General features: G+C 71.3%; 51 protein-coding genes and 1 riboswitch (1 of these 52 running past the window's edge). Of the genes, 15 read left to right on the top strand and 36 right to left on the bottom strand.

Annotated features, from left to right (window positions below; genetic code table 11):
* The 20 genes from VGN50_RS04790 to mraZ form a co-directional block, all read right to left on the bottom strand.
* Positions 1-648, bottom strand: the 5' portion of a protein-coding gene (locus tag VGN50_RS04790) for a signal peptidase II (RefSeq protein ID WP_327443531.1). 18 nt of this gene lie to the left of the window's left edge; 648 of the gene's 666 nt are visible here — the first part of the coding sequence; its start codon is at positions 646-648; its stop codon lies beyond the left edge, outside the window.
* On the bottom strand, positions 621-1454 hold the full coding sequence (locus VGN50_RS04785; RefSeq protein WP_327443530.1) for a TraR/DksA family transcriptional regulator: 834 nt from the start codon (positions 1452-1454) through the stop codon (positions 621-623). Before VGN50_RS04785 ends, VGN50_RS04790 begins: the two co-directional genes overlap by 28 nt.
* A gap of 248 nt (positions 1455-1702) precedes the next feature.
* Positions 1703-2908 (bottom strand): DivIVA domain-containing protein, encoded by a 1206-nt coding sequence (locus VGN50_RS04780; RefSeq protein WP_327443529.1) that lies wholly within the window; start codon positions 2906-2908, stop codon positions 1703-1705.
* 114 nt (positions 2909-3022) lie between these two features.
* The gene (locus VGN50_RS04775; protein ID WP_327443528.1) at positions 3023-3307 is read right to left on the bottom strand and encodes a YggT family protein; all 285 of its coding nucleotides are present in this window, start codon (positions 3305-3307) and stop codon (positions 3023-3025) included.
* 42 nt (positions 3308-3349) lie between these two features.
* On the bottom strand, positions 3350-3826 hold the full coding sequence (locus tag VGN50_RS04770) for a cell division protein SepF (RefSeq protein ID WP_327443527.1): 477 nt from the start codon (positions 3824-3826) through the stop codon (positions 3350-3352).
* 48 nt (positions 3827-3874) lie between these two features.
* A complete protein-coding gene (locus VGN50_RS04765) occupies positions 3875-4594 on the bottom strand; it encodes a YggS family pyridoxal phosphate-dependent enzyme (protein WP_327443526.1) in 720 nt (239 codons plus the stop codon).
* Entirely contained in the window at positions 4591-5313 is a 723-nt protein-coding gene (gene pgeF / locus VGN50_RS04760; RefSeq protein WP_327443525.1) for a peptidoglycan editing factor PgeF, read from the bottom strand. Before pgeF ends, VGN50_RS04765 begins: the two co-directional genes overlap by 4 nt.
* Before the next feature lie 3 nt (positions 5314-5316).
* Positions 5317-6579, bottom strand: a complete 1263-nt coding sequence (gene ftsZ, locus VGN50_RS04755) for a cell division protein FtsZ (RefSeq protein ID WP_327443524.1) — start codon at positions 6577-6579, stop codon at positions 5317-5319.
* A gap of 264 nt (positions 6580-6843) precedes the next feature.
* The gene (locus tag VGN50_RS04750) at positions 6844-7584 is read right to left on the bottom strand and encodes a cell division protein FtsQ/DivIB (RefSeq protein WP_327443523.1); all 741 of its coding nucleotides are present in this window, start codon (positions 7582-7584) and stop codon (positions 6844-6846) included.
* Positions 7581-9029 (bottom strand): UDP-N-acetylmuramate--L-alanine ligase, encoded by a 1449-nt coding sequence (murC, locus tag VGN50_RS04745; RefSeq protein WP_327443522.1) that lies wholly within the window; start codon positions 9027-9029, stop codon positions 7581-7583. The genes VGN50_RS04750 and murC overlap by 4 nt, the downstream gene beginning before the upstream one ends.
* On the bottom strand, positions 9026-10144 hold the full coding sequence (murG, locus tag VGN50_RS04740) for an undecaprenyldiphospho-muramoylpentapeptide beta-N-acetylglucosaminyltransferase (protein WP_327443521.1): 1119 nt from the start codon (positions 10142-10144) through the stop codon (positions 9026-9028). Before murG ends, murC begins: the two co-directional genes overlap by 4 nt.
* Complete coding sequence (ftsW, locus tag VGN50_RS04735; RefSeq protein ID WP_327443520.1) at positions 10144-11424, bottom strand: putative lipid II flippase FtsW; 1281 nt, start codon at positions 11422-11424, stop codon at positions 10144-10146. Before ftsW ends, murG begins: the two co-directional genes overlap by 1 nt.
* Before the next feature lie 2 nt (positions 11425-11426).
* Positions 11427-12953, bottom strand: a complete 1527-nt coding sequence (gene murD, locus VGN50_RS04730; protein WP_414694558.1) for a UDP-N-acetylmuramoyl-L-alanine--D-glutamate ligase — start codon at positions 12951-12953, stop codon at positions 11427-11429.
* The gene (mraY, locus tag VGN50_RS04725) at positions 12953-14032 is read right to left on the bottom strand and encodes a phospho-N-acetylmuramoyl-pentapeptide-transferase (protein ID WP_327443518.1); all 1080 of its coding nucleotides are present in this window, start codon (positions 14030-14032) and stop codon (positions 12953-12955) included. The genes murD and mraY overlap by 1 nt, the downstream gene beginning before the upstream one ends.
* The gene (locus VGN50_RS04720; protein WP_327443537.1) at positions 14029-15429 is read right to left on the bottom strand and encodes a UDP-N-acetylmuramoyl-tripeptide--D-alanyl-D-alanine ligase; all 1401 of its coding nucleotides are present in this window, start codon (positions 15427-15429) and stop codon (positions 14029-14031) included. The genes mraY and VGN50_RS04720 overlap by 4 nt, the downstream gene beginning before the upstream one ends.
* Before the next feature lie 5 nt (positions 15430-15434).
* Positions 15435-16988: a UDP-N-acetylmuramoyl-L-alanyl-D-glutamate--2,6-diaminopimelate ligase gene (locus VGN50_RS04715; protein WP_327443517.1), complete on the bottom strand. Its 1554-nt coding sequence runs from the start codon at positions 16986-16988 to the stop codon at positions 15435-15437.
* Between the two features lie 11 nt (positions 16989-16999).
* A complete protein-coding gene (locus VGN50_RS04710) occupies positions 17000-19126 on the bottom strand; it encodes a penicillin-binding protein 2 (protein ID WP_327443516.1) in 2127 nt (708 codons plus the stop codon).
* Positions 19127-19153: 27 nt separating this feature from the next.
* Positions 19154-19861, bottom strand: a complete 708-nt coding sequence (locus VGN50_RS04705; protein WP_327443514.1) for a hypothetical protein — start codon at positions 19859-19861, stop codon at positions 19154-19156.
* Entirely contained in the window at positions 19858-20847 is a 990-nt protein-coding gene (gene rsmH / locus VGN50_RS04700; protein ID WP_327443513.1) for a 16S rRNA (cytosine(1402)-N(4))-methyltransferase RsmH, read from the bottom strand. The genes VGN50_RS04705 and rsmH overlap by 4 nt, the downstream gene beginning before the upstream one ends.
* Positions 20848-21116: 269 nt before the next feature.
* Positions 21117-21548 carry a division/cell wall cluster transcriptional repressor MraZ gene (gene mraZ / locus VGN50_RS04695; protein WP_327443511.1) on the bottom strand — a complete coding sequence of 144 codons (432 nt, stop codon included), beginning with the start codon at positions 21546-21548 and terminating at the stop codon, positions 21117-21119.
* A 452-nt stretch (positions 21549-22000) separates the two neighbouring features.
* Between mraZ and VGN50_RS04690 the strand changes: the two genes are divergently transcribed.
* Genes VGN50_RS04690 through VGN50_RS04680 form a run of 3 tightly spaced genes read left to right on the top strand, consistent with a single transcriptional unit; the run spans position 22001 to position 26637 of the window.
* Positions 22001-22978, top strand: coding sequence for an AAA family ATPase (locus VGN50_RS04690; RefSeq protein WP_414694559.1), 978 nt, complete (start codon positions 22001-22003; stop codon positions 22976-22978).
* 7 nt (positions 22979-22985) lie between these two features.
* Positions 22986-24251: a DUF58 domain-containing protein gene (locus VGN50_RS04685; RefSeq protein WP_327443510.1), complete on the top strand. Its 1266-nt coding sequence runs from the start codon at positions 22986-22988 to the stop codon at positions 24249-24251.
* 10 nt (positions 24252-24261) lie between these two features.
* Complete coding sequence (locus tag VGN50_RS04680; RefSeq protein ID WP_327443509.1) at positions 24262-26637, top strand: DUF3488 and transglutaminase-like domain-containing protein; 2376 nt, start codon at positions 24262-24264, stop codon at positions 26635-26637.
* 18 nt (positions 26638-26655) lie between these two features.
* Here the strand turns inward: VGN50_RS04680 and VGN50_RS04675 are convergent, their stop codons facing one another.
* Complete coding sequence (locus VGN50_RS04675) at positions 26656-27582, bottom strand: NAD(P)H-hydrate dehydratase (protein ID WP_327443508.1); 927 nt, start codon at positions 27580-27582, stop codon at positions 26656-26658.
* Complete coding sequence (locus VGN50_RS04670; RefSeq protein WP_327443507.1) at positions 27579-28346, bottom strand: histidine phosphatase family protein; 768 nt, start codon at positions 28344-28346, stop codon at positions 27579-27581. Before VGN50_RS04670 ends, VGN50_RS04675 begins: the two co-directional genes overlap by 4 nt.
* A 543-nt stretch (positions 28347-28889) precedes the next feature.
* On the opposite strand from VGN50_RS04670, the gene VGN50_RS04665 reads away from it, so the two are divergent.
* Complete coding sequence (locus VGN50_RS04665) at positions 28890-30011, top strand: alpha/beta hydrolase (RefSeq protein ID WP_327443506.1); 1122 nt, start codon at positions 28890-28892, stop codon at positions 30009-30011.
* A 25-nt stretch (positions 30012-30036) separates the two neighbouring features.
* Positions 30037-30810 (top strand): cytochrome c oxidase assembly protein, encoded by a 774-nt coding sequence (locus VGN50_RS04660; protein WP_327443505.1) that lies wholly within the window; start codon positions 30037-30039, stop codon positions 30808-30810.
* Between the two features lie 59 nt (positions 30811-30869).
* Here the strand turns inward: VGN50_RS04660 and VGN50_RS04655 are convergent, their stop codons facing one another.
* Positions 30870-32339 carry a glycoside hydrolase family 3 N-terminal domain-containing protein gene (locus VGN50_RS04655; RefSeq protein ID WP_327443504.1) on the bottom strand — a complete coding sequence of 490 codons (1470 nt, stop codon included), beginning with the start codon at positions 32337-32339 and terminating at the stop codon, positions 30870-30872.
* A 168-nt stretch (positions 32340-32507) separates the two neighbouring features.
* Here VGN50_RS04655 and VGN50_RS04650 point away from each other — a divergent pair, with 168 nt between their 5' ends.
* From VGN50_RS04650 to VGN50_RS04640, 3 genes are read left to right on the top strand one after another with little or no spacing between them, the layout of a single operon-like run.
* The gene (locus VGN50_RS04650) at positions 32508-33032 is read left to right on the top strand and encodes an RNA polymerase sigma factor (protein ID WP_327443503.1); all 525 of its coding nucleotides are present in this window, start codon (positions 32508-32510) and stop codon (positions 33030-33032) included.
* Positions 33029-34453 carry a sialidase family protein gene (locus VGN50_RS04645; RefSeq protein ID WP_327443502.1) on the top strand — a complete coding sequence of 475 codons (1425 nt, stop codon included), beginning with the start codon at positions 33029-33031 and terminating at the stop codon, positions 34451-34453. Before VGN50_RS04650 ends, VGN50_RS04645 begins: the two co-directional genes overlap by 4 nt.
* Before the next feature lie 25 nt (positions 34454-34478).
* The gene (locus VGN50_RS04640) at positions 34479-35450 is read left to right on the top strand and encodes a magnesium transporter CorA family protein (protein WP_327443501.1); all 972 of its coding nucleotides are present in this window, start codon (positions 34479-34481) and stop codon (positions 35448-35450) included.
* A 478-nt stretch (positions 35451-35928) separates the two neighbouring features.
* Here the strand turns inward: VGN50_RS04640 and VGN50_RS04635 are convergent, their stop codons facing one another.
* The 6 genes from VGN50_RS04635 to VGN50_RS04610 all read right to left on the bottom strand — a co-directional run bounded on the left by VGN50_RS04635 (position 35929) and on the right by VGN50_RS04610 (position 42147).
* Complete coding sequence (locus VGN50_RS04635; protein ID WP_327443534.1) at positions 35929-37587, bottom strand: RNA polymerase sigma factor; 1659 nt, start codon at positions 37585-37587, stop codon at positions 35929-35931.
* A 213-nt stretch (positions 37588-37800) separates the two neighbouring features.
* A complete protein-coding gene (locus VGN50_RS04630) occupies positions 37801-38202 on the bottom strand; it encodes a universal stress protein (RefSeq protein ID WP_327443499.1) in 402 nt (133 codons plus the stop codon).
* Between the two features lie 70 nt (positions 38203-38272).
* Positions 38273-39430 (bottom strand): homoserine O-acetyltransferase MetX, encoded by a 1158-nt coding sequence (gene metX, locus VGN50_RS04625; protein ID WP_327443498.1) that lies wholly within the window; start codon positions 39428-39430, stop codon positions 38273-38275.
* Positions 39431-39442: 12 nt separating this feature from the next.
* Positions 39443-39562, bottom strand: a riboswitch (SAM riboswitch).
* 29 nt (positions 39563-39591) lie between these two features.
* Positions 39592-40791 (bottom strand): DUF4192 domain-containing protein, encoded by a 1200-nt coding sequence (locus VGN50_RS04620; protein ID WP_327443497.1) that lies wholly within the window; start codon positions 40789-40791, stop codon positions 39592-39594.
* A gap of 155 nt (positions 40792-40946) precedes the next feature.
* Positions 40947-41303 carry a YkvA family protein gene (locus VGN50_RS04615; protein ID WP_327443494.1) on the bottom strand — a complete coding sequence of 119 codons (357 nt, stop codon included), beginning with the start codon at positions 41301-41303 and terminating at the stop codon, positions 40947-40949.
* Between the two features lie 94 nt (positions 41304-41397).
* Positions 41398-42147, bottom strand: coding sequence for an EcsC family protein (locus VGN50_RS04610; protein WP_327443493.1), 750 nt, complete (start codon positions 42145-42147; stop codon positions 41398-41400).
* A gap of 70 nt (positions 42148-42217) precedes the next feature.
* Between VGN50_RS04610 and VGN50_RS04605 the strand changes: the two genes are divergently transcribed.
* From VGN50_RS04605 to VGN50_RS04590, 4 genes are read left to right on the top strand one after another with little or no spacing between them, the layout of a single operon-like run.
* Positions 42218-43162, top strand: a complete 945-nt coding sequence (locus tag VGN50_RS04605) for a sulfurtransferase (RefSeq protein WP_327443491.1) — start codon at positions 42218-42220, stop codon at positions 43160-43162.
* Complete coding sequence (locus tag VGN50_RS04600) at positions 43159-43653, top strand: SufE family protein (RefSeq protein ID WP_327443489.1); 495 nt, start codon at positions 43159-43161, stop codon at positions 43651-43653. The genes VGN50_RS04605 and VGN50_RS04600 overlap by 4 nt, the downstream gene beginning before the upstream one ends.
* Before the next feature lie 48 nt (positions 43654-43701).
* Positions 43702-45417, top strand: coding sequence for a DNA polymerase (locus VGN50_RS04595; protein ID WP_327443488.1), 1716 nt, complete (start codon positions 43702-43704; stop codon positions 45415-45417).
* A gap of 54 nt (positions 45418-45471) precedes the next feature.
* Positions 45472-46272: a DUF1206 domain-containing protein gene (locus tag VGN50_RS04590; RefSeq protein ID WP_327443487.1), complete on the top strand. Its 801-nt coding sequence runs from the start codon at positions 45472-45474 to the stop codon at positions 46270-46272.
* A gap of 86 nt (positions 46273-46358) precedes the next feature.
* Here the strand turns inward: VGN50_RS04590 and VGN50_RS04585 are convergent, their stop codons facing one another.
* The gene (locus VGN50_RS04585; RefSeq protein WP_327443486.1) at positions 46359-47291 is read right to left on the bottom strand and encodes a PAC2 family protein; all 933 of its coding nucleotides are present in this window, start codon (positions 47289-47291) and stop codon (positions 46359-46361) included.
* A gap of 151 nt (positions 47292-47442) precedes the next feature.
* On the opposite strand from VGN50_RS04585, the gene VGN50_RS04580 reads away from it, so the two are divergent.
* Together VGN50_RS04580 and VGN50_RS04575 are read left to right on the top strand one after the other, a co-directional pair.
* Entirely contained in the window at positions 47443-48072 is a 630-nt protein-coding gene (locus VGN50_RS04580) for a TetR/AcrR family transcriptional regulator (RefSeq protein ID WP_327443485.1), read from the top strand.
* Between the two features lie 104 nt (positions 48073-48176).
* The gene (locus VGN50_RS04575) at positions 48177-49733 is read left to right on the top strand and encodes an MFS transporter (protein WP_327443484.1); all 1557 of its coding nucleotides are present in this window, start codon (positions 48177-48179) and stop codon (positions 49731-49733) included.
* Between the two features lie 11 nt (positions 49734-49744).
* Here the strand turns inward: VGN50_RS04575 and hrpA are convergent, their stop codons facing one another.
* A complete protein-coding gene (gene hrpA, locus VGN50_RS04570) occupies positions 49745-53548 on the bottom strand; it encodes an ATP-dependent RNA helicase HrpA (protein ID WP_327443483.1) in 3804 nt (1267 codons plus the stop codon).
* Between the two features lie 242 nt (positions 53549-53790).
* Here hrpA and VGN50_RS04565 point away from each other — a divergent pair, with 242 nt between their 5' ends.
* On the top strand, positions 53791-54180 hold the full coding sequence (locus VGN50_RS04565; RefSeq protein WP_414694557.1) for a nitroreductase family deazaflavin-dependent oxidoreductase: 390 nt from the start codon (positions 53791-53793) through the stop codon (positions 54178-54180).
* A 20-nt stretch (positions 54181-54200) separates the two neighbouring features.
* On the opposite strand, the gene VGN50_RS04560 is transcribed toward VGN50_RS04565, so the two are convergent.
* The 5 genes from VGN50_RS04560 to VGN50_RS04540 all read right to left on the bottom strand — a co-directional run.
* Positions 54201-54632: a hypothetical protein gene (locus VGN50_RS04560; RefSeq protein ID WP_327443481.1), complete on the bottom strand. Its 432-nt coding sequence runs from the start codon at positions 54630-54632 to the stop codon at positions 54201-54203.
* On the bottom strand, positions 54625-54990 hold the full coding sequence (locus tag VGN50_RS04555) for a hypothetical protein (protein ID WP_327443480.1): 366 nt from the start codon (positions 54988-54990) through the stop codon (positions 54625-54627). The genes VGN50_RS04560 and VGN50_RS04555 overlap by 8 nt, the downstream gene beginning before the upstream one ends.
* A 24-nt stretch (positions 54991-55014) precedes the next feature.
* The gene (locus VGN50_RS04550) at positions 55015-56403 is read right to left on the bottom strand and encodes a hypothetical protein (protein ID WP_327443479.1); all 1389 of its coding nucleotides are present in this window, start codon (positions 56401-56403) and stop codon (positions 55015-55017) included.
* 62 nt (positions 56404-56465) lie between these two features.
* Positions 56466-56903: a hypothetical protein gene (locus tag VGN50_RS04545; RefSeq protein ID WP_327443478.1), complete on the bottom strand. Its 438-nt coding sequence runs from the start codon at positions 56901-56903 to the stop codon at positions 56466-56468.
* Between the two features lie 72 nt (positions 56904-56975).
* A partial coding sequence (locus tag VGN50_RS04540; protein WP_327443477.1) for a hypothetical protein occupies positions 56976-57671 on the bottom strand: 696 nt, incomplete at its 5' end.

The raw sequence follows: 57671 nt of genomic DNA, 5'->3' as shown, positions 1-57671 counted from the left end.
ACCGCCCTGGGGGTCGGGTGCGGCCGCCTCGTGACGCCCCTGGTGGGGCCGGGCGCCGTCCACGCCGACGCCCCGCATCGCGAGGAGCGCGATGAACGCCGCGGCGCCCACGATGGCGATGTCCGCGACGTTGCCGATGAAGAACCCGAAGTAGTCGATGAAGTCGACGACCTGACCGCGCCCAGGGCCCGGGCTGCGCACCATCCGGTCGGTCAGGTTGCCCAGCGAGCCACCCAGCAGGAGCCCCAACGCGACCGCCCAGGCCGAGCTTCCGATCCGGCGAGCGGTGCGCAGGATGAACACCAGCACACCGCAGGCGACCAGGGTCATCACCCAGGTGGCGCCGTTGCCGATGGAGAACGCGGCACCGGCGTTGCGGATGAGGTTGAGCCGGATGTGGTCGCCGACGACATTCACCGGCTCGCCGGTCGTCAGCGTGTTCTGGGCCCAGATCTTGGTGACCTGGTCCGCGGCATACGCGACCACGGCGGTGGCGCCCATGAGAAGGAACAGCATCCGGCGACGCCGGGACGCCACGGGGTCGGTGCCGCCCGTGGCGGGGGTGCCAGTGGAGGGCTCCGGAGTCGTGTGAGGTGGGGTGGGGGTGTCGTGGGCCGCGATCAGCGGCGCTCCTGCTTCGTCTTGCATGTCACGCATAGGGTCGCACGAGGAGCGGCCTGGAGGCGAAGTTTGCCGATCGGGTTGCCACAGGACTCGCAGATGCCATAGGTGCCGTCCTCGATCCGCTCCAGCGCGTGGAGGTTCTGCTCGAGCATCTCGCGGGCGTTGTTGGCGAGTGAGATCTCCTGCTCGCGCTCGAACGTCTTGGCGCCCGCATCGGCCTGGTCGTCACCGGCTCCGTCGCCGGCGTCACGCATGAGGCCGACGAGGTCGGCCTCGGCGGCCGTGATCTCCTGGCGCAGGTGGGCGATGTCCGCCTCGATCTCGGACCGTATGTCGCGCAGCTCCTTGGCCGTCCATGGCGACTCGTCGGCGCGGACGGCCAACGACCGCGCCGACGCCTTGCGCGGGGCTGCGGCCTTCTTTGCCGGAGCGGCCTTCCTGGTGGGAGCCGCCTTCGTGGCAGGCGCCGTCTTCTTGGTCGGAGCCGCCTTCTTCGTCGTCGCGGCAGCGGCCTTCTTTGCGGGAGCGGCCTCCTTGGCCGGAGCCGCCTTCCCGGTCGTCGTGGCTGCCGTCTTCTTCGCGGGAGCCGCCTTCTTCGTCGCCGTGGTGGCAGCCTTCTTGGCCGCAGCCGCCTTCGCCGTCGTCGTCGTCGTGGCAGCCGCCTTCTTCGCGGCAGCGGCCTCCTTCGCGGGCGCCGCCTTCTTCGTCGTGGACGTGGCCTTCGTGGTTGCGCCCTTGCCGGACACCGTCGCCGTGGCGGCCACGGCCTTGGCACTCGTGGTGGACGCGCTCGACTTCGACGTCGCCGAGGCTCTCGACTTCTGTGCCATGGTCTGCCAGGTCCCTCGTTTCGCGGGGCGCTCCGGCAGAGCGCCATCAGGTGCCGCGAGGATAAGCGCTGCGGCGTCTGGACTCAACGCCAAAACACCCGTTGGCTCCTGGGCAAGATCATCTGTGCCATCACCAGGACGATCCCGCCCACGTGAAGAGGCGTCCGGCATACGACAGGGCGCCCACCGCGCGAGGCGATGGGCGCCCTGTCAGGCACTGTCTGCAGGACCCCGTGAGGTCGTCCGGGCTACTGCGAGGCGTCGCTCCGCTCGCCCTGACCCTCAGCCTGTCCCTGCGGCTCGGCGCCCTCGGAGCCCTCACCGTCGCCCTCGGACTCGGCAGAGTCGGTCGGCTCCACGCCGGTCTGGTCGAGGTCGGCGAGCTGCTCCTCGATGTAGCTCTTGAGGCGGGCGCGGTAGTCGCGCTCGAAGGTCCGCAGCTCGTCGATCTTCTTCTCCAGGAGGCTGCGCTCGCGGCCCAGCTCCTCGAGGATCTGCGCCTTCTTCTGCTGGGCCTCGTGCACCATGCCGGTGGACCGCTCCCGAGCCTCGGTGATGAGCTGCTCGTGCTTGGCGGTGGCCTCGTGCACCAGCTGGTCGTGACGGGCCTGACCCGTCGAGAGCAGCTCGTCGTGGCGGGCCTGGCCAGTGGAGAGCAGCTCGTCGTGGCGGGACTGCGCCTCGCCGACCAGCTGGTCATGCTTGGCCTGGGCCTCGGCGACCAGGCGGTCGCGCGTCGACTCGCCCTGGCCGACGTGCTCATCGTGCAGTCGCTGAGCCATCTCCAGCAGGGCAGCAGCGCTGGCGCCACCGCCGGCCGCGGCCGCGCCGACCTCGGCGGCGCTCATGCCACCGCCGATGGGAGCGCTCTGCGCCTGCGCACGGGCAGCCTCGAGCTCACGCTGAGCCACCTGGAGCTGCTGCTCGGCCTCCTGCGCGCGCTTCTCAGCCTCCGCGGCCCGGGCCTCCGCAGCCTTGGCGACGTCGGACACGTGGCCGTCTGCGCCCTTCTGGGCACCGGAGATCCGCTGCTGGGCGGCCTTCTCGGCCTCCTCGGCACGAGCCTGCGCGACCTTCTCGGCCTCGGCCGCCTTGGCCTCGGCAGCCGCAATGCGCTCCTGGGCGGCCTTCTCGGCCTCAGCAGCCTTGGCCTGCGCCGCGGCAACGCGGTCGGCGAGCTCGGCCTGCGCCTTGGACTCGGCCTCCTCGGCGGCCTTGGCGTCGGACGCCTTGCGGGCCGCTGCTGCCGGGTCGGTCTTCGCCACGGGCGCCATGCCCTTGCTGGACCGGCACTCGTTGAGCTGCTCGCGCAGGTCGTCAGCCTCCTTGACGATGCGGCGCATCTCGGCGACCACCTCGTCGAGGAAGTCGTCGACCTCGCGCTCGTCGTAGCCACGACGGAACTGGGTCGGCGTGAAGTTCTTGTTGAGGACGTCCTCTGGCGTGAGCGTCATGTAGTCACCTCGGTTGGCAGGCATGAGCAGTGCGTGGTCAAGCATCGCAGACACGGGTCCGGCGCGGACACAGGGTCGCGCGCCAGCCTAGGGGATACAGCGCAGGCCGCGGGCCTATATGACCTGCATCAGGAACGTCGTCGCCAGCATCAGCACCAGGAACCCGAGGTCGAGCCGCAGGTTGCCGATGCTCAACGGCGGGATGAGCCGGCGCAGGGCCTTCAGGGGCGGGTCGGTGACCGTGTAGATCACCTCGGCGACCACCAGCAGGACGCCGCGCGGACGCCAGTCCCGGGCGAACGCCTGGACCCAGTCGAGGACCAGACGTCCGAGCAACACCACGAAGAACAGGAACAACGCGAAGCGCAGCACACTGCCGATGGGGCCGGGAACGAGCATGGGGTCACCCTGCCACGAGTGGCTGGGCGCAGGTGCGCAGGGTCAGCTCTGGTTGAACAGGCCGCGGGCGCTGGGGACCGCGGCCGAGTCCTCCGCCGCGACCTCCACGTGGGCCGGCGAGAGGAGGAAGACCTTGGAGGTCACCCGCTCGATGGAGCCGTGCAGCCCGAACACGAGACCCGCGGCGAAGTCGACCAGGCGCTTGGCGTCGGAGTCGTCCATGTCGGACAGGTTCATGATGACGGGCGTGCCCTCGCGGAAGCTCTCGCCGATGTTCTTGGCTTCGTTGTAGGTGCGCGGGTGGATCGTGGTGATGCGGTTCAACGCGCCGACCTCCACGTCGCGGACGACTCGGGCCACCGGGGTGCGCTGCGGGAGCGGGGTGACGGCGGCGGAACGCTCCTCGGGGACGTCGTGACGGCCCGGCTCGTCGTAGTCGTAGCCGTCGTAGGAGTCGTAGCGCTCGTCCTCCTCGGCGAGCCCGAGGTACACCATCGTCTTGCGTAGCGCCCCAGCCATCGTGAGCTCCCTTGGTTCCGTGCGTGGTCGTCGTCTTCGCGACTGAAGTTACCGGTGTGGCTCGCGAGAACCGAGGATTGCGCTTCCGACACGCAGGTGTGTCGCCCCATGCGCCACCGCCGCCTCGAGGTCCCCGCTCATCCCCGCGGAGATCCAGCCTGCCTCGGGGTGCGCAGCGCGTATGCCGCCTGCGATCTTCTGCAGGCGGCCGAAGGCCTCGCCTGCGTCCGCGCCCAGCGGCGCGACTCCCATGACACCGCGCAGCTCGAGGTGCTCGGCGCCAGCGACCGCGTCGGCCAGCTCGCCGGCTCCGCGGGGATGGACCCCTCCCCTCCCCGCACCGTCGGTGTCGAGCGAGACCTGGACCAGCACCGAGCACCGCACCCCCTGGTCGGCCGCAGCCCGGTCGAGGGCAGCCACGAGCTTGGGGCGGTCGACCGACTGGATCACGTCGGCATACCTGACCACGGAGTGGGCCTTGTTGGTCTGGAGCTGGCCGATGAAATGGACGGTGAGGTCGGCCCGATGCGTCAGCGCACCCACCTTCGGGCCCGCCTCCTGGTCGCGGTTCTCACCGATCGCCCTGACACCCAGCTCTGCCAGGAGGTCGACGTCGCTGGCTGGGAAGAACTTGGTGACGGCAATCAGGGTGAGCTCGCCGGGGTCTCGCCCGGCGGCGTCACAGGCGCGCACGATCCTTGCCCGGACGGCGCCCAGTCGCTGCTCGAGCTCGGCCCGTCGACCGGCGTGGGCGTCGAGTGCGCTCACGGAGCCAGGACCACGATGCCGGCGAAACGGCCGGTCAGCCCGTCTCGACGATACGAGAAGAGGCTCGAGTCCTCACGTGCGCAGCCTGGAACCCATTGCACCGCAACGTCATTCGCTCGGAGCTGGCTCACCACGCCCGCCGCGACGTCGATAGCCGGGGTGCCCGACCAGGAGACGGCGACCGACGCGGGAGCGATCTCAGCGGCCGCATCGCGCAGCTCCTCGGGCACCTCGTAGCAGCGTCCGCAGACGGACGGGCCGACCACCGCCTTGATCTCCCGGGCCCCGAGATCGCGCATCCGCTGGATGGCCGCGGGGACGACGCCGGCGAGCAGGCCGGGGCGACCGGCGTGCACCGCTGCCACCACACCTGCCTCGCCATCGGCCAGCAGGACGGGAGTGCAGTCGGCCACCAGGGCCGCCAACGCCACCCCGGACGTCGCCGTCACGAGGCCGTCGACGGCCGGCGCCTCATGACCGTTCCATGGCCCGTCCACGACGGCGACCTCGCGACCATGGCACTGCCGCATGAACAGCAGCCGGTCGCGAGGCAGCCCGAGCGAGGTCGCCACGGCAGCCCGGTTGGACTCGACATCGGCGGCGTCGTCACCGACGTGGCCGCCGAGGTTGAGCGAGTGGAACGGTGCGGAGCTCACACCTCCGTGGCGGTCGGTGAAGGCCCAGGTCACCCGACCGGTCTGCGCGCGCCAGGAGAACACGCGCTACTTCAGGAAGTCGGGGACGTCCAGGTCGTCGCTCTCGTCGAAGGTGACCGTGCGCGGAGGACGCCCAGCGCTCTCCCGCGCCGGCTCGGCCGACGCCGGCGTGCCGGCCGGAGCCGCCGCAGCATCGCCACGCTGCGGGTCCCCGGACTGCGGGGCCGGGGCCGCCTGGGGGGCGGGCGCGGGCGTTGCGGGGCGCGGAGCGCTGACAGGGGCCTGCTGGAAGGACTGCTGTGACTGCTGCTGCGCCGGCTGGTTGGGACGTTGGGCGCCCTGGATCTGGCCGATGGCACGGTCGTTGTCGCGCTTGAGTGGGGCGCCCCCGTCGAAGCCGGCAGCGATGACCGTCACCCGGACCTCGTCGCCGAGCGCGTCGTCGATGACCGCGCCGAAGATGATGTTGGCCTCGGGATGAGCGGCCTCCTGGACCAGCCGGGCCGCCTCGTTGATCTCGAAGAGCCCGAGGTCGCTGCCACCCTGGATCGACAGCAGCACGCCGTGGGCGCCGTCGATGCTCGCCTCGAGCAGCGGGCTGGAGATCGCCAGCTCGGCGGCCTGGACGGCCCTGTCGTCGCCGCGCGAGGAGCCGATGCCCATCAGGGCCGAGCCCGCCCCCTGCATGACGGACTTGACGTCGGCGAAGTCGAGGTTGATCAGGCCGGGGGTGGTGATGAGGTCGGTGATGCCCTGGACACCGGACAGCAGGACCTGGTCGGCGGACCGGAAGGCGTCGAGCATGCTCACTGCCCGGTCGCTGATCGACAGCAGCCGGTCGTTGGGGATGACGATCAGGGTGTCGACCTCCTCGCGGAGGTTGGCGATGCCGGACTCGGCCTGGTTGGCGCGCCGGCGGCCCTCAAAAGTGAACGGCCGGGTGACGACACCGATCGTCAGCGCGCCCAGACCCCTGGCGATCTTGGCGACGACCGGCGCACCGCCGGTGCCCGTGCCGCCGCCCTCGCCCGCCGTGACGAAGACCATGTCGGCGCCCTTGAGCACCTCCTCGATCTCCTCGGCGTGGTCCTCTGCGGCCTTCTTGCCCACCTCGGGGTCAGCGCCGGCGCCGAGGCCACGGGTCAGCTCGCGACCCACGTCGAGCTTCACGTCTGCATCGCTCATGAGCAGCGCCTGGGCGTCGGTGTTGATGGCGATGAACTCGACGCCCTTGAGGCCGACCTCGATCATGCGGTTGATGGCGTTCACCCCACCACCGCCGATGCCGACGACCTTGATGACGGCCAAGTAGTTCTGTGGTGCTGCCACGGCGTGGGCCTCTCCTGATGTGCTGCTCGAGCGATGCGATGCCTCAACGTGAAGTTGAGGCTTAGAGTTATGTCAATCTCCAGTGCCGCCGACGCTATGCCGAGTCAGGGGTGCAGGCAAACGATTCGACCGCGTGTCGCAGCACGGATTGGCCTGATCGAGCGGTTTCCTCGACCGGGGCCTGCCACCACTATCTCAGCAGTCACATCAGTCACTTCAGCCCCACCTCCCCCACCTCCGTCGAGGGTGGCTGGGGGCCGTCCCTCAGCGGGTCACCGGGGTGTCCGGGGCGCTGACGTCGATGACGTGCGGAGCGCCCTTGAGCAGCGCCTCCATGATGGTCAGCTTGCGCTCAGGCGCGTCGATACCGCCCCACACGACCTGGGTCTGGCCGATGGTGAGGGTGACCAGGTCTGCGCTGCTCACGACCACCCGGGAGACGGTTCGGTGGAGGCGCTCGGGCAGCACCCGCAGAACGCTGACGGCCGCGGCCAGCGCGTCCCGGGACAGCGCCGCCTGGCTCGCCGCGTAGACCACGGGCACGCCGCGCGGCGGGGCGCTGACCTTGGCATAGGCCAGACCGTTCAGATCTACAACCTCTAGTTCACCTTGAGGGTTCTTGACCACGAGGAACGGCACGCGCGGGCTCGCGTGGATGACCAGGGTGCTCGGCCAGGCGCGCTCGATGGACACGTCGGCCAGCGTCGCCAGCTGAGCCACCCGAGTGGACACCGCGCCGCTGTCGACCCTCGCCAGCGGCTCCCCTACAGGCACCTGGGCCAGGGCACGGATGGCAGCGACCTCGGACTGGGGCACGCCGACCACCTCGACACTGCGCACCGCGAGCAGGGGGCTGAACCCCACGACCCACACAAGCAGAGCCAGGACGGCGACCACACCGGCGGCATACGCGGTCAGGCGCCAGGGGCGCCGGCGCACCTCCTGGGCGCGCAGGTGGAAACGGGTCCGCGACGACTCCAGACCGGTGCGCTGCGAGCGGCTCATGCGCCACCGAGCACGCGGAGGATCTCCGGACCCATCATCGTCACGTCGCCCGCCCCGACGGTGAGCACCAGGTCGCCGGACCGGGTGCGCCCTGCGACGACCTCGGCCACCGCGGACCACGACGAGACCACCTCGACGTCGGCCTCGGGGCGCTGCTCGTGCAGGGCGTCCGCGATGAGCTGTGAGGAGATGCCCGGCATCGGGTCCTCGCGCGCACCATAGATCTCCATCAGCACCACGGCGTCGGCCGGCGACAACGCGGCGGCGAACTCGCGGGCGAAGTCACGGGTCCGCGAGTAGAGGTGCGGCTGGAACACCACGACCAGACGCCCCGAGGGCTCCGCCGACCGCACCAGCTCGGCGCCGGTCGACACCACTGCGGCGACCTTGCCGGGGTTGTGGGCGTAGTCGTCGACGACCGAGACCCCTGCGGCCGACCCCTTGGGCTCGAAGCGCCGACGGGTGCCGGTGAACCCGAACAGGCCGTCGAGCACCCTGGCCGGATCCTGCCCCAGCCCCTCGACCGCGGTCGTGTAGGCCGCGGCTGCGTTGAGCAGGTTGTGGCGCCCCGGGATGTTGACCCGCAGAGCCCTGGGCTCGCCGTCGGGCCCGGTGACCGTCGTGTGGCCCGTCAGGCCGCGGAACGTCACCCCGCTGAGGACGACATCCGCGTCCTGGGCCCACCCGTAGGTCAGCACCCGCGTGCCGTTCGCCCGGGCGACCTGGGCCAGGCGGCGCGAGCCCTCGTCGTCGGCACAGGCCACCAGCAGGCCGCCCGGGAGCACCGAGCCGGCGAACGCGGCATACGCCTGCTCGACGCGAGGGAAGGTGCCGTAGAAGTCGAGATGGTCGGGCTGCACGTTGGTCACCACGGCGACCTGCGGGCGGTAGACGAGGAACGACCCGTCACTCTCGTCCGCCTCGGCGACGAAGATGTCACCGGTCCCCCAGTGCGCGTTGGTGCCGTGCTTGGCCAGCTCGCCCCCGGCGGCGAACGACGGGTCCGTGCCGCAGTGCTGCAGGGCGACCGTCAGCATCGAGGTCGTCGTGGTCTTGCCGTTGGCGCCTGCGACCGCGACCCGTCGCGAGCCGGCCATGGTGCTGGCCAGCGCCTGGGCGCGGTGCAGCACCCGCAGGCCGCGCTGCCGAGCTGCCGCGAGCTCGACGTTCTCCTCGCGGATGGCGCTGGAGATCACCACCGTGTCCCTGCCCTCGAGGTATGCCGGGTCGTGCCCGACATGGACCTCCGCCCCCTCGGCCTCGAGCGCGGCGAGCAGCGGCGACTGCTTGGCATCGGAGCCGCTCACCGAGCAGCCGCGCGCGAGCATCACCCGCGCCACGCCCGACATGCCCGAGCCACCGATCGCGATGAAGTGCACCGCGCCCAGCTCCTCCAGCGGAGGGACCGGCGCGGCGAAGTCGAACCGCGGGTTCTGGCCGTTCATCGCGGCGACTCGTGGAACGCAGCCGTCACCAGGTCGGCCAGCGCCTCGTCGGCGCCCCGCTCCCCCACGCCCGACGCGGCTGTGGCCATGGCCTGGAGGCGGGGCGTGTCGGCCAGCAACGGGACGAGGGTGTCGTCGACCCACTCGGGGGTGAGTGCGCGGTCCTCGACGAGCAGGCCTCCGCCCGCCGCCACGACGTCGGCGGCGTTGAGCCGCTGCTCGCCGTTGCCGATCGGCAGGGGAACGTAGACGGCCGGCAGTCCGACCGCGGTCAGCTCGCAGACCGTGTTGGCCCCGGCACGGCACACGACGAGGTCGGCGACCGCGTAGGCGAGGTCCATCCGGTCGGTGTATGCCGCCACGACGTAGGGCGCGCCCACGCCCCCGTCGTCGATGTCGAAGGTCTTGCCTGCGCCCGTGAGATGGAGCACCTGGACGCCCGCAGCCCGCAGGCCGTGGGCGCGCGCCTCGAAGGCCGCGTTGAGCCGCTGGGCCCCGAGCGAGCCACCGGTGACCAGCAGGGTGGGCCGGCGGTCCTCGAGACCGAAGTGAGCCAGCGCCTCCCCGCGAGCGGCGCCGCGGTCGAGCCGGGCGATCTCGGGACGCAAGGGCATGCCGATGGTCCGGGCGCCCCGCAGCCGCGTGCTGGGAAAGGTCGTGGCGACGTGGTGGGTGAGCCGGGCCCCGAGCCGGTTGGCCACGCCGGGCCGAGCGTTCTGCTCGTGGACGACCATGGGCACCTGCCGGCGCCGAGCGGCGAGGTAGGCGGGCGTCGACACATAACCGCCGAACCCGACGACGACCTGCGCGCCGGTCGACTCGATGGCTCGCTCGGCCGCCGCGACGGCGGCCCGCAGACTCCCCGGCAGCCGCAGCAGGTCCGCAGTCGGCTTGCGCGGCAGCGGCACCTTGGGGATGGTCAGCAGCTCGTAGCCGCGCTCGGGGACGAGCCTGCTCTCGAGGCCGGCCTCGGTGCCCAGAGCCGCGATGGCGATGGCGGGGTCGCGACGGCGCAGGCAGTCGGCCAGGGCGAGGAGCGGTGAGACGTGCCCGGCCGTGCCGCCACCGGCCAGGAGCACCGACGTCGGAGCAGCCTGGCGTCCCGAGGCCGGCATCATCGCTGCTTCCGGCGCGAGGCCAGCACGGCCAGCGAGCGGCGCACCACCGAGGGCTTGGCCGAGAGCACTTCGGCGCACCCCGGCTCGGCCCGGGCGAATGACAGCAACATGCCCAGGGCCAGCATCGTCGTCGTCAGCGAGGACCCGCCGTAGGAGACCAGCGGCAGGGGCACGCCGATGACCGGCAGCAGGCCGATGACCTGACCGATGTTGACGAACGCCTGGAACACGATCCACGCCATGACTCCTGCGGTGGCGATCCGGACGAACTGATCGTCCGTGCGCGACACGATGCGGTAGCAGACCAGCGCCAGCACGCAGAAAAGGCCGAGCAGCACGAGCGTGCCGGGCAGCCCCAGCTCCTCGCCGACGATGGCGAAGATGAAGTCGTTGTGGGCCTCCGGGAGCCAGGACCACTTCTCGCGGCTGGCGCCGAGCCCGACGCCCCACCACCCGCCGTCTGCGAGGGCGTAGCGACCGTGGATCGGCTGCCGGGCGGCGCCGTAGGGGTTGGTGTCCTTGCCGAGCCAGACGTCGAACCGCCCCAACCGGTTGTGGCTGGTGGCGACCATGGTGATCGCCAGCACCGTGAAGATGGCGCCGGCCCAGGCGAACCACTTCACCGGCACGCCCGCTGCGAACAGCAGGCCGGCCACGACCGCGCCGATGATCAGCGTGGTGCCGAGGTCGCCGCCGCCCAGGACCAGGGCCGCCGGGACCGCAGTGACGGGGAACAGGAACGGCACGATGACATTGCGCAGGCGCGTCAGCTGACGGCGCCTGGCCGACAGCACCGTCGCCCCGACCAGGACGAGCCCGAGCTTGATGAACTCCGACGGCTGGAGGGTCACCGGCCCGAAGGCCAGCCAGTTCCGGTTGCCGTTGACCCGCACGCCCAGCGGGGTGAACACCAGCAGCTCCAGGAACGTCGCGCCTACCAGGACGAAGAGGGACAGGGCCTTCCAGCGGCGCACCGGGACATGGGCGGCGAACGCCATGGCGATGGCGCCGAGGACGGCGAACCCCAGCTGCTTCTGGGAGTAGAGGTAGGGCGTCCGGTTGTTGCTCTGGACCAGCGAGAGCACCGAGGACGCCGACGTGACCATGATCAGGCCCATGGTCACGAGCACCACGGTCGCCGAGAGAAGGACGTAGTAGCTGGTGACCGGAGACTCCAGCCGCCGCAGCCAGCCGCCGAAGGTCCCGTCGTCCGCGCCGTCGGCGCCCGCACGCGAAGAGGTCCGCGCCTTGTGTGACGCGGTGGTGGTACTGCTCACTGCTACTCCCCCGGGGACCCGGCGCGGCGTGCGACCGCAGCGGCGAAGGCGTCGCCCCGGGCACCGTAGTTGGGGAACATGTCCATGGAGGCGGCTGCCGGCGCCAGAAGCACGACGTCACCGGGCTGCGCTAGAGCTGCCGCGTGCGCGACGACTTGGTCCATGGCACCAGTGTCCGTGCTCTCGACGTCCACGACGGGTACATCCGGCGCGTGTCGGGCGAGCGCCTCGGCGATCCGCGCGCGGTCCGCTCCGAGGAGGACGACACCCCGCAACCGCTCTGCCGCGTCGCGGACGAGGTCGTCCACCTCGGCCCCCTTGAGCAGGCCGCCGGCCACCCAGACCACGTGTTCGAAGGAGGCCAGCGACGCCGCGGCGGCATGGGGGTTGGTGGCCTTGGAGTCGTCGACGAACCGAACCCCGTCGACCGACCCCACGTCGGCGATGCGGTGCGGTCCGGGCGAGTACCCCTTCAGCCCGTCTCGGACGGCCTGTGGTGGCACGCCGTAGGAGCGCGCCAGAGCCGCGGCCGCCAGCGCGTTGGCGAGGTAGTGCGGAGGCAGGGTGGCCAGGGCGCCCTTGACGTCGGCCAGGGTGGCGAGCTCTGCGGCCGAGGTCTTGCGCTGCTCGACGAACGCGCGGTCCGCCAGGATGTCGTCGACGACGCCGACCATCGACAGGCCCGGGGTGCCGAGGGTGAACCCGATCGCGCGGCAGCCCTCCTCCACCTCGGCGTCCATCACGAGCTGCTCGGTCGCCGGGTCCTGGACGTTGTAGACGCAGGCCACCTGGGTGTGGGCATAGACCTTGCCCTTGGCCCGGACGTACTCCTCGTACGAGCCGTGCCAGTCGACGTGGTCGGGAGCGAGGTTCAGGCACGCCGATGCGTACGGGGCCACGGACTGCGACCAGTGCAGCTGGAAGCTGGACAGCTCCACGGCGATGACGTCGTAGGGCTCGGGATGCAGCACGGCCTCCAGGATCGGCGTCCCGACGTTGCCGGCCGCTGTCGCGCGCAGCCCCGCCGCGCGGAGCATCGAGGCCAGCATGGTGACGGTCGTCGTCTTGCCGTTGGTGCCGGTGATGGTCAGCCACGGAGCCGGGCCCACCGCCTGCCGCATCCGCCAGGCCAGCTCGACCTCACCCCAGATCGGTATGCCGGCCCGCGCCGCCTGCGCGAGCAGCGGCTGGTCCGGACGCCATCCCGGCGAGGTGACGACGAGGTCGGGGGCCAGACCCTCCGGCATACGGGTCACGTGGTCGGGACCCAGACGAAGGTCCACGCCCAGGATGTCGAGGATGCGGGCGCGCTCGCCCAGCGGGACGTTGCTCGCCGGGTCCGCGCCGTCGACCACGACGACCCGAGCGCCCCGCTCGTGCAGGGCGTCGGCGGCGGCGAAGCCGCTCACCCCCAGCCCGGCGACCACCACGCGCAGCCCGCTCCAGTCGGCCGATGCGTTGGTCAGCCCGTCGAGGCGACCACCCACCTGCCGACCACCACCATTGTGTGCACCTGCGGAGCTGCTCACTACCCTCCTACGACCCATTCGGCATAGAACAGCCCCAGACCCAGGGCCACGAAGAGCCCGGCGATGATCCAGAACCTGATGACGATCGTGACCTCGTTCCACCCGAGCAGCTCGAAATGGTGCTGCAGCGGTGCCATCCGGAACACCCGTCTACCGGTGAGCTTGAACGAGCCGACCTGGATGATGACGGAGAGCGTGATGGTGACGAAGAGGCCACCCAGGATGACCACGAGCAGCTCGGTACGCGTGGTGATCGCCAGGCCCGCGAGGGCGCCGCCCAGGGCGAGGGACCCGGTGTCGCCCATGAAGATCTTGGCGGGCGAGGCGTTCCACCAGAGGAACCCGAAACAGGCGCCCATCGCCGCTGCGGCGACCACCGCCAGGTCGCGCGAGTCACGGACCTCGTAGCACTTCAGTCCCGGCGTGGTCTGGCAGTTCTGGTTGCCCTGCCAGATGCCGATGAGGACGTAGGCGGCGAAGACCATCACCGAGGCTCCCGTCGCGAGCCCGTCGAGCCCGTCGGTGAGGTTCACCCCGTTGGACGTGCCCGCGATCATGAGGTTGGCCCAGATGACGAACAGGATGAGCCCGACGAGGCTGCCCGCGAAGGCCAGGTTGACCGGGGTGTCCCTGACGAACGAGATGTGCGTCGACGCGGGGGTGCGGTGCTTGGCGCTCGGAAACTGCAGTGCGAGCACGGCGAAGACGACGGCGACGAGGGTCTGACCCGCGAGCTTCTCGCCCGAGCGCAGGCCCAGGCTGCGTTGCTTGGAGATCTTGATGTAGTCGTCGAGGAACCCGACGATCCCCAGCCCAGCCATGAGGAACAGCACGAGCAGACCGCTCCACGTGGGCTTGGTCGCCGTGACCAGGTGGGCGAGCGCGTATGCCGCGAGGCTCGCTCCGATGATGACCGCGCCGCCCATGGTCGGGGTGCCGCGCTTGGTGTGGTGCGACGTCGGACCGTCGTCACGGATGAACTGGCCGTAGCCCTGCCGCACGAGGTACTTGATGAACATGGGGGTTCCCAGGAGCGCACCCATCAGGGAGATGACGGCCGCGATCAGCACCGCCTTCACGTCGTGCCCTCCTTGGTGTCGGCGGCTATCTGGTCCCCGAGCCACCGTAGCCCCGCATCGCGGCTCGACTTGAACAACACGACGTCACCGGCGCGAAGTTCTTCCTCGAGCAGTGCTCGTGCCGAGTCGGCGTCGGGCACCCACACGACCTCCTCGCCCCACGAGCCCTCGTGCTGGGCGCCGGTGGCCATCGGCCGCGCGATCTCGCCCACCACGACGAGGCGGGAGATGTTGAGGCGCACCGCCAGCCGGCCGATGCCGTCGTGCTCGGCGGTCGAGTCGTCGCCCAGCTCGAGCATCGAGCCGAGCACCGCCCACGTGCGTCGGCCACGTCCCATTGCGACCAGGGCCTTGAGCGCCGCACGGACCGAGTCGGGGTTCGCGTTGTAGGCGTCGTTGACGACCGTCACCCCATCGGGGCGCTCGACGACCTCCATGCGCCAGCGCGAGGCCGGGGTCGCCGCCGCAAGCGACTCGACGATGTCGGGCAGGCTCAGCCCGCACTCGAGCGCCGCCGCGACCACCGCCAGGGCGTTGCCGACGTGGTGCTCGCCATGCAGGGGCAGCGACACGTGGGCGCTGCCCCGGGGCGTGTGCACCGTGAAGCGGGGACGTCCCGCCTCGTCCAGGACGATGTCGTCGGCCCGCACGTCGGAGTCGGGGGCCGTGCCGACGAGCTGCACCCGCGCCACCGTCTGCGCCGCCATGCCCCGGACGACGGGGTCGTCGGCGTTGAGCACCGCCAGCCCGGTTTCGGGCAGGGCCGCCACCAGCTCGGCCTTCGCACGCCCGATGGCCTCCCGGGACCCGAACTCGCCCACATGTGCGCTGCCGACGTTGAGCTCGATGCCGATGGTGGGTTCCGCGATGGCCGCGAGGTAGGCGATGTGGCCGATCCCCCGGGCGCCCATCTCGGCGACGAGGAAGCGGGTCGCCGGTTCCACGCGAAAGACGGTGAGGGGTACCCCGACCTCGGAGTTCAGCGAACCGGCCGGGGCCACGGTCGGCGCCGCGGCGGAGAGCACCGAGGCCAGCAGGTCCTTGGTGGAAGTCTTGCCGGACGAGCCGGTGATGCCGATGACGACGAGGTCGGGGTGAGCGCGCACCACCGCGCGGGCCAGGTCAGCCAGGCCGTCCTGGATATCGTCCACCACCACACAGGGCACTCCGTCGACGGCGCGGGTGGTCATCGCCGCGACCGCTCCCTGCTCCACAGCGCCCGGCACGAAGTCGTGGCCGTCGTGGAGCTCGCCGACGCGGGCGATGTACAGGCCGCCGGGGCCCGCCTCGCGCGAGTCGGTGACGACCGGTCCATCGACGACCAGCAGGGACGCCTCGGCGGCGTCGATGCCATGGAGCCGGCCTCCGACCGCGGCCGCGACCTGGGCGAGGGACATCGGGATCACGCGCGCTCCCCCGTCCGCCGGACCAACGAGCGCAAGGCGTTTCGTGCTTCGTCCACGTCGTCGAACGGGTGCACTGTGCCGCCGATCTCCTGGCCCGTCTCGTGTCCCTTGCCGACGATCGCGACCACACTGCCGGGGCCTGCGCGGAAGGCCGCATCCACGGCAGCCTCGATCGCGGCCTGGCGTCCGGCCACGTCGTGCAGGACCGCGTCCGTGGCGGCATCGGAGGCTCCGGCCATGACGGCCGCCCGGATCACGGCCGGGTCCTCGGAGCGCGGGTTGTCGTCGGTGACGAAGACGAGGTCGGCATGGTCGGCGGCGGCCCGCCCCATCGCCGCCCGCTTGCCCCGATCGCGGTCGCCACCGGCACCGAGGACGACCACCAGGCTGCCCTGGGTCGTGGGCCGCAGCGCGCGCAGTGCCGCGGCCACGGCATCCGGGGTGTGCGCGTAGTCCACCACCACGTCCGGCAGGACGGCCTCGGTTGCGTCCTCGGGCACGTCCACCGCGACCCGCTGCATCCGACCCGGGACGTGCGGGTCCTGCCACAGGGCGTGCTCGACGTCGCGGGGCGACAGTCCAGCAGCCATCAGAGCGAGTGCCGCCATCGCGGTGTTCACCCTGTTGAAGTCGCCGGGCAGGGCCGAGCGCAGGTGCAGGCTGGTGGCGCCGTCGGTCAGTGTGAGGTCCGCAGGGCTGGCGCCGGGCTCGAGCCGCCAGTCGGCGGCGACGTCAGGCACCGAGGTCACGGTCGTCACCGGCACGGACGCCGTCTGGGCCAGCTCGCGCCCCCACTCGTCGTCGACGCAGACGATGCCGAGCCGCGAACGTTCCGGCGTGAACAGCGAGGCCTTCGCCTCGAAGTAGTCGCGCATCGTGGGATGGAAGTCCAGGTGGTCCTGGGACAGGTTGGTGAACAGCGCGACGTCGTAGACGACCCCGTCGACCCGGTGCTGGCTCAGCGCGTGGCTGGAGACCTCCATGACGCAGGAGTCGACGCCGCGCTCGGCCATCACGGCGAGCAGGGCGTGCAGGACGGTGGCCTCGGGCGTGGTGCGCATGCTCTTGATGCGCTCGTCCCCGATCCGGGTCTCGACCGTGCCGATGAGCCCCGTGGTGTGGCCCAGGGCCACGAGTGCCGAGTTCACGAGGTATGCCGTCGTGGTCTTGCCGTTCGTGCCGGTGACGCCGAAGAGGCGCAGGGGAAGGCGCTCCGTGCCGTAGACCAGCGACGCGACCCGGCCGACCACGGCGCGGGGTGCGGGCACCCTTACCAGGGGTGCCTCGGGCCAGGTCTCGCGGACCAAGGATGCACCGGCGTCGTCCGTGAGCACGGCAACGGCACCTGCCTGCCTCGCCGCCGCGGCATACGAGCCTCCGTGGGCGTTCGCGCCCGGGAGGGCCGCGTAGAGATCGCCGGCCACGATGTCCTGGGAGCTGAGGCTGACCCCGCTCACGGTCACGTCGTCACCGTCGAGCACACCGTCGGCGAGGGCTGCCACTGCACTGAGGGTGGTGACGCGGGATCCGGTCGGGCGGGGGGAAGGCACGAGACGCGAGACTACCGTCCGTGCCGCAGGCGGGCCGCAGCCGACAGGTGGTCGCGCACGACGCTGGGGTCAGTGGGCGACGGCGTCGTCGCCGCCTTCAGGACAGCGACCGGGGATGCCGTGCCGGTCGGCGGGATCTGCAGCTCCTGGAGGGCGTAGGTCATCACGTCGTGGAAGACCGGGGCTGCCACCGTGCCACCGAAGTAGCCCTTGACGGGCCGCTGCAGTGTCACCGCCACGACGATCTGGGGGTCGTCGGCGGGAGCGAAGCCGATGAAGCTGGCGGTGTAACCGGAGTAGTGGCCCACTTTGGCGTCGTAGCGGTTAGCCGTGCCCGTCTTGCCCGCGACGCGATAGCCGGGAATCTTCGCCTGGGGAGCGGTGCCGTCCTTGCTGACGACACCCTCGAGCATGTCGCGGACCTGCTTGGCGGTGTCGGGTGAGACGACCGTCACCGGCGCCGGGGCCGGCGCCGGCGTGAAGCCGCCCTGGCCGTCGCCGGTCGCCGCGACGATGCGTGGCGGGATGCGGACCCCGTTGTTGGCGATGGTCTGGAACACGCCCGCGGCCTGCAGGGCGTTCACCGACAGACCCTGGCCGAACAGCATCGTGTAGCGCTGCGAGCCGTTCCAGTCCTTGACGTTCGCCAGCAGACCCGATGCCTCGCCCGGGAACCCCATGCCCGAGGTCTGGCCCAGGCCGAACTTCTGGAAGTAGCTGTACATCGTGGCGGCGGGCACCTGCTCGCCGGCGAGGATGGCCCCGATGTTGCTCGACTGAGCCAGAACGCCGGCGAACGTGAGGTACTCGGTGGGGTGGTTTTCGGCGTCCTTGAACTGGGTGTTGTTCGCGCGGTAGATGTGGTTGGGCACCTCGATGATCGTGGAGGGCTTGACCACGCCCTCCTGGATCGCGGCCGCGGCGGTCATGACCTTGCCGGTCGACCCGGGCTCGTAGACGTCGCTGAACGCCTTGTTGGTCCAGTTGTCGCTGGACGGGCCCGGCCGGTTGGGGTCGAAGGTCGGGTACGAGGCGACCGCGAGCAGCTGGCCGGTCTTGACGCTCTCGACGACCACGGTGCCCGAGAGCGCGCCCGTCTCGATGACCTTGCGGGCCACGGCGTTCTGGGCGTACCACTGCAGGTCGGAGTCGAGCGTGAGCTTGACGTCGCGCCCCGGGACCGGGTTGGTCGTCTCCTGCCGCGCGTTGGGGATCGGCTGGCCGCTCTCGGACTGTTCGTAGACCGTCTTGCCCGAACGGCCGCGCAACGTCTTGTCCATCAACACCTCCAGGCCGCCACCGGGTGTGCCGTCGGCCTGCAGGAAGCCGACGAGCGACGCCGCCGCGGTCGAGGTGGGATAGGTGCGTTCGGAGGTGATCTCGGAGTAGATGCCGTTGATGCCGAGCTCGTTGATCTTGCGCCAGGTCAGAGGCGTGACGTTCTTCTGGAGGACGCGGTAGCGCGACGTGCCGGTCAGCTCGGTGGTCAGCTGGTCCACCGGCACACCCAGCAGCGGCGAGAGCGCCTTGGCGGCGCCCGCGACGCCGACCTTGGCCCGCACGCCGTTGACCTTGGCGACATAGGAGGGCACGGCCGTCTGGTCCACCGTCACGGTGCGGCGCTCGATGCTCGCCGCCAGCACGGTGCCCTTGCGGTCGAGGATCGAGCCACGCAGAGCGGGCAGGGCCACGGTCGCGGTCCGCAGCGACTGGGCGTCTGCCGACACCGCGGCCGCGTCGAAGCCCTGGATGCGCAGGAGCTGCGCGGCGAAGATGCTGAAGATGAAGAGCACGACCACGGTCATGGTGCGCATCCGGCGGCGGGGGTTGCCGGCGTCGAGGCGGACCGGGCGACCGAGGGGTCCGCGCGGACCACCGGGGCCGCCCGGACCGCGGGAGCCCTGGGCACCCGAGCCCGAGCCTGAGCCACGCGGCCTGGCGGGGTGCGGCGGCTGACCGGCCCGCGCCTTGGAGGAGGACTCGGTGCGGGTGCGATCGGTGCGGGTCTGCTCGGAGCGGGTCTGCTCGGAGCGGGTCTGCTCGGCACGCGGCGCACGGCCCCCCGACGAGGTCCGGGTGGGCGCGCCGGTGTCACGAGGTCGGCCGTCTCCGGGGCGCGGGCCTCGGGTCTGCGTCACGTGTACCTCGTGTCTGGAGCTGGTCGGTCAGTGCGCCGGGGTGGCAGCGGGGCTAGCGGGGGTCGTGCTGGGGCTGGCGTGCGCGGTCGCCTTGGCCGTCGTGGTGCTGCTCGTGGTGGTCGTCGTGCTGGTGGTGGCCTGGGTCTTCGCGTTGACGCTGGTCACCGTGGTCACCACCGAGCCGTCGGGCTTGTCGACCACGACCGTCGTCGTGGTGACGTCGCCCTTGGTGGTCACCGTGGCCTTCGGACCTTGGGCCTGCGTCGCGGGGGCCGGCTTGCCGGGCGTGTGGGCGGAGGTCTGGGGGGCCGTCACCACGGTAAAGCCGGGGTTCGCCTTGGCCGGCGACGCCACGCCGAGGACCTTGCCGTCGGACAGCCGCAGGAAGGCTGCGGACTCGGCGGGGACCATACCGAGCTTGGCGGCACGAGCGGCCAGGTTGGCCGGGCTGCGCTGGGCGTCGACCGACTGCGTCAGGGCGTTCTGGGTGTCGGCGAGCTCGCCGGAGGTCTTCTGGAGGCCGCCGAGGGTGAACGACCCCTCCGCCATGGCCGTGTTGAGCATGAGGAGGGACACCAGGCCGGCGACGAGCAGCATCAGGCACACGGCCGCGAACACCCCGTTGCCCGGCTGCCCCACCGCCGCGGGCACCACCCGCAAGGGCTGGGGTGGCGCCGCCTGGCGTCGCTGGGGGGCCCGAGATGCGACCCTCGCCGTCGCAGTCTGCTGGCTCATCGGTGTGGTCCCTTCGTGGATGGGGTGAGTCGGGTGCGCTCGGCAGCGCGCAGGCGCACCGAGGCGGATCGGGGGTTGGCGGCCTGCTCCTGCGGGCTCGCCTCTTCGGCGCCGCGGGTCAACAGCCGCAGGTATGCCGCGTGCTCCGGCAGCTCCACCGGGAGTCCCTCGGGCGCGCGGCTACGGGAGCCCTCGCTCAGGACCCGCTTGGTGATGCGGTCCTCGAGCGAGTGGTAGGACAGGACGGCAACGCGGCCGCCCACGGCCAGGAGGTCGATGGCCCGCGGCAGGGCCCGGGCCCACACGGAGAGCTCGGCGTTGACCTCGATGCGCAGCGCCTGGAACGTCCGCTTGCCGGGGTGTCCCCCACTCTTCTGGGAGGCGGCCGGCACGGCCCTCTTGAGCAGCTCGACGAGCCGTGCGGACGTGGTGAAGGGGGCGGACTCGCGCTCGCGGACCACCGCGTTGGCGATCTTGCGAGCGAAGCGCTCCTCCCCGTACTCGCGCAGCACGCGCTCGAGGTCGGTCGCCTCGTAGGTGTTGAGGACGTCTGCGGCGGTCAGGCCGCTCTCCTGGTCCATCCGCATGTCCAGGGGAGCGTCCTGGCTGTAGGAGAAGCCGCGGTCGGTCTCGTCCAGCTGCAGGGACGAGACGCCGAGGTCAAACAGGGCCGCGTCCAGGTGGTCGATCCCGAGCTCGGACAGCGCCGCGGGGATCTCGTCGTAGACAGCGTGCACGAAGGTGGTGCGGCCGGCATACGGCTCGAGGCGCTCGGCCGCCAGGGCCAACGCCTCGGTGTCACGGTCGACGCCGATGACGCGCGCCTGCGGGCAACGCTCGAGGATCGCCTCGGCGTGGCCGCCCATGCCCAGGGTGCCGTCGACATAGACCGAGCCGGGAGTCGCGAGCGCGGGGGCGAGCAGCTCGACGATGCGGTCGCGCAGCACGGGAATGTGCCGCTCGGCGGCCATCCCTCGTGCGCTCATTCGCTGCTCTCCTGTGACTTCTGACTCGGGGTTCTGACTGGAGTGGTTCTGACTGGGTGGTGCTGGCTTTGGCGTGGGGCCCGCTCCTGCGGTCAGGTCTCCATCCGCTCCAAGCGATGCGGCCCGGGGCGGGGGAAGTCGTCCCGGGATGCGAAGCGGCTGGAGACCTGGCGGCAGGGGCTGTGGTGGTGCTGGTCGGGTCGTGCTGAACAGGGCTGGTTGGTCGGTGCTGGCTGGTGGGGGCTGGCTGGTGGAGGCTGGCTGGTCGGTCAGAGGAGGCCCGGGATGACCTCCTCGGACTGGTCGGCGAAGCCCTGCTCGGTGGACTCGAGGTAGGCGTTCCACGCGTCGGTGTCCCACACCTCGACGCGCGCGCCGGCGCCGATGACCGTGCACTCGCGGGTGAGGCCGGCATAGGCGCGCAGGGTGGCGGGGATGGTGACCCGGCCCTGCTTGTCGGGCACCTCGTCGGACGCGCCGGACAGGAACACGCGGGTGAAGTCGCGCACGGCCTTGCTGGTGGTCGGCGCGGACTGCATCTGCTGGGTGACCTTGAGGAACTCGTCCATCGGGAAGACGTAGAGGCAGCGCTCCTGCCCCCGGGTGACGACCAGGCCGTCGGCCATGCGCTCGCGGAACTTGGCGGGCAGGAACAGGCGGCCCTTGTCGTCCAGGCGCGGGGTGTGCGTGCCGAGGAACATCGGTGCCTCCTCCCCTGCTGACTCGCTGGACCCCACGGCCCTCTTGTTTCCCCCACTTTACTCCACCATCACCCCCTTAGATACCAGTTCACGCATAAATCTGGCGAGGATCGCGATGTTTTCGCAGGTCAGTCCGGTGGTGGAAAATGGGGAGCGCCCAGAGCCCGAAACGTCCGCTCCCGGGAGCCCGCGACCGCAGGCGGCACCATTACCTGTCCCGCAGCCGCCCGACGAGGTCGGTCACCGGCATACCTCTGGTCCAGTGGTGCGAAGTGGGGGAAGATTCGAGCAGCATCTGCGCTCCGCTCGAAGCCGCAGGTCAGGTGGGGACGACGGAAGGACATCCGGTGCACGGCAGGCACGGCGACGACACTCAGGACTCGGGGGACACCTCGGGCCGCACCCAGCTCGACCCAGTGCGCGGCACCGCTGGGCCTCCGGCGTCCGAGCGGCTGCTCTCCCTGCCTGCCGGCTCGCCGGCGACGCTCGCCGACGTCACCGAGGTGGCGGGCCGGCTGGCGCGCGCCATCAACACGGTGATCGAGGGCAAGCCCGACGTGGTCCACACGGCCATCACCGTGCTGCTCGCCGAGGGGCACCTGCTCCTCGAGGACGTGCCCGGGGTCGGCAAGACCATGCTGGCCAAGACGCTGGCGCGCTCCATCGACTGCTCGGTGCGCCGGGTGCAGTTCACCCCTGACCTGCTGCCGAGCGACATCACCGGCGTCAGTGTGTTCAACCAGGACGTACGCGACTTCGAGTTCCGGCCCGGCGCCATCTTCGCGAACGTCGTCGTCGGCGACGAGATCAACCGCGCCTCGCCCAAGACCCAGTCCGCCCTGCTGGAGTCGATGGAGGAGGGCCAGGTGACCGTCGACGGCCAGACCTACGACCTGCCCCGGCCGTTCATCGTCATGGCCACCCAGAACCCCATCGAGATGGAGGGCACTTATCCGCTGCCCGAGGCCCAGCGCGACCGGTTCATGGCGCGGATCTCCCTGGGCTACCCCTCGGCGCGAGCCGAGGTGACCATGCTGGAGACCCACGGACAGGTGTCGCCGCTGGTGAACCTCTCACCGGTGACTGACGCCGCGACCGTCACCGCGATGGTCAAGGCCGTGCGCTCGGTGTTCACCAGCGACGCCATCAAGCAGTATGTCGTGGACCTGTCCGGGGCGACCAGGACGAGCAGTGCGCTGCGGCTCGGCGCCTCACCACGGGCGACCCTGCACCTGCTTCGCGCGGCGCGGGCCCATGCCGCGCTGGACGGACGGGACCACGTCCTGCCCGACGACGTCCAGGCCATGGTCCTGCCCGTCCTGGCCCATCGGGTCATCCCCACGGGTGAGACGCAGCTGGCCCGGCGCAGCACCGGCGAGGTGCTGCAGGACCTTCTGCGCCGAGTTCCGGTGCCTGCTGCCGGTCGATGAGGCGCTGATGCGCAGGCTGCGCGACCTGCTGACCACCCGTGGACGGGCGTTCGTCGCCGCGGGAGTGACGTTGGTGCTCTGCGGGGTCGGCCTGGGGTTCGTCGACCTGACGCGGGTCGGAGTCCTGCTCGTCGTGCTGCCACTGCTCAGTGGAGCGCTGATGCGTCGCCACGACCTGAGGTTCGCCCTCGAGCGGACCGCGGTGCCCTCCCGCGTCCAGGTCGACGAGCCGTCCGTCGTGACCCTCGCCATCGAGAACGCCGGCGGGGCGGCCAGTCCCCTGCTCATGGCCGAGGAGCAGCTGGACTACGCCCTGGGCGACCGGCCGCGCTTCGTCGTGCCGCGCCTACGCCGTGGCGACCGGCAGGAGGTGCACTACGTCGTCCGCTCGCACCTGCGGGGCCGTCACCGCCTGGGGCCTCTCGGCGTGCGGCTGCGAGACCCCTTCGGGCTCTCCACGCGCGTGGCCGCCATCTCCGGGTTCAGCGAGGTGCTCGTGCTGCCCCGCATCCTGCCTCTGGGTGGCCTCAGACCTCCCGGCAGCGGAGTCGGCGCCGAGGGGGCGATCCCGCACATGGTCGCCCTGCACGGCGAGGACGACGTCACCATCCGCTCCTACCGCGACGGTGACGACCTGCGCCGCATCCACTGGCCAGCGACGGCCAAGACCGGCGAGCTGATGGTCCGCCAGGAGGACCGGCCCGCCCGCCGCCGCGCCGCGATCGTCCTGGACTCGCGGGCCCGCGGGCACCACGGCTCGGGCAGCTCCGGCTCGTTCGAGTGGGCGGTCACCGCCTGTGCGTCCGTGGCTGCTCACCTCGCCGAGCAGGGGTATGCCGTGCACCTGGTCACCGACGAGACCGCGGAGGACCACCGGTGCGCCGCTGCCATGGAGCTCGACCCGCTGCTCGACGTCCTCGCGATGGCCGGACCCGGATCCGACGACCAGTTCGAGGACGTCCTGCATGCCGCGCACCCGGTGACCTCTTTCGGCGGGCTCGTGCTGGCCGTGGTCACCTCGCTCGACGAGGAGGTCGCGCGCCGGGTGGCCTCGCTTCGCCAGCCCGGCGGCACGGCACTGGCCATGGTGCTGGACCCCGGTGGCTTCCCAGGGGCCCGCGGTCGCCATCCCTCCCACAGCGAGGACCTCGCCTGCGTGCCTGTCCTGCGGGGGGCGGGCTGGGGCGTCGTGGTGGTGCGCGCGGACGACGACCTGGCCACGGTCTGGGGAGCCCTCTCCCACAGCGGTAGCCGAGCGACGGCCCTGACATGACGGCACAGACATGAGCCGCGCACGGGTTCCCGAGTCGCTCCTGGCGGGCGCCGCGACGGCTGTCGTGGCGTGGCCGCTGACCACGCTGTTCACGCCCTCCACCTGGGTGCGCCCCACCCTGGTCGTCATCGCCGCAGTCGTGGCGGTCGGCATACTGACGCGTCTTGTCACCGGCAGCGCGGTGGTGGTCGGGCTCGTCGAGGTCGTGGCCGTCGTCCTCACCACGGGCTGGCTGAACGGGCAGGGCCACCTGTGGCGCGGACTGCCGACTCCCGACATGGTGCTGGCCTTCAACAACCTCCTCGTCGACGCCCGCCTGACCGTGCAGAACTATGCCGCTCCCGCACCGACGAGCCGCGGGGTCATCCTCGGCATCGGCCTGGCCATCGGCCTGACGGCCATCCTGGTGGACCACGTGGCCGTGATGCGGCGCTCCCCCGCGCTGGCCGGCCTTCCACTGCTCACCACCTTCCTCATCTCGGCGTCCAACGGTGGCGAGTCGCTGCATCCGGTGTACTTCCTCGCCGCCGGAGGGGTGTGGCTGCTCATGCTGGGGCGGCAGGGCACCGCCACGCTTCGCCGGTGGAGTACGACGGTGCCACTCAGCACGGCGGGGCGCGCGTCGGGTGACGACGGCGACGGCACGTTCGGGTATGCCGCCCTGGGCCGCACCCTGGCGGTGGGCGGACTGGTGGCGGCGGTCGCCCTGCCCACGGTCATCCCGCACCTGCCCACGCGCTACCTCATCGACGGTCTGGGACGCAGCACCAACGCGGCCGGGTTCAGCAACGGGCAGATCGGGATCCGGACCACCGTGGACCTGGCCAGAAGCCTGGCCAACCCCTCGACCGCGCCGGTGCTGACCTACACGACCAACGCGCCTCTCGCGACGCCTCTGCGAGTGGGTGTGCTGTCCACCTATGCGAACGGCACCTGGTCGCCAGAGCAGCCCGACGTGCGGTTCGCGCAGCGCACCACGGTCCCCACGCCCAGCGAGCTGGACCCCAGCGTCCCCCGCGACACCTATCGCATCACGGTGGACAGCTCGCACGTCGAGGCGCCACAGATCGCCGCGCCCACGCCGGTCGTCAGCGGTGACCTGGGCCAGGTCGGGTGGGGCCTGGACCGGGGCACATCGGTGGTCACCGTCAACCGGTCCGCCGCCTCCTACTCGTTCACGTATCTCGCGCTGCGCCCTTCCGAGGACGAGCTCGTCAAGCCGCGTGAGGAGCCGGGCCTGCGCTCCAGCGCCGACCTCACCGTCGACCCGGCGTCCGCCTCGCTGGTCCGTTCACTCGTCGCCTCGGTCGTGCCCGCGAACGCGTCACGCATCGAGGCAGCACGGGCGATCCAGCGGTACCTGCGCAACGATGGCGGCTTCAGCTACTCCCTCACGCTCCCCGACGGGGTCAAGGGCAGGTCCGGCAGGGTCGAGCACCCCGACCCGATCTCGCTGTTCCTGCGCACCAAGGTGGGCTACTGCGTGCAGTTCGCCACGGCCATGGTGATGATGGCGCGCGCGAGCGGCATCCCGGCCCGGATGGCGGTCGGCTTCCTGCCGGGGCGGCTGTCGCAGGGCACCTACACGGTGCGCGCCTCCGACGCCCATGCCTGGCCCGAGCTCTACTTCGACGGGATCGGCTGGCTGCGGTTCGAGCCAACGCCGTCCAGCACGCAGGCGACCGTCGCGCCCGCCTACTCGCTGCCCCCCGCGCTCCCGGGCGACCTCAACCAGCCCTCGGCGACGGCGACGGGTGGGACGAGCACGACCGGCCCGAGCGGCACGCGCAACCGGTACGACCTCGGCGCGACCAGTAGCACCGCCGCGCCGGCTCGGACGGGTGTCGCGGGCTGGCTGAGCCAACCCTTCGGCAGGCGGGTCGGCTGGTTGCTCGTCTCCGTGGCCATGGGCCTGCTCGGTGCGCTCGCGGTGCCACTCGCGAGCCGCGGCCGGATGCGCAGGCGGCTGCGCCGTGCCGAGGACGAGGCCGGCCGGGTGGAGGTCGAGTGGCAGGCCATGGTCGAACGGATCGGGGATCTCGGCGTGGTGCCACCTCGGGGCAGCACCCCGCGGCAGGCCGGCCAGTACTACCGCCGTGCGGCCTACCTCGAAGGCGAGGAGTCGCAGGCTCTGCGCCGCGTCGTCGACGGCGTCGAACGCTCCCGGTACGCCCGCCCCGGCACGACGGTCGCCGACATCGGCCGCGACACCGCCCAGGTGGTCAAGGCCGTCGCGGGTGCCCGCCGGCGACGTGACCGGTGGCGGGCCACCCTGTGGCCGACCGACGGGCTGACGGAGTGGCGTGAGCTGCGCGACCGGGTGAGCACGGCGACACGTATGCCGTGGGAGCGCCTCCAGGCCTGGTGGGCCGATCGCGCCGGCTGAGAGACCGAGCCCCTTGCGTCACCCGGTGGTCAGAGCGGCCTGCGCGTCGCGCATGACGCCAGGCAGGCAGGGCAGCAGCTCGCGGGCGAGGAACCCGACAGGTGCCTGCCGTGCCAGGCGCCGGCCCGCCGCATGATGCAGGTGCACTCCCCAGACTGAGGCGGCCTCGGGTTCGAGCCCCCGGGCTGCCAGCCCCGCGATGACCCCGGCCTTGACGTCCCCGGAGCCGGCCGACCCCAGTCCCGGCAGGGGGTCGTCGAGGAGCCACACCTCGCCCTGGACAGTGGAGACCACGGTCTGCTCCCCGCCGGTGACCACAACGGCGCCGGCCGTCCTGGCCAGCTCCTGGGAGCGCTGGGCGAGCTGCCCCGCCACGGTGTCCTCGTCGACCTGCAGGGTGGTTGCGAGCTCGACCAGGTTCGGCGACAGGACGACGCGGCCGTCGAGGTGCGCGACCCCGTCACGGTGGGCTGTCAGGTAGGCCATGGCCAGGGCATCCAGGACGGCGACGGGGCCCCGCAGATCCGGGACAACGTGCTCCATCAGGACGCGCGCGGACTCGGGGTCGGTCAGGCCCGGGCCGAGGAGCACCGCCTCCGAGTCCTCTGCCAGGCCGAGGATGGTCGCGGCCGCACCCCTGTCGATCTCCCCCTGTGCCGTCTCCGGCAACGGGCAGACGAGGGCCTCGGGGAGGGCGACACTCACCGCCACCGCCACCGACTCCACCGTGGCGACCTGGACCTTGCCGGCACCCGAGCGCAACGCCGCCTCGGCAGCCAGCAGCACGCTGCCCGGGGTGCGCCTGCTGCCCCCGACCACGAGGACCTGCCCCCGACCCTCCTTGCCGCCACCGGCGTCCGGCAACGGCCAGCGACCCAGCGCCCGGAGGTCCAGGGCCTGCGCCTCCGCTGCTCGCAGCTCCGACGGTCTCGAGGTGGCGCTCACACCTCACTCCCCTGCCCTGCGTGTTCGGGCTCCCGCGTCGGCTCGGCGCCGGCCGCCTCCACTGCCGCCGTCGCGGCATACTCCACCAGCTGAGGGAACCCCGCCGGGCCTCGGCGGTACGTCGTCGTCGAGCCGTTGGGCACCGGCACACTGCGGTCGATGTCGAGGATCTGCGCCTCGCTGAGCCCCTCGAGCAGGTACCGGAAGCAGGTGATGACGGCCTGGTGGGTGACCACCCACAGCCGCTCGCTCGACGGCTGACCGCCCACGTCGGCGAGGACGCCACGCACGCGCAGCACGACATCCGCCCAGCTCTCGCCCCCCGGCGGCCGGTAGTAGAACTTGCCGAGGCGCTGGCGGCGCTCCGCCTCCTCGGGGTACTCCTCGCGCACTCCCGCAGAGGTGAGGCCGTCGAACACCCCGAGCTCTCGCTCGCGCAGGCGCTCGTCGGGCCGGCAGGGGATCGACAGGCCGCTGGCCGTCAGCAGGCGGGCTGCCGTACCGGCGGCGCGGGCGTAGGGCGAGGTCAGCATGACGGTGGGGCGGGCACTCTCGGGCAGCTCGGCCAGATACCGCCCGATCGCGTCTGCCTGTTCGCATCCGGTGGGCGAGAGCTCGACGTCGGCGTCACGCGTCTTGAGGTCGAGCCGACCCACCTGTTGCTCGCGGGCCCGGCGGTCCGCGACGTTGCCGACGCTCTCCCCGTGACGGACCAGGACCAAGAGGGACGGACCCAGTTCAGGGGCGCCGAGATGTGTGCTCACGCAGTGGTCGCTACCCCCGCACCCTGCGCCCAAACCTTCGTCGGCACCCTGATCCGCGCCTAAGCCGAGCGCGAAAGTCGTTCTGCTGCTTCACAGTATGAGCCGCAGGGCCTCGGGTATGCGGGAGGGACCGTGGCCGCGCCCGAGTCTGTTCCTGGCCGGTGCAGCGGCGCTGGGCGCCCTCGGCGGCAGGCTCAGCAGGGGCTTGGTCGCCGATCATCAGGACGCGAGCATTGCTGACCTCAAGGGAAATGAGGGCAAGCCGTGAGCAACGACCCCGACGGGTCCGTCGCCGACACCCCGGCCCGGGGCCAAGGACCACCTCGCCCAGGAGGGCCAGTCGACCACCCAGGGCGTGAGCGGGCAGCTGCAGGAGTCGGCTGAGAACGTGCAGTCGACGAGGTCCTAGGGGGTCGCGGGCCCCTCGACTGTGAGGAGGCTGAGGAACCGCTTCCGGGGTTTTCGTGGCAGCCGCGACGGTGACCTACTGTGGGCAGGAACCCACCGTCGTGCCCTCGGGCCGGTCACTCTGGAGCGGCTGTTGTGCCACTGACCTCGTTGCGACTCCTCGTCTTCTGCATCCTGCTTGCAGTCGCCGGGCCGGTGGCGGTCGGTGTCATCCTCTATCGCAACCGCGGCCTGCGTCGCTCCCGCTGGGTGCTGCCCGCGGCCGTGGCCGTGGTGCTGGTGGCACAGGCCAGCGCCGTGGCTGCGGTCGCGGTCGACGTGAACCGCGACTACGGCTTCTACCCCGACTGGGCCTCCCTGTTCGGCACGGGGGTCGCACCGCCGGTCGTGGCCAAGGGCGTGCGCCTGGGGCTCAACGGCCAGGCGGTCCCCCACCGGCCCATCTTCCGGGTGCCCGAGGCGGCCTCCGGGACAGGGCGCTACGAGGAGGTCACCGTCAAGGGGCGGGTCTCCGGCGTCACCCAGAAGGTGGTCGCGTGGCTGCCTCCCCAGTACGGCGACCGCCGTTACAGCAAGACCCACTTCCCCGTCGTGATGGTGCTCGGTGGCGCCTACCGACCGGTCTCGCTGGTCGTCCAGAGCCTGAACCTGGCCAGGACCGCCAGCCAGGAGATCAAGGCCGGCCGGATCCAGCCGTTCGTCGCGATCTTCCCCGAGATCAACGTCGCGCTCCCGCTCGACACCGAGTGCACCGACGTGCCGGGAGCTCCCCAGGCCTTCAGCTGGCTCGACCGTGACGTCACCCAGTGGGCCACCTCGACGTTGCGGGTCAGCCGAGACTCCCGACAGTGGAGCGTCATGGGCTGGTCGACCGGTGGCTACTGCGCGGCACTGCTCCATCTGCGTGACCCCGAAAGGTTCGGCGCCGCCGCATCGGTCGAGGGCTACTACAAGCCCGAGCCGGACGGCTCCACCGGCTATCTCAGCTACGCGCTCCAGCAGGATCCACAGCTGGCCCAGCAGAGCTCACCCACCTGGCTCATCGAGCACCAGCCGCCGCTGACCCTGCACCTGCTCGTGATGACCTCGATGAAGGATCCCCAGTCCCGGCCCCAGTCCCTGGCGTTCCTGGCCAGAGAGAAGAACGTCCCGGGCGTGCAGCCGTACGTGCTGCAGGACCTCGGGCACTCCCTGGACACGTTCGCGGCAGTGCTGCCTCCCATCCTCGGCTGGCTGGCGGACGTCGCGAGCGCCTGACCGACCCTGCGAGAGGATGGGCCCCGTGGAGATCACCGCGTTCGGCGTCGCCCTTCCAGCTCTCCTGCTCGGCGGGTATGCCGTGCTGCTTCGGCGGCGACGCGCGACCTGGCCGTGGTGGCGCGCGCTGTGCTGGGTCGCGGGTGTCGCCGTCCTGGCATGGGCCCTGCTCGGCGCGCCCGCGGCATACCGGGCGGCCACGCCGTGGTGGGGTGCACTGGGCATCGGTCTCGTCGCGGCGGTCGTCCCCCTCGGCCTCGCGCTGGGTGACCCGGTCGCGTTGTGGGAACGGGGCCGGGGACCCGTGCCCGGGCTCCGGGGACGTTTCGCGCAGGCCCTGATGTTCCCGCTGGTCGCCTCCGCGCTGAGCGCGGCTGTGCTGACCATCGCCTTCACCAGCGAGTGGTATGCCGCCGCGCGGCGCAGCCCGGTCCCATGGGACCTCCTGGTCCTGGCGGCCCTGTCCTGTGGGGTGCTGGTGAACCTGCCGCTGCTGTCGGAGGACCTGTTGCCGCCCTGGTGTGGCCCCGGGCTCCGCACGCTGTTCGCCTTCTTCGACGGGTTGCTCGACGCGGTGCCGGGGATCGTCGTCATGACGACGGTGGAGCGATACAGCGGTGGCGCCCTGCTCGCCGTGGCCGAGGCCGTCGGTGTGCCGATGGTCTTCGCGGTCCTCATCCAGTGGGTGCGCTCGGACTCGGCCGAGGCCGCCGCCGTGGACGCGCGCCTGGACGCGGCCGAGGTGGAGGGCTCCTTCGACACGACGCCGTGGTGGGTGAAGGCCCGCGGCGACGGGTGAGCCTTTCTGGACCTCGGCAGCCGGGTGAGCGGTTCAGACCCCGCAGCCTGGGTCGAGCGTCAGAGCTGGGTGTTGAGATACCGCTGGAGGAGCGCAACCGTCCGCGTGTTCCACGTCCGCGCGCCGTCCCGGTAGGTGCCGAGGTAGGACTGCAGCGCTGCCATGGAGGCGGGGCCCCACGCGCCGTCCGGCACGGTCCCCACACGGCTTTGGAGACGGACGACCGTCGTGGTGTCGAGCCGCCCGGTGCGTGGGACGCCGAGCCAGCCCTGCAGTGCCGACACGGTCAGCGGCCCGAGGATGCCGTCGGTCGCGAGCCTCGGGGCCAGCAGGCCGTGGGCCGCCTTGAGCGTCAGCACACGCAGCGCTGCCGCGTCGACCTTGGCACGGAAGGAGGCATCCCACGCAACCCGCGCGATGACTGCCCCGACCATCGCCGGCACCACGGTGGGGTTCACGGTGAGGACGAGGTCGCCGCCGGCCGCGATGAAGTCCACGGCCCGGGCACCGGGCGACCAGGCCTGGACGGCAGCCGCATTGCCCAGGTCGTCACTGACCACGACGCCGGCGAACCGCAGGTCGCCACGGATCATCGTGGTCACGACGGTCGGCGAGAACACGGCGGGACGGCTCGCGTCGATGCGGCTGTAGTACGCCGACGACACCATCATCAGGTCCAGCCCGGACGCGACGGCTGACCGGAACGGCAGCAGGTCGGCCGAGGTTCGCGTCGTGACCGTGTCGGTCACGCGAGCGGTGACGTCGGTGTTACCCGTGACGCGCCCTAGGCCCGGGAAGTGCTTGGCGGTGACTGCCAGCCCCGTCGACCGCATGCCCCGCAGGAACGACGTGCCCTTGTCCGCGACGACGGTCGGCGTGTACCCGTACTCCCGCTGGTAGCGACCGATGGGGGCGTTGCTGGCCGCGAAGCTCTGGGAGACCGTGTCCAGGACGGGGGCCAGGTTCACGTCGACACCCGACCAACGGACCTCGCTGCCCCAGGTGGCGGCGCGCGCCGTGAGCAGCGAGTCGGACCAGGTGCCCTGCGTCAGGGCGGTGGGCATCCAGGAGAATCCGGGCCCCTGGAGCACCCGGACATAGCCTCCCTCCTGGTCGGTGGCGACGAAGAGCGGGACACCTGCCGTGGCCGCGCCGGTGGTCAGCGCGTCGGCCGCGCTGGTGATGGCGCGCACGGCCGAGGATCCCGTGTAGGTGCGACCCGTGAGGATGAGGTTGCCGACGTGATACCTCGAGACGGCCGTGACGGTCGCCGAGCCGATCCCGGTGGCGGGGCCGCCGACCATGAACAGCTGACCGACGCGCTGCGCCTCGGTCATGCGCGAGAAGGCCGCCTGGGCCGCCTGGGCCGGGCTGACGGCCACAGTGACCAGGCTGACGGCCTGGCTGGGACTCAGAGTCACCACCTCGGTGGGCCCCGCTCCGCCCGGCAGTGGACCGCCGGACAGGGCGAGCGCGGCCCCGGCCGCGCAGGCCAACATCCCTACCAGAGACCGTCGTGACGACACCATGACCGCGCTCCTTCGTTGCAGAGGTCCGACACCCCTGTGACGGCGCAGGCACCCCCGGGGTTGGGTCGACGACGGCACCACCTGTGGCTCCAACCAACCGGCCAGCTGCGGCGTCATACTGGCGTGACTCAGCGAGCGGGACTGGCCATCGGTCTTGAGGGAGGGACGATGCGGCGCGCACGCGACCAGCACGACGTCGAGACCGACGTCCGGGCGCTCTACGACGCGCAGTACGGCCGGCTCGCGGGGTGGACGGCACGGCTCGTGGGCGACCCCGAGCTGGCTCACGACTTCGCCACCGAGGCGTTCGTCAGGCTGGTGCGAGACTTCGACCAGATCGATGAGCCCCGGGCGTGGCTCTACACCGTGGCCGCGAACCTGGTGCGCGACCACTGGCGCAGCCGCGGGCGCGAGAGCCGAGCCTACGAACGCCTGACCGCAGGGACCGGAGACGCCGGAAACAGAGGGGAGCCGATCTCCCACGAGAGCACCGACGCCGCCACCACGATCACCGTGCGTGAGGTCGTCCTCGGACTGCCGGACCGGCTGCGGCTGGTGGTCCTCCTCTACTACTACGCCGACCTTCCGATCGCCGCGGTGGCCGCCCGCACGGGCAAGTCCGCGGGAGCGGTCAAGCGTGACCTGTTCGACGCCCGCCAGCACCTGGCGGCCCAGCTGGAGGGGGTCCGATGACCACCAGGACGCCGAAGGAGCCGATGAACGTGTCCGACCCCGTCGCTGACTTCTTCGCCCGCGAGCGCGCCGCAGTGACGGTAGCCCCGGCCGACGACCTGCGCTGGGAGCGCATTGTCGAGGAGGGCAGTCGCACCACGCGAAGCCGCTCGTGGCTCCTGCTCGGTGCTGCCGCGGCCGTGCTCGCCCTCGCCATCGGTGCGGGAGCGCTGGTCGAGCGCCCTTCGGCCACCAGGGCTCCCCACCTGCCCGCAGCGACCCAGCCGGCCACACGGCATACGACCTCGCCAAGCCCGTCGGTCACCTCGCCGGAACCTTCGACGAGTGCCTCCCAGGCTCCCCCGGCTCCCGTTCCGCCCTCCTTCACGGTCCTGTCCGTGACCACGGCCCGAGCCGGCCGCCTGGTGGCCCTCGGACGGGCAACCTGTCAGGCGGGCTCGTGCGCCACCCTCGCCCTCTCCACCGACGACGGGGCGCACTGGACCCTCCTGCACACCTTCCCGACCGCGGGGGCGTCGGGGGTGCAACCATCCGGCTCCTCCGCCGCCGTCGCCGGAGCGGGAATCGTGAGCCAGGTGCGGTTCGCGAGCGCGTCGGTGGGCTGGGTCTTCGGCGGGGCCATCCTCCAGACCACCGACGGCGGTGCCACCTGGCACGCGTACCCGCACCCCGGCGGGGACGTCCTCGCTCTCGAGACCGACGGTCGCGACGTCGTCCTGACCGCCGGCGGCACGTGCGACACGTCCACCTGCCGCGGCCCCGTCACCGTCGTCCGCGCGCCCATCTCCGCCCAGTCGGCGACGGATGCGGCCGGCGTCATCGCCGGCTCAGGGGTGACCGGCGCAGCCATCACGTGGCACCAGGGCCACGCCTACGTCTCGCCCGCCGTCGCCTCGACAGCCGGGCAGAGCCCGCCCTCACCCGTCGAGCTGCGCACCGACGGGCTGCACGCAGTGGGTGCCGCGACCTGCGGCAACGGACTGGGCGGCACCCAGCTCGTGGGACCGGCTGCCGGCACCGTGCTCTTCGCCGTCTGCCCCAACGGCGGCGCGATGGGCCACTTCGGGTATGCCGTGCTGTCCAGCAGCGACGCCGGTGCCACCTGGCGTCCGGTGAGCTCCGACGCGCTCCTGCTGGTGAACGCCGGGTCCGCGGCGTTCGCGGCGGCCGACGCCCAGAGCCTGCTGGCGGTCTCGGGTGGCTCACCGGACCTGCACGGCTCCATGGCGCGCAGCGTCGACGGTGGCCGGACCTGGACGAGCCCCTCGCAGCCGCCGCCGCTGCCGGACCGAGGCTGGGCCTGGGTGGGCGCGCCGGGCGGGCCGTCGTTCTATGCCATCTCCGCCGGCCCGACCCCGAGCCTGTGGCGAAGCACGGACCGTGGGCAGACCTGGAGCGCGGTGCGGATCGCGGGGTCCTAAGCGCAGCGGCCACTACTGTCCTGGTATGGCTCACACCCGCTGCTACCTCAACGGGGTCCTCACCGATCACGAGTTCGACGTGCACCGGCTGTCCGAGCACCTGGAGGAGCCCGGTGCCGTGGTCTGGGTCGACCTCTGCGCTCCCGACATCGACGAGCTGGAGCTGGTTGCCGAGGAGCTGGGGCTGCATGCCCTGGCGGTCGAGGACGCGGTCCATCCCCATCAGCGCCCCAAGCTCGACCGCTACCCGGACCACAGCTTCCTGTCCGCGTATGCCGTGCGCCTGGACAGCGACACCGGCGAGCTGGTCACGAGCGAGGTCGCAGCCTTCCTCACCCGGCGGGCCCTGGTGACCGTGCGCAAGGACGACTCCTTCGACATCGACGCGGTCGTGCAGCGCTGGGACTCCAGCGCCGACCTCGCCAAGCATGGCGTGGCCTTCCTGGTGCACGGGCTGCTCGACTACGTGGTCGATGGCCACTTCGAGGCCGTCCAAGCCCTCGACGAGCAGATCGAGGCGCTCGAGGACCAGCTCTTCGTCCCGTCCGCCCGACAGGCGGACGTGCAGCGCCGCTCGTTCGAGCTACGTCGCAGCCTGGTGATGCTGCGGCGAGTCGTCCTGCCGATGCGAGAGGTGGTCAACACGCTGCTGCGCCGGGACCTCGACCTCGTCGACGACCCCATGGCGCCGTACTTCCAAGACGTCTACGACCACGTCCTGCGCGCCACCGAGTGGACTGAGAGCCTGCGCGACCTCGTCACCAGCATTCTGGAGACCAACCTGACCATCCAGGGCAACCGGCTCAACATCATCACCAAGAAGGTCACGAGCTGGGCGGCGATCATCGCCGTCCCGACGGCCATCACCGGCTTCTACGGTCAGAACCTGCCCTATCCGGGGTTCGGTACCCACTACGGGTTCGACGTCTCGACAGCCAGCATCGTCGTCTTCTCCGCCGTGCTGTACGTGCTCTTCAAGCGCAAGGACTGGCTCTAGGGCCGCTCAGTCGGGCCTGCCCACCACCACGTCGTCGACGAGGACGCCGTCCCACCCGGTCGGCGACGAGCAGAGCGGGCCCCGCAGTCCCGAGCACCCCGAGCACCCCGAGCACCCCGAGCACCCCGAGCACAGTGAGTCGGAGAGGAAGTGCACCCGCACCTGCACGGTCCCGCCCGGGGAGGTGAACGGCACGGCATACCGGGTCCAGCCGGGCGCGTCCGCGTTCTTGCCGAAGGTGCCGACCGCACCCAGCGTCGGGGCCGGGGACCAACCGGTCGCCCAGGGTCAGGGTGACCGGCGCCTCCGCTGAGCCGACAGTTCGCGCTGCTGGGTCGGCTGACAGCTCGCCGCTCGACCCAGCGCAGTTCGGCTCTGCTCCGCGCTCACCCGGGCGGGAGGCCGGCGCGCCATCGACGATTCCGACATCGCCGCGAACCCGCCTGTCGTGCGTCAAGGCCGGATGTCGCGGTAGGACTCAGTCCAGGTAGTCGCGCAGCACCTGGCTGCGCGAGGGGTGCCGCAGCTTGCTCATGGTCTTGGACTCGATCTGGCGGATCCGCTCGCGCGTCACGCCGTAGACCTTGCCGATCTCGTCGAGCGTCTTAGGCTGGCCGTCGGTGAGCCCGAAGCGCATCGAGACCACGCCGGCCTCGCGCTCGGAGAGCGTGTCGAGCACGGAGTGCAGCTGCTCCTGCAGGAGCGTGAAGCTCACCGCGTCGGCCGGCACCACAGCCTCGGAGTCCTCGATGAGGTCACCGAACTCGCTGTCGCCGTCCTCACCCAGAGGGGTGTGCAGCGAGATCGGCTCACGGCCGTACTTCTGCACCTCGACGACCTTCTCAGGGGTCATGTCGAGCTCCTTGGCGAGCTCCTCGGGGGTGGGCTCGCGACCCAGGTCCTGGAGCATCTGGCGCTGCACACGGGCCAGCTTGTTGATGACCTCGACCATGTGCACAGGGATGCGGATCGTGCGCGCCTGGTCGGCCATGGCCCGGGTGATGGCCTGGCGGATCCACCATGTCGCGTAGGTGGAGAACTTGTAGCCCTTGGTGTAGTCGAACTTCTCGACCGCACGGATGAGCCCGAGGTTGCCCTCCTGGATCAGGTCCAGGAAGAGCATCCCGCGACCGGTGTAGCGCTTGGCCAGCGAGACGACGAGGCGCAGGTTGGCCTCGAGCAGATGGTTCTTGGCCTTCTTGCCGTCCTGGGCGATCCACCACAGCTCGCGCTTGAGCTTCATGTCGATCTTGTCGCCGGAGTTCAGGCGCTCCTCGGCGAACAGGCCGGCCTCGATGCGCTTGGCGAGCTCGACCTCCTGCTCGGCGTTGAGCAGGGCCACCTTGCCGATCTGCTTCAGGTAGTCCTTGACCGGGTCGGCGGTGGCTCCGGCGGTGACGACCTGCTGGACGGGCGCGTCCTCTTCGTCATCGTCGCGCAGGACGAAGCCGGAGCCCTCGTCCTCCTCGTCGTCGGACTTCTTGTCCGTCTCGACCTCGGTGTCCTCGAGCTCGGACTCGACGATGTCCGCGGGCTCGAGGTTCTCGAGCGCCTCTTCGGCCTCAGTGCCTGCGGCTTCGCTGGCGTCGCCCGACGTCTTCGCGGTCGTGGTGGCGCCGCCGGCCTTGGCGGCCGGCTTCTTGCGAGGGGCGCCGTCGCCCGCTGCCGCGTCGGCCGCGGCCTTGGTGGTCGCGGCCTTGACGGGCGTGGACTTGGTGGTCGCCGCCTTGACGGGCGTGGACTTGGTCGCGGTGGACTTGGTCGCGGCCGCCTTCGTCGTCGCCGCCTTGGTCGTCGCGGCCTTCTTGGCGGAGGGCTTCGTGGCGCTGCTCGCCGGCTTGGCGGCCGCCTTCTTGGCGGAGGCGGTGGTGGTCTTGCGCGTGGCGGTGGCGGCGACCGCCCGGCTTGCCGTCGCGGTGTCGAGGGTCACCGTGATCCCCTGCTCGTCCAGCGAGCGCAGCACGGCCTTCATCCGCTTGGGGGCAACCTCAGCGCCCTCGAGCGCCGCCCGCAGCTGGGTGCTGTCGACGGAGCCGTTGGTACGGCCCTGCTTGAGCAGCGTCTGCAGGGCGGGGTGGCTGAACTCCTGGGGCAGCGAGGAGGCTGCTCCCTCGGGGCTCGAAGCCTTCTTTGACACAGGCGACACGGATGACCTTTCGTCGCGGACTCGCGGCACGGCGCATGCCGTCGCAGGCACACGGAGATGCCTTGTACAACACATGCGGGAGCGGAAGTATTCACTCGGCCAGTCGGGCGGGGCACCCTGCTGAACCTCTCGACAGACATTGTAAAACGAGATGCTCCGGAAACACGCATCGGCGCCGGATTCGGGCTCCTCAGGAGGGCGAGCTCAGGCCTCGGCCTTCACTGCGAGGACGGGACACGACGCGTCCAGGAGAATGCGCTGGGCGTTGCTGCCCAGGATGAGCTTGCCGACGGGGGTGCGTCGACGCAGCCCGATGACGATGAAGTCGGCGTGCTCCTCCTCTGCGACCGCGATCAGGTCCTCGGCCGGCTCGTTGCCCCGCACGAGCTGACGCACCTCGTGCTCCAGCCCCTCTTCGTCGAGCTGACCCTGGATCCGGGACAGCTCGGCCTCGAACCGATGCGCCTCCTCGCCGTCGAAGTCCCGGCCACCACGCTGGGAGTTGATGACGATGAGCTTGGACTTACGGAGCAGCGACTCGTCCGCAGCGCGGCGCAGCGCGGCACGTCCTTCCCGCGTAGGGACATAGCCCACCACGATCGCCACGGGGAACCTCCTTGTTCGTCGACGGCGCGGCAGCAGCCGCACGGGGCCGACGCTACCGGATATCCCGTGGTCAGGCAGGCGCCACGAGCACCGCCTCGACGAGGGCTCCGACCTGGTCGAGCTCGATGAGGAAGCCGTCATGGCCGTACTCGGAACGAACGGTGTGCAACGTCGCCGCCGGAGCGCTCGCCACGATCTCCTCGGAGAGCCGCGGAGGGTAGAGGCGGTCGGAGTCGACGGCCACGACAACGAGCTCGGCGCTGACCCGGGCCAGCGCGCGCTCGACGCCCCCCCGACCGCGCCCGATGTCATGGGAGTTCATCGCTTCGGTCAGCACGACGTAGGAGTTGGCGTCGAAGCGACCGCTGAGCTTGCCCGCGTGGTGGTCGAGGTAGGACTCGACCGCGTAGCGCCCGCGGCCCCCGAGCGGGTCCTCGCTGCCCTGGGCGTCGCGCCCGAACCGCGTGTGCAGCTCAAGCTCGCTGCGGTAGGTCACGTGGGCGATGCGCCGGGCGATCCCGAGCCCGTCCTCGGGCCCCTGCGGGGCCTCGTAGTAGTCCCCGCCGAGGAAGTGCGGGTCGGAGCGGATCGCGAGCAGCTGCGCCTGGCACCAGGCGATCTGCTCCGCCGTGGCGTATGCCGTGCTGGCCAGCACCAGAGCCGTCTGCACCCGGTCGGGATGGGTCACCGCCCACTCGAGGGCTCGCATGCCACCCATAGACCCCCCGAGGACCATCCGCCAACGCTCGATCCCGAGCGCATCGGCGAGCAACGCCTCGGTCTGGACCTGGTCACGCACAGTGACGAACGGGAAGCGGCTCCCCCAGGCCGAGCCGTCCGGCGCCGAGGAGGCAGGACCCGTCGTGCCCTGACAGCCACCCAGGACGTTGGCGGCGACGACGAAGAAGCGATCGGTGTCGAGCGGTCGACCAGGCCCGACCAGCCCGTCCCACCAGCCCGGCGTCCGGTGGCCCGGACCGGCGGGCCCCGTGACGTGGCTGTCGCCGGTCAGCGCGTGCTCGACGAGGATCGCGTTGTCACGCTGGGCATTGAGCCGGCCCCAGGTCTCGTAGGCGACTCGGACGTCGGGCAGCACGCCGCCGCGCTCGAGCTCGACGGCGCCGACCTGGACGAACTGGCGTGAGCCGGCTGGGTCACCGTCACGCCAGGCATGAGTGGTCGGCGACGGGTCATGGGTCGTCGCCGGCGGGCGGGAGGTGGTCGTCATCGGCACTCCTGGACTTCGCGCTTGCCGGCTGAGTCCACGGCGCTCAGCACGGCCGGGTCATCACCCGGGGCACCCCACCGCGAGGAGGGTTGCCGCCCAGCGAGCCGGGGCTCCGCGCTGGGACTCATGACCTGGCTGCATCATACGAGGAGCCCAGGTGGTCATCGGTCCGCGTCCGGAAACTGGACGGCCCGCAGGTGTCGGCGTGGCGGCGGAGCCATGCCCAGGGCGCTCGGGCGCAGGCCCAGGTCCACCAGCTGCTCGACCAACCCCGCGAGCCGGTAGTGCGGGGCGTCCGCGAGCGCCCGGTCGAGTGCGACTCGGGCCAGGGTGCCCTGGCCGTGATACCACGCCACGTAGGCGAGAACCGTCGACAGAGGTGCCGCCTCGCCGTCCGGAACCGCCCTCACCAACCCCTCGAGACGCGTCAGCAGTGCTTTGCCCGTCACCGCACCGTCATCGCCCAGCGCGGGCGCCACAGGGGCGTCGGAAATGGGCCCGAGCGTCGACTCCAGCGCGTCGACGAGGTCCTCGTCCAGATCGCTGGGGGGTAGGAACCCCGGACAGAGCCACGCCAGCAGGCCGTCGCGCAGGTGCACGTCCCGCAGGCTGCGGACGAGCTCGGCGACCTCGGCCGGCCCAACTATCCGCACCCGCGCGGACGATCTGGCCAAGCGGTCGCCTGAGAGGGGGGCCTCGTCGCCGCCGCGAGACGTCCCCAGGCCGAGCACGTCGGCCCAGACGGACAACGCTGCCAACCGGCGTGCAAGCTCACTGAGGTCACTTCCTCGCCGGTCGGCGCCGAGGAACGCGCTGCCCGGAGCGGGCGCCCCTGGTCTGCGCAGCTCGGCGGCCACGGCCTCGCTGAGCGCAGGGTCCGCCCGCACCGCCTCCGCCAGATCGGCACGACGGCCCCGCGGGACCATGCCCAGACGCACGAAGTCGGCGACCGCAGGAGTCGAGGCGGGCTCGGGCAACGGTTGCCACCCGGGCGGACAGCAGGTGCTCCCGCAGTCCAGGCTCGACCACCGGTCGGCTCGCACCAGCAAGCGGTGCACGACCGACACACCCTGCTCGGAAAGGGCGCTGTCGAGCGCATCGAGCACCGGCCTGGCGCTGCGGTCGGCCGACTCGAAGCCGAGCAGCAGCACGGCGTCGAAGTCCGACCGTAGGACCGGCAGGACCAGGGAACCTGCAGCCTCGAGGACAGCGCTCGGCGGCGGTAGGTCCAGGCGCTCGACGAGGCCCACGACCCCCTCGCTCAGGGCCAGCACGACCACGCTCTCCTCGGGGTGGTAGCCCAGCTGGTACGGCAGGGAGGCGAGCACATCGGCCGGCCCGCGGAGTCGGATCGCTGTCATGATCCGAGCCTCGCGGGCGGGGCCGACCCTCAGGGTCCGACGACGACCCAGCCTGTGAATCGCCCGACGAACCCCATGCGTCGGTGGAGGCATAGGCCGACATCAGGTGCGATGACGGGCCCGCCCTACGTGACGACCCGCTACGAGACGACCTGTTACGACACGACCTCGCCGGGAACGGCGCGTGACGCGCGCTCCCATTGCAGGAAGGCCTCAGTCTCGTTGACCAAGGTCGCCGCGACCCACGAGGCGATCACGGCGTCGTCGGCGAACCCGATCAGCGGCAGGACCGCGTCGGTCATGAAGTCCAGCGGGGAGACGAGATAGGCGACCGCACCCACCACGAGCAGCAAGCGGCCCCGCGAGGCCCCGGCATACTCGCCGGTCACGGTGGCTCGGAGGAGGCGGGGCAGGCTACCGAGGCGTTCGCCGACGCCGGCCGAACCCGGACGGGTGGCGGTACGCAACGCAGTGGCCACGGTGCGTACCGCACCGAGACGGATGAGGGCCATGGTCGAACTCCTTGACGTCGTTTGCTCGCGGTGACGGGCTCCTGGGCGGCCCGAACACGGTTCCAACGACGCGGCGGTCCCCCGCATTCCCCCCTCAGGCGTGACCGTTCAGCCGCGGCGGGAACTCGTGCCTGGCGTGGTCGGCTATCCGGTTGAGCAGGTACCCGTCCAGACCGGCCCCGATCACGCCGCCGATCACGGGGACACCCTTGCCGAACCGCGTCAGCGTCTTCTTACCGGCCGTCGCCACGAGCCGGAACCCGACGGCCTTGTTCACGACCATGAGGACCGGGCCGGGCAGCCGCTGGGCGGCGAGGTTGGACAGCCGGCTCATGGGCACGACGCCGGCCTTCTTGAGCAGGTCGTCGGCGTCCGCCCCGACGAGGGTCAGCAGGACCGCCGAGCGGATCTCGGGCTGCTTGATGTCGTAGCCCCGCAGGCTTGCGATGGACGCGACCATGCGGGTCGCGACGACGTAGAACTCGAGCACGTTGGCGGGCAGCGCCACCGGCAGGGTGATGAAGCCGCCGAGGCCGGTGACGAACCCGCCCGCCGCGGCGAGCCTGAGGTGGGCGCGCACGACCGCGTGGATCGCCTCCTCGGCATCCGGCTTCTCGGCGCGCTTGACGTCCGCGACCTTCTGGGCGGAGTCGAACGGCCCCTTGCCGTCGATCCCGGCATCGAGCAGGCCCTCGACCAGTCCAGCGACGGCGCCCGAGAACATGCCGCCGTCGGAGCCGCCCTCACGGGCCCGCTCCAGGGCCGACCCAGGCTCCCCGACCTGCTGTCCGGCCTGCTCAGCGGCCTGGTCGGCGTCGTCCTTGCCCGTTCCGAGAAAACCCACGAACCCTCCTCGATCGATGTCCGGCCATCCTGCCACGGGCCCGGCTGACCAGCGGGTTTAGCCTGGACGCATGTCCCAGCCGAGCACCCCCGCCACCGCGACCACCACCGCGACCACCACCGCAGCCAGCACCTCGCCCAGCACCGACCCCTTCGCCGAGTACGCCCACCCCGAGCGCCTCGTCACCACCGACTGGCTGGCCGAGCAGATCGCCGCCGGCGCGGTGGGTTCGAGCTCGCCGGACCGGCTCGTGCTGCTGGAGTCCGACGAGGACGTCCTGCTCTACGACACCGGCCACATCCCCGGCGCCCTCAAGCTCGACTGGCACCAGGACCTCAACGACCACGTGATGCGCGACTATGTCGACGCCGAGCAGTTCGCCCGTGTCATGTCCGAGCGCGGCGTCGACCGCGACACCACGGTCGTCATCTACGGCGACAAGAACAACTGGTGGGCCGCCTACGCGCTGTGGGTCCTGACCCTCTTCGGGCACGAGGATGTCCGGCTGCTCGACGGCGGCCGCGGCAAGTGGGTGGCCGAGGGACGCGAGCTCACCAAGGAGGTGCCGCAGGCTCCGCAGGCGGCATACCCCGTCGTGGAGCGCCACGACGCGCCGATCCGGGCCTTCAAGGACGACGTCCTGGCCCACCTCGGGGGCCAGCTCGTCGACGTGCGGTCGCCGGGCGAGTACACCGGCGAGCTGCTGCACATGCCCGACTACCCCCAGGAGGGGGCGATGCGCGGCGGGCACATCCCCGGCGCCAGGTCGGTCCCGTGGGCCCGCGCGGCGAACGACGACGGCACCTTCAAGTCCCGCGCTGACCTCGAGGCCATCTACCAGCAGGAGCAGGGCCTGTCCCCCGACGCCGCGACGGTGGCCTACTGCCGCATCGGCGAGCGCTCCTCGCACACCTGGTTCGTGCTGACCCACCTGCTCGGCTTCGGCGACGTCCGCAACTACGACGGCTCGTGGACCGAGTGGGGCAACGCCGTGCGAGTGCCGGTGGAGCGGTGAGCGACGCCTCGCCCCTCCCCTCGTCGCTGCAGGAGATCGCCGACGACTTCGCCGAGCTGCCCGTGCCGCAGCGGCTCGAGCTGCTCCTGGAGTTCAGCGAGGGTCTGCCCGAGCTGCCCGAGAGGTATGCCGGGTCGCTGGACTCCATGGAGCAGGTACACGAGTGCCAGTCGCCCCTGTTCCTCGTCGTCGAGGTGGGCGACGACGTGGACGGGGCTGACGAGGCCGGGGCCGGCGAGGACGGGGCCGGCGAGGACCGGCCGGTGCACCTCTTCTTCTCCGCGCCCCCGGAGGCCCCGACCACCCGCGGCTTCGCGGGCATCCTGCACGAGGGCCTCGACGGGCTCACCGTCCGCGAGGTGCTCGCCGTCCCGGACGACGCCCCCTACCGGTTCGCCCTCGGTGAGGCGGTCTCGCCGCTGCGCCTGCGGGGCATGGTCGGGATGCTCAGCCGAATCAAGCGGCAGACGGCTCTCAAAGCGCGGGTCTGACCAGGTCGGTCCTCGGCTGTCAGGGCCTCCTGCCACGATGGCCCTGACATGCCTGACCTAGCCCCCCACCTCGCGTTCGTCACCTCCCCTGACGGTCGCGCGGCGATCGTCGGCGCAGCGAAAGGCGACGCCGCCCCGGTCTCCGAGTGCGGTCCGACACCCCACATGGTTGCCCGTGCCGCCGAGCTGGACCGCTCGGGGGCTGTCCGGTGGGCGTGGTGGGCCGCGGCCGTGGACGCCGCGCCCTTGGCCGCGGCCGGCATTCCCGTCGCGCGCTGCTGGGATGTCGCCGAGGCTCACCGGATCCTCGTCGGCGGCTGGCAGGCCGGCCCTGCGCTCGCCTGGTCCGCCGCCCACGGGCTCGACCGGTCCGGCATGCCGGCCGAGGTGCGGGGCGACCTGTTCGACGACTTCTCCAGCGACCTCCCCGGCGCGGGCACGGAGGTGGTGCGCAGCGACGGCTACCTGCGACCCGACGCCGGTCAGCCAGAGTGGCGCCCGGACGACTCGACCCTGCTCGCCTGGGGTCGCGCGGCGCTGACCTGCGCCACGGCGCAGGCAGACCTGCTGGCGCAGCGGGGGCCCCGGGCCGTCGGGCTCGCCCACTCCGAGTCCGCCGCCGCGTTCCTGTGTGTCGAGCTCGGTCGCGACGGTCTGCCCATCGACCGGGAGGCGGCGGCACGGCTGATCGCCGAGTCGGCCGGCCCCCGGCCGACCTCCGAGGCGGACGCCCGTGAGATCCGCGCGGCCCGGGACGCGCGGGTGCTGCATCTCGTCCCAGGTCACGAGGGCGCCGACCTGCGCAACCCGGCTCAGGTCAAGGAGCTGCTGTCCTCCGTGGGCGTGGTCGTCCCCCACACCCGCAAGTGGGTCCTCGAGCCGTTCCGCGCCACCCATCCGGTCGTTGCGGCCTTGCTCGAGTGGCGCAAGGCCGAGCGCATCGCGACCACCTACGGCTACCCGTGGCTCGACACGCACGTCGGCCCCGACGACCGCCTGCGGGGTGGCTGGACAGCCTGCGACGGGGCGGCCGGCCGGATGACCGCACAGAACGGCCTGCACAACCTGCCCGCCGAGATGCGCTACGCCGTGGCGGCCCAGCCGGGCCACGTCTTCGTCCGTGCCGACCTCGGCCAGATCGAGCCCCGCGTCCTGGCTGTCGTCTCCGGCGACGAGGCGTTCGCTGCGGCCACGCGCGCCGACGACCTCTACGCGCCCGTCGCGGCCCGGCTCGGCGTCGACCGGCCCGTCGCCAAGGTGGCCGTGCTCGCCGCCATGTACGGCCAGCGCAGCGGTGCCGCCGGCGAGGCCCTCAAAGGTCTCGAGCACGCCTACCCAGTCGCCATGGCCTACCTCGACCGCGCGTATGCCGCGGGCCTGAGACGAGAACCGCTGCGCACCTTCGGCGGGCGGGTGATCCCCCTCGACGCGATCCTGGCAGACGTGCCGGTGGAGGGCGCCGCGGCATACGACGCGGCGCGCGGTCGTTTCGCGCGCAACGCCGTGATCCAGGGGTCGGCGGCCGAGCTCTTCAAGGCGTGGGCTGCCACCGTGCGCGCCACCACGCGGGATCTCGGCGCCCAGATCGTGCTGTGCCTGCACGACGAGCTACTCGTGCACGTGCCGGCCGAGCAGGCAGAGGAGACCCGCCGCAGGCTGCTGGTGGCGCTCGACGACAGTGCCAGACGGTGGAGTGGCACCACGGCGGTGCGGTTCGTGGCGGACGCGTCGGTGATCCACCGCTGGTCCGAGGCAAAGGGCTGAAAGGGCTGCACCGAACGGCGTTCCGGGCCGTGCGGCGCATGGTTAGGTGTCCCTGTGGACACCTATGACGTGAAGCACGCGGCCTCGAGCGCCTCGGACCATCCCGCCCTCGAGAGTGCCGCCCGCGTCGGATATGCCGTCAGCGGCCTGCTCCACCTGCTGATCGGGTGGATCGCCCTGCAGGTGGCCTTCGGGAGCCCCACCCAGAGCGCGGACCAGAGCGGAGCGCTCGGTTCGCTGGCCCAGAACGGCCTCGGCAAGGTGCTCCTGTGGATCGCGGTAGCCGGGTTCCTCGGTCTCGCCCTCTGGCAGGCCGTCGACGCGGTCGCGGGGCACCCCGGAGGGGGCAGGGACGCTTGGGGTGGCCGGGCGAAGGCGACGGGCAAGGCGGTCGTCTACCTGGCCCTCGCCTGGTCGTCCTTCACCTTCGCTCGTGGCGGGGTGTCCAGCAGCAAGCGCCAGAGTGTCGACTTCACCGCCAGCCTGCTCAGCAAGCCCGGGGGCCGCGTCCTGGTGGTGGCCGTCGGCCTGGCCATCATCGTCGTCGGGGTCTACCACGTGGTGAAGGGCTGGGCGAAGAAGTTCCTGCGCGACCTGGAGGACCACCCGGGCCTGTGGGCGACTCGGGCCGGCCGGGTCGGCTACATCGCCAAGGGGGTGGCGCTGGCGATCGTCGGCATCCTGTTCTGCGGCGCGGGGCTGCGCAGCCAGCCCTCGGAGGCGACCGGCCTCGACGGGGCGCTGCGCACGCTGCGCGGCGAGCCGTTCGGCACGGTCCTGCTGATCGTCATGGCGCTGGGGTTCGCGGCCTACGGCCTCTACAGCTTCGCGCGCGCCAGGCACGCGAAGGTCTGAGCCCCCTGACCTGCTAGCCCGCCAGCCACCAGCCGGCCGGGGCTGGGCCTGGGCCTTGGGCTGGGACCGGCGGCTCCGCCAGTGGCTCAGCCACGCGGCGTCTCCGGCCCGCCGTCGTCGTTGACCTCGCGCAGGAACTGCTCGAACTCCGCGCCGATCTCGTCGGCCGACGGCAGCTCGCTGACGTCCGTGGCGAGCAGGCTGGGCTTCTGGCGACCCTCGATGAACGTGTCGTACTGGCGCTCGAGGGCGGCGATCACCTGCGAGACCTCCTCCGAACCCTCGACCTCGCGGGCGATCTCGGCCCGGTTGAGGCCGGCCTGCGCGACCAGGTCGTCGATGGGGAGGTTGAGTCCCGTGGCGGCGGTGATGGCGTTGAGGGCGGTCACCGCACCATCGGCGAACTCCGCCTGCGCGAGGTAGTGGGGCACGTGGATCGCGAAGCCGACGGCGTCGTGACCACTCTCGCCGAGGCGCAGCTCGATCAGCGCGGCGAGGCTGCCAGGCACCTCCACACGGCCGAACGGGTTCTCCTGCGGCGGGATCAGCCGGGGGTCCGTCGCGTGGGCCGTCATGCCGATGGGTCGCGTATGGGGCACCGCCATCGGTATGCCGTGGGCACTGACGACCAAATCCACCCCAAGCAGGGTGACCAGCTGGCGCACCGCCTCGGCGACCCGCTCCCACTGGAAGTCGGGCTCGGGCCCGGTGAGCAGGAAGTAGGGCGTCCCGTCACGGTCGACGATCCGGTGCAGGGCCAGGCACGGGTCGTCGTAGCTCTCCCAGCGGCTGGCGTCGAAGACCATCATCGGACGCCTGCTGCGGTAGTCGATCAGCTGGTCGGCGTCGAACGAGGCCACCACCGTGGACTCCCCGGTGGCCAGCAGGTGGTCGGTGAGGATGCGCTGCGTCTGGCCGGCATCCATGAACCCGCCGAGCGCGACGAGCATGACCGAGGCGCGCAGCTCCTGCGGGTCGGTGTCGGTCTCGAAGTGGTAGAGCTCGGACGGGTTCTGCACGGTCACTCCAAAGTCAGCGGCGGATGTCTCGTGAAGGTGCAACGCCTCAGCCTGTCACGGGATTCCGGAGGTGTTTGCCAAAACGGCAGGGTGTGATCTAGCGTTTGATGGAACGAAACAGTTTCGTTTCGTCCAGCACCCAGGAGGCACCGTGACCCCCGCCCGCACCGCCGCGCCGACCGACGAGGCCGGTCGCTCCCGTCCCCGCGTCGAGGGCGACCGCGAGCGAGAGATCCTGGCGTGCACCCTCGAGTGCCTCGTCGAGCTCGGCTACGACCGCCTCACCTTCGACGCCGTGGCCGCCGGCGCCAAGGCGTCCAAGGCCACCCTCTACCGCCGGTGGCCCAGCAAGGTCGACCTCGTCGTCGAGGCGCTGCAGCTCATGATGGGCGTCGAGGCCGACCGCTACCCCGACACCGGGTCACTGCGCGGTGACCTCATCGCCCAGGCCTGCGCCAAGGGCGGCCTCGCGGACGACAAGCCGCTGCGCATCTTCGCGTCGGTGCTCAACGCCTCGCAGCGCGACCCGGAGTTCCACGAGGCGCTGATGACACGGCTGATCCAGCCCAAGATGGCTGCGGCTCGCACGGTGTTCGACGCGGCGCAGCAGCGGGGCGAGATCGGCCCGGACGCAGACCTCGACCTGCTCGTCAGGCTGCTGCCGGCGCTCAGCATGCACGAGGCCATGCTGACCGGCGCACATCCCTCGGCCGACCGCCTCGTCACCCTCGTGGACGACGTGGTCCTTCCCGCCTGCGCGCACACGGTGGCGACCGGCTGACCCCGTTCCCTCCGTACCCCCGCTCTCCTCCACCCCTTACCCCTCCCCAGCGGTCAATGTCGACCGCTGCCACGCGCTCCACCACTCCCACCGAAGGATCCGTCATGTCGTCATCTGCCGTGCTCGAGCCTGTCTCGACACCCGAACCCCCCGCCACCAGACGCGCTCGCGGCCCCCAGCGGCTCGGTATCGCACTCACCGTGATCAGCGCCGCGCAGCTCATGGTCGTCCTCGACGGCACCATCGTGAACATCGCGATGCCGCACATCATGACCGACCTGGGGTTCACCCAGGAGAACCTCTCGTGGGTCGTCACGGCCTACACCCTCGCCTTCGGCGGGCTGCTCCTGCTCGGTGGCCGCCTCGGCGACCGCTTCGGTCGCCGCCGCGTGTTCCTCAGCGGCGTGCTGCTGTTCGCCACCGCCTCGCTGCTCGGCGGGCTCGCCCAGAGCGAAGGGATGCTCCTCGGGGCGCGCGCCCTGCAGGGCGTCGGCGCCGCACTCGCCTCGCCCAGCGCGCTGGCGCTCATCACCACCACCTTCCCCTCCGGCCCGGCCCGCAACCGCGCCATGGGCGTGTATGCCGCGATGTCCGGGGCCGGCGCGGCCGTGGGCCTCATCCTGGGTGGCGCCCTCACCGAGGTGAACTGGCGCTGGACGATGTTCATCAACGTCCCGATCGGCATCCTGGTCGCCATCCTGGCGCCGCGCTTCCTCAACGAGTCCGAGCCCGGCAAGGGCCGGATCGACATCCCCGGCGCGGTCCTCGGCAGCCTCGGCCTGGCCTCACTGGTCTACGGCCTCACCAACGCGGCAAGCCACTCCTGGACCTCCACGACCACAGTGGTCACTCTCGTCGCCGGCGTCGTCCTGCTCGCCGCGTTCGTCGCCGTCGAGGCCCGTTCCCCGCACGCCTTGCTGCCCCTGCGCATCCTGGCGGACCGGACCCGGGGCACCTCGTTCACGGTCATGCTCATCGTCGGCGCTGCGATGTTCGCGATGTTCTACTTCCTTGGCCTCTACATCCAGCAGGTCCTCGGCTACTCGCCGCTGAAGTCCGGCTTCGCCTTCCTGCCGTTCAGCTTCGGCATCGTCGTGGCCGCGCAGGTCGCCTCCGCCCTCATGACCCGGGTGGACCCGCGGTGGATCGCCGGCACCGGCACGCTGCTCGCCGCGCTGGGCATGTTCGGGTTCTCACGGCTGGGCGTCGACAGCTCCTACGTCGGCGGACTGCTCCCCTGGATCGTCACCCTTGCCTTCGGCATGGGCCTGACCTTCGTCCCGATGACGCTCACGGCGGTGGCCGGGGTCGCCAAGGAGGACTCGGGGATCGCCTCCGCTGTGCTCAACACGATGCAGCAGGTGGGCGGCGCGCTCGGCCTGGCCACGCTCAGCACGGTCTTCGCCAACGGCGCCAGGGACCGCGGTCACGAGCTCGGCGCAGCCCTGCAGGCCAAGGCGGCCTCCGGCGCTTTCACGCCCGGACGGCTCCAGGCCGCCCAGCACCACATCGCGCTCCAGGCCCAGACCTTCGGCTCGGCCCACGCCTACCTCGTTGCCGGGTTCATGATCCTGGGCGGCTCGCTGGTGACGCTGCTGTTCCTCAACGTCAAGCACGAGGCCCTTGCCACCGAGGGCCACGAGAACGTCCACCTCGCCTGAGGCTGACCGCCTCAACCCCGGGTGAGCGCCGCGATCGCGGCGCTCACCCGCTTCTCTGACACCGGGTATGCCGTGCCGAGCGCGTTCGCGAACAGGCTCACCCTCAGCTCCTCCACCATCCAGGCGACGTCGCGCACCGCGGTCGAGCGTCTCTCGACCGGGGGCAGCGAGTCGAGCAGGTCGGCATAGGCCGTCTCGACCCGGTCGACCACCTCCTGGCTGACCGCGTCGCGGGCCAGGGCCGCCGGCGAGAAGGGCGCCTTCTCCAGGCGCTGCACCATGGCGCGCAGGTAGCGGCGCAGGTGCGGGAGCTGCGTGAGGCCCGTGTCGGCGACGAAGCCTGGATAGACCAGGCTGGACAGCTGCGCCCGCACATCCGCCACCAGCGGCCCGGCGGCCGGTGCGGTCAACCGGTCGAGGGCCAGACGCACCGCGCGGGCGGCCGCGAGCACAGCCTCCACCTGCTCGACGACCAGGAGCACACGGGCCGCACTATGCGTCCGCACCGCCGCGAGGACCTCCTCGAAGGCCTCCGAGTCGCGAACCTGTCCGGCCACACGCTCGGCGACGACGGAGTCCACTGCGGCAGCCAGCGCGTCGTCGAGCAGAGCAGGCACCGAGCCGTGGGGGTTGTCACCCAGGGCGAGCTTCTGCGCGTTGGTCAGCCGCGCCAGCACGCGCTTCCACGGTGCGCTGGTGTTGAGCAGCAGCAGACGGCGAACGCCGAGAGCCGTGGCCGCCTCGGCCTCGCGCTCGCCCGCCATCACCACGAGGTCGACCGCGTCCCCGCGGTCGACGAGGGCGGGGAACCCCTGCACCAGATGCCCACCAGACTCCGACTCGAAGCTGGGCGGTAGGACGCCGAAGTCCCACTGGCGCATGCCCTTTCGCTCGATGGAGGCACCCGCTCGCGACATCCGCCGCTGCACCTGGCCCGCGAGCCGCTCCTGGAGGTCTCGCAGCTCCTTTCCCGCACCCAGCACGCGGCCCGACCCGTCCTCGACGCTGAAGGTGACCCGCAGATGGTCTGGGACACGGTCGGCCGCGAACTGTTCTGGCGGCACCTGCACGCCCGTCTGTGCCCGCAGGGCGCGCGACAGCTCGTCCGCCAGTCGCCGGTGGCCGCCCGGCCGCGCGTCGGCCAGAGCGCGCGTGGCATGGTCGGGTGCAGGGACCAGGTGCACGCGAGTCGCCTTGGGCAGGGACCGAAGCAACGCGGTGGCTAGGTCCTGTCTCAGGCCAGGGACCTGCCAGTCGAAGCCCTCGTCGACCACCTGGTTGAGCACCTGCACGGGGATGTGCACGGTGACGCCGTCCGCGGCAGCACCAGGCTCGAACTGGTAGGTGACGGCCAGCTCCAAGCCGCCCTGCTGCCACGTCTTCGGGTAGTCCGTCGCGGACACCCCACCGGCGCTGTCCCGGGTGAGCAGCTCCTCGGTGAAGGTCAGCAGCGTGGGCTGGTCGCGCCGCGCCCCTCGCCACCACCGGTCGAAGTGGCGCTGCGAGACGACGTCTGCAGGGATGCGTGCGTCGAAGAACGCGACCAGGTCCTCGTCGTCCACCACGATGTCGCGCCGCCGAGCCCGCTCCTCCAGGTCCGAAAGACGTTGCAGCAGCGCGTTGTTCGCCTTGACGAACTCGTGATGGGTGTCCCAGTCACCCTCGACGAGCGCGTGACGGATGAACAGGTCGCGCGCCTCCTCGGGGTTGACCCGGGCGTACTGGACGGTCCGGGCAGCGACCAGCGGGACGCCATACAGCGTGACCCGTTCGGTGGCGACGACCGAGCCCTGCTTGCGCGACCATCTCGGCTCCGAGTAAGACCGCTTGACCAGATGGGCGCCCAGCCGCTCGGCCCACACCGGGTCGATCCGGGCGTTCGTCCGGGCCCACAGCCGGGTGGTCTCGACGAGCTCGGCAGACATGACCCAGGCCGGCTGGCGCCGAAAGAGGGTCGACCCCGGAGAGATGCCGAACCGGGCACCGCGAGCTCCGAGGTAGTCCCGCTTCGCCTCGTCGCGGAGCCCGATCTGCGACAACAGGCCGGCCAGCAGCGCCTGGTGGATCACGTCCGCGTCCGGCCCCTCGCCTCGCGCGGCGGTGGCCCGCCTCGGGTCGATCCCCAGGTCCTGACAGGCCCTGCGCATCTGGCTGTGGAGGTCCTGCCATTCGCGCACGCGCAGGTAGTGCAGGAACTCGTTCCGGCACAGACGGCGAAACGCGCTGTGGGACAGGGACTTCTGCTGGTCCCTGAGATAGGCCCAGAGGTTGAGCAGCGACATGAAGTCGGAGTGCTCGTCGCGGAACCGGGCATGCGCCTGGTCGGCCTGGGTCTGCTTGTCGGCGGGCCGCTCGCGAGGGTCCTGCATCGACAGGGCGGCCACGATGACCAGCACCTCGCTGGTGCAGCCGAGCCGGTCCGCCTCGAGCAGCATGCGGCCCAGGCGCGGGTCCAGGGGCAGCCGTGCCAGAGACTTCCCGTATGCCGTGAGCGTGCGTGCCGACCCACGCCCAGAGGGTCGCTCCGCCAGGTCGAACGCCTGGAGCTCCTCCAGGAGCCGCACACCGTCGGCCACCTGACGCGGGTCTGGTGGGTCGACGAAGGGGAAGGCCCCGACATCGCCGAGACCGAGCGAGGTCATCTGGAGGATGACCGAGGCCAGGCTGGTCCGCTGGATCTCGGGATCGGTGAACTCCGGGCGGGACTCGTAGTCCTCCTCGGAGTACAGCCGGATGCAGATGCCGTCTGCCAGCCGACCACAGCGCCCGGCCCGCTGGTTCGCGCTGGCCTGTGAGATCGGCTCGATCGGCAGTCTCTGGACCTTGGTCCGCTGGCTGTAGCGCGAGATCCGAGCGGTGCCGGCATCCACGACGTAGCGGATACCGGGCACCGTCAGAGAGGTCTCGGCGACGTTGGTGGACACGACGATCCGTCGCCCAGACGGCCTGCCGAACACGCGATGCTGCTCCGCGGCCGACAGTCGCGCGTACAGCGGAAGCACTTCGGTCTGCGGGAGGCCCATGCCCTGTAGGGCCTCGGCGGTGTCGCGGATCTCGCGCTCCCCGGACAGGAACACGAGGATGTCGTGGCCGGTTCCATCGGCCGGTCGCTCGGTCCAGAGCTCCTCGACGGCCTCACAGACGGCGGTGACCTGGTCGCGCTCCTGGTCGGCCGGACGGTCGGGGTCCACGAGCGGCCGGTATCGCACCTCAACGGGATAGGTGCGACCCGACACCTCGATGATCGGTGCGGGCCGGCCCGCGCCGTCGGCAAAGTGCTGGGCGAACCGCTCGGGGTCGATCGTCGCCGAGGTGATGATGACCTTCAGGTCGGGCCGGCGCGGCAGCAGCTGCTTCAGGTAGCCCAGGATGAAGTCGATGTTGAGGGACCGCTCGTGCGCCTCGTCGATGATGATCGTGTCGTACGCACGCAGCATCCGGTCGCGCTGCAGCTCGGCCAGCAAGATGCCGTCCGTCATGACCTTGACGAGGGTGCGGTCGCTCGACTGGTCGGTGAACCGCACCTGGTAGCCGATCACCTCGCCGAGCTCCACCCCGAGCTCGTCCGCGATGCGCTCGGCGACCGACCGGGCCGCGATCCGGCGCGGCTGGGTGTGACCGATGAGGCCCTCGCGCCCCCGGCCCAGCTCAAGACAGATCTTCGGCAGCTGGGTGGTCTTCCCCGAGCCCGTCTCACCCGCGATGACGACCACCTGATGGTCACGGATGGCCGCGGCGATGTCGTCCTTGCGGGCGACGACCGGCAGGTCCTCCGGGTAGCTCAGGTCCGGCAGCGGAGCGTCGCGGCGCGGCATACGCCTCGGCGGTGCACTCCCCCGGCGCCGACGGGGACCCCGCCCACTCTTGGCCCCCTGGTTGGTTGCCCCCTGGTTGGTTGCCCCCTGGTTGGTGGCCCCCTGGCTCCGGGCAGCAGGAGGCTGCTGCGAACCGGCGGAGGACATGTCGGCAGCATACGTTCGGCATAAACGTGGGGGCTCGAGGTGTTGGCCCACATATGACCATTACCGGTGAATATGTTCCGAGCACCAGCGACTGGGTGCGCGACCAGGTCGAGAAGATCGAAGAGACCGGCACGACCCGGTCCGTGCAGATCATGGACCGCCCGGTCGTGATGCTGACGATGCTGGGCGTCTCGGGCAAAGTGCGCAAGGTGCCGCTCATGCGCGTCGAGCACGACGGGCTCTATGCCGCCGTCGCGAGCAAGGGCGGGGCACCCGAGCACCCGAAGTGGTACGCGAACGTCCGCAAGAACCCCGTGCTGGACCTCCAGGACGACGACCGGACCTGGACCGTGCGCGCACGCGAGCTCTCCGGCGCGGAGCGGGACGAGTGGTGGGAGCGGTGCGTGGCCGCCTACCCGCCCTACGCGGAGTACCAGACCAAGACCGAGCGGCTCATCCCCGTCTTCGTGCTCGAGCCGGTCTGAACAGACCGCGTCCGAGCCCCTCAGGCGTTGACCGTGCGCGCCACGTGACGCAGCCAGAGCAGCCCAAGCATGGGCAGGACCAGGGGGACGAACCCGTAGCCGGAACCGAAGTGCGACCAGACCGTCTTGTCGGGGAAGGCACTCGGCGCGAGGTATGACGCCAGCCCCACGGCCAGGACCCCCACCATCTCGACGGAGATGGCCACCAGCGCCACTCGCCGTGAGGTCAAGTCACCACGCGCCAGCGCTGCCGTGGCGACCAGATAGATGACCGCGGCAACCGCTGACAGCACGTACGCCAGCGGAGCGCGTGAGAAGTACTCGGAGATCTGCAGGATCGAGCGGCCGGTCGCAGCGAGCGCCAGCAGGCCGTAGAGCGAGATGAGCACGATCCCCGGGCCTGAGCGGGTCGGGCGCGTGGACGGCGAGGTGTCCGGCGAAGTGTCAGCCACGGAGGCTCCAGATCTGTTGGAGGCGAGCAGTCATGACTGCCGTCGCGAACGCGCCGACCGCCACGACCACCATCGCCCAGCGGGTTTTCTCCTTGAGCGCCAGGAAGACAGCGGCGGGCGGCACGAAGGGCAGCGTGATGGCGTATGCCGCGAACGTCGCCTTCTCGGCGCCACCTCCAGGCACCCCACCGAGGTGGGCCACGGTGACGACGAGCTGCACGAGGAGGGCGACCTCGAGCAGGGCAGCCGCGCCGAGGACACGGTCGTCCAGCAGACGGTTGCGCGCGGCATACCAGCCGGCGATGAGCAGTAGCGCGACGGCCAGGACCAGGACCACCACTGTGAGGGGGTAGAGCACGGCGGGAAGCCTACGCGAGCCGGGTCACGGACGAGGCGAGCCGGTGACACCGCTCATAGACGCCTGGCCGTCGGCGTGAGCCGTCGCGGGAGGGACGCGGTGTGACGCAGTGGGATTGGCCGGGTGAGCGCTGGCGGCTCGACCTTTTGCTGGCCGGGCGACACCAGCTGTCGGCTTCGCCGCAGGGGTCCTCGACACAGAGCTGGTCGACGTGGGCTTCGATGTGTGGGCCGACTTGGCTTTGCCCGACTGGGTCTTGCCCGACTGGGTCTTGGCGGCCTGGTTCCCGTGGGTTGCGGCGTCGCGTGGTGGCGGGGTTCCTGCGCCCGACCGACGCGCCGTGGCCGCCGGCAGCAGCACAGCGCCGACTCTCGCAGTGGGGTGGGGCGCGGTGGCCCGGGCTCCCGCACCGGAGAACGGTCGCCGTGCACCGGAGGAGGCTTGCCCGGATGGCGAGGGGCCGAGGTGGGCCGGCGTGGTGACCGCTGGTGCGCCGATCGCGTTGTGCATCACCTGCTGGAGCGCTGGTGGCAGGACGCCTACGTACGCCGCTGCGGAGAGCGCACCGACCGACATGGCGGACGCCGAGACGGCCGCGATGCAGAGCATGGCCATGCGCGAGCGCACGACCGTCGGCGGCTTGCCGGTGTGGGGGTGAAGGGTAAGCGTGTGAGCAGCATGCGGGTTACGGGTAATGGGCTTAGGGGTATTGGGCTTGCGGGTCTGCGGGCCAGGCCGGACTGCCAGCACGCGCGTGGAGCCGTGGATCGACGACGAAAAGTTGCGTCCTCTGAACGCCGTCAGCGCGATCCGTTGGTCGGCCAGCTCCTCAGGCAGCGCTGGCGCCGCCAGGGACCAGGCAAGCAGCTCGCGCTCTGCGCCGAGGCGTTCGACGGCTCGGTCCTCGGACCGGCGGACGGCCACCACGTCACTGCCGACCAGCTCGGCGACCCTGGCCACAGGCAGCTCGCCCACCAACCGCAACATCAGAATCTCTCCCTGGCCGAGAGGCAGGTCTCGAATCGCCGCAATGGTGTCGTTGAGCCCCCGTAGCTCGGCGGGCTCGACCTGCGGGACGGCTGACCGATCCTCTCCGCCACCGCGGTGCCCTCCGGAACGGCTCGGGCGATGGGTCCGCGTACCTCGTCCGTGGGACGCGGCGTCCTCGTCGACGCACCCGCGGGCGAGTCCCAGCACCCAGCCATGCCAAGCGATCTCGTCACCGGAGAAGGACGACAGGTCGCGAATGGCGCCGACCCACGCGTGCCGTGCGGACTCGCGCGGGTCGGTGACGCCCGCGACGCGCAGGTAGCGGGTCAGCATTGGGTTGGCATCGCGCCAAAGTCGCACGAAGGCCGCTTCGTTCCCCACCTGCGCCTCGCGGAGAGTGTGGTCGAACTCCGCTCTCAGCACACGTCCAGTATCGCGAGAATCTCGTCGATTTCATGCGTTCCCCAAAGATCTGCTACCGCGGCTCAGCCCGGCTGGGCTGCCTCGCTCAACGGCTCGGGCATGGCCTCGACTCCCTGGGGGGTGGCGAGATAGAAGCCCAGCAAACGGACCCCATGCCGGCTGCATGCCTCGATCGTGCACTGGTGCCACTCACGGTCGCGGTCGGTGGGCACGAGGCTGCGGCTGCGGCCTCGACCGACGAGCACAGCTCCGTGGTCCTCACCCACCATCGGCAGCAGCAGGTCGAGCAGGTCACGAAGTGCTGTCGCATCGGCAGAGTCGGAGATGTCACTCACGACGACAGGCTGCACCCCGCGGTCGAGGCTGTCGCACACCATGAGGGCCACGCTGCCGCCGTGGCGAACCTCGAGTCCGAGCACCAGGTCGATGACGTCGGCCTGAACGACCGGGTCGGTCAAGGGGAGGCTGAGGAGGTCGTCGGGAAGGTCATCGAAGCTCATACAGAGATCCTGGCAAGGGCGCTGGTGCTCACCGCGGAGTTATCCCCAGCTGAGGTGGGCCCGCGAGAGCGTTCATCTCACGTAGAGCCTCGCTTCGGCGGTCCTGACCTGCAGCCTCTGTGACGTACCGCGGACGCGAACGTCACCAGGGATGTCGACCCAGGTGCCACCAGCGACCCGGAACTGGCCGGCATAGGTCACGTCTGCCCGGACGAGGACGTCACCGCCCCGGTCGTAGGTATGCGTGACGTCTCCGTCGGGAAACGGTCCGCCGGTCCGGGTGGTCGGGCCCTCGGACTGCCCGTCGCCGTAGAGATAGGTGACGTCGCGCAGCAGCGGCCTGATCTCGACGTTGAAGCCCAGCAGATGCGCCGGGTCGGGGTGGTCGACCTCGCCCGGCCCGAATCCCTCGCTGGGCCAGGTGAGCTCGAAGTAGGTCGGCAGGGTGACCAGGGTGACGTTGCCCTTCGGCTGGATCCGCAACGACGGCAGCGCGAAACGAGTGTCGTGGAACGCGGCGACGATCTGGGCCATGCCGAGCGTCGGCTTGCCGGGGACGTGCTGGGGGAAGCAGGTCACGCCGACCTGGACCCAGGGACCCGATGGGGCCGCATCCGATGCCGGCGTGCGACGGAACACCTTCACGCTCGGGCCAAGCCCTTGCGCTGGGGTGTTGCCCGCGCAGGCGGCCATGGCGGGTTGGCAGAAGCTGTCGGCATTCGCGGAGCCAGGGGCGTTGCCGGGGCAGTTCGCGACCGAGGCGTATTC

It is taken from the genome of Pedococcus sp., from assembly GCF_036000045.1.
Taxonomy (GTDB): Bacteria; Actinomycetota; Actinomycetes; order Actinomycetales; family Dermatophilaceae; genus Pedococcus.
This window is presented reverse-complemented; position numbering and strand designations above follow the sequence as displayed.

Bases quoted from the DNA above. Each gene is read 5' to 3' on its own strand.
- VGN50_RS04595 (WP_327443488.1), top strand. From the start codon at position 43,702: ATGCCTGACCTAGCCCCCCACCTCGCGTTCGTCACCTCCCCTGACGGT.
- VGN50_RS04575 (WP_327443484.1), top strand. From the start codon at position 48,177: ATGTCGTCATCTGCCGTGCTCGAGCCTGTCTCGACACCCGAACCCCCC.
- rsmH (WP_327443513.1), bottom strand. From the start codon at position 20,847: ATGAGCGCACGAGGGATGGCCGCCGAGCGGCACATTCCCGTGCTGCGC.
- VGN50_RS04680 (WP_327443509.1), top strand. From the start codon at position 24,262: ATGAGCCGCGCACGGGTTCCCGAGTCGCTCCTGGCGGGCGCCGCGACG.
- VGN50_RS04650 (WP_327443503.1), top strand. From the start codon at position 32,508: ATGCGGCGCGCACGCGACCAGCACGACGTCGAGACCGACGTCCGGGCG.
- murC (WP_327443522.1), bottom strand. From the start codon at position 9,029: ATGAACGGCCAGAACCCGCGGTTCGACTTCGCCGCGCCGGTCCCTCCG.
- VGN50_RS04685 (WP_327443510.1), top strand. From the start codon at position 22,986: ATGCGCAGGCTGCGCGACCTGCTGACCACCCGTGGACGGGCGTTCGTC.
- VGN50_RS04640 (WP_327443501.1), top strand. From the start codon at position 34,479: ATGGCTCACACCCGCTGCTACCTCAACGGGGTCCTCACCGATCACGAG.
- VGN50_RS04750 (WP_327443523.1), bottom strand. From the start codon at position 7,584: ATGAGCCGCTCGCAGCGCACCGGTCTGGAGTCGTCGCGGACCCGTTTC.
- VGN50_RS04770 (WP_327443527.1), bottom strand. From the start codon at position 3,826: ATGGCTGGGGCGCTACGCAAGACGATGGTGTACCTCGGGCTCGCCGAG.
- VGN50_RS04705 (WP_327443514.1), bottom strand. From the start codon at position 19,861: ATGAGCCAGCAGACTGCGACGGCGAGGGTCGCATCTCGGGCCCCCCAG.
- hrpA (WP_327443483.1), bottom strand. From the start codon at position 53,548: ATGCCGCGCCGCGACGCTCCGCTGCCGGACCTGAGCTACCCGGAGGAC.
- VGN50_RS04655 (WP_327443504.1), bottom strand. From the start codon at position 32,339: ATGGTGTCGTCACGACGGTCTCTGGTAGGGATGTTGGCCTGCGCGGCC.
- mraZ (WP_327443511.1), bottom strand. From the start codon at position 21,548: ATGTTCCTCGGCACGCACACCCCGCGCCTGGACGACAAGGGCCGCCTG.
- VGN50_RS04545 (WP_327443478.1), bottom strand. From the start codon at position 56,903: ATGAGCTTCGATGACCTTCCCGACGACCTCCTCAGCCTCCCCTTGACC.
- VGN50_RS04620 (WP_327443497.1), bottom strand. From the start codon at position 40,791: ATGACAGCGATCCGACTCCGCGGGCCGGCCGATGTGCTCGCCTCCCTG.
- VGN50_RS04780 (WP_327443529.1), bottom strand. From the start codon at position 2,908: ATGACGCTCACGCCAGAGGACGTCCTCAACAAGAACTTCACGCCGACC.
- metX (WP_327443498.1), bottom strand. From the start codon at position 39,430: ATGACGACCACCTCCCGCCCGCCGGCGACGACCCATGACCCGTCGCCG.
- VGN50_RS04605 (WP_327443491.1), top strand. From the start codon at position 42,218: ATGTCCCAGCCGAGCACCCCCGCCACCGCGACCACCACCGCGACCACC.
- VGN50_RS04775 (WP_327443528.1), bottom strand. From the start codon at position 3,307: ATGCTCGTTCCCGGCCCCATCGGCAGTGTGCTGCGCTTCGCGTTGTTC.
- murG (WP_327443521.1), bottom strand. From the start codon at position 10,144: ATGCCGGCCTCGGGACGCCAGGCTGCTCCGACGTCGGTGCTCCTGGCC.
- VGN50_RS04785 (WP_327443530.1), bottom strand. From the start codon at position 1,454: ATGGCACAGAAGTCGAGAGCCTCGGCGACGTCGAAGTCGAGCGCGTCC.
- VGN50_RS04615 (WP_327443494.1), bottom strand. From the start codon at position 41,303: ATGGCCCTCATCCGTCTCGGTGCGGTACGCACCGTGGCCACTGCGTTG.
- VGN50_RS04720 (WP_327443537.1), bottom strand. From the start codon at position 15,429: ATGTCCCTCGCCCAGGTCGCGGCCGCGGTCGGAGGCCGGCTCCATGGC.
- VGN50_RS04645 (WP_327443502.1), top strand. From the start codon at position 33,029: ATGACCACCAGGACGCCGAAGGAGCCGATGAACGTGTCCGACCCCGTC.